Annotated in this window: 48 protein-coding genes (1 of these 48 running past the window's edge); 15 read left to right on the top strand and 33 right to left on the bottom strand. The window is 68.9% G+C overall.

Features of this window, described 5'->3' with window-relative positions:
- Both O7R11_RS12755 and O7R11_RS12750 read right to left on the bottom strand, forming a co-directional pair.
- On the bottom strand, positions 1-731 hold the 5' end (the start) of the coding sequence (locus tag O7R11_RS12755) for a TrkH family potassium uptake protein (protein ID WP_337997913.1). 736 nt of this gene lie to the left of the window's left edge; 731 of the gene's 1467 nt are visible here — the first part of the coding sequence; its start codon is at positions 729-731; its stop codon lies beyond the left edge, outside the window.
- A gap of 3 nt (positions 732-734) precedes the next feature.
- Positions 735-1583, bottom strand: coding sequence for a formyltransferase family protein (locus O7R11_RS12750; RefSeq protein WP_337997912.1), 849 nt, complete (start codon positions 1581-1583; stop codon positions 735-737).
- Between the two features lie 113 nt (positions 1584-1696).
- Here O7R11_RS12750 and purB point away from each other — a divergent pair, with 113 nt between their 5' ends.
- The gene (gene purB / locus O7R11_RS12745; RefSeq protein ID WP_337997911.1) at positions 1697-3004 is read left to right on the top strand and encodes an adenylosuccinate lyase; all 1308 of its coding nucleotides are present in this window, start codon (positions 1697-1699) and stop codon (positions 3002-3004) included.
- A 4-nt stretch (positions 3005-3008) separates the two neighbouring features.
- On the opposite strand, the gene O7R11_RS12740 is transcribed toward purB, so the two are convergent.
- Positions 3009-4331: a S1C family serine protease gene (locus O7R11_RS12740; protein ID WP_337997910.1), complete on the bottom strand. Its 1323-nt coding sequence runs from the start codon at positions 4329-4331 to the stop codon at positions 3009-3011.
- A 175-nt stretch (positions 4332-4506) separates the two neighbouring features.
- A complete protein-coding gene (locus O7R11_RS12735) occupies positions 4507-5046 on the bottom strand; it encodes an ATPase inhibitor subunit zeta (RefSeq protein WP_337997909.1) in 540 nt (179 codons plus the stop codon).
- Positions 5047-5392: 346 nt separating this feature from the next.
- Here O7R11_RS12735 and O7R11_RS12730 point away from each other — a divergent pair, with 346 nt between their 5' ends.
- Genes O7R11_RS12730 through O7R11_RS12705 form a run of 6 tightly spaced genes read left to right on the top strand, consistent with a single transcriptional unit; the run spans position 5393 to position 10675 of the window.
- Positions 5393-6160 carry a phosphoribosylaminoimidazolesuccinocarboxamide synthase gene (locus O7R11_RS12730; protein ID WP_337997908.1) on the top strand — a complete coding sequence of 256 codons (768 nt, stop codon included), beginning with the start codon at positions 5393-5395 and terminating at the stop codon, positions 6158-6160.
- A gap of 19 nt (positions 6161-6179) precedes the next feature.
- Positions 6180-6422, top strand: coding sequence for a phosphoribosylformylglycinamidine synthase subunit PurS (gene purS, locus O7R11_RS12725; protein WP_337997907.1), 243 nt, complete (start codon positions 6180-6182; stop codon positions 6420-6422).
- Positions 6423-6459: 37 nt separating this feature from the next.
- Complete coding sequence (purQ, locus tag O7R11_RS12720) at positions 6460-7149, top strand: phosphoribosylformylglycinamidine synthase subunit PurQ (RefSeq protein ID WP_337997906.1); 690 nt, start codon at positions 6460-6462, stop codon at positions 7147-7149.
- 19 nt (positions 7150-7168) lie between these two features.
- Positions 7169-9343 (top strand): phosphoribosylformylglycinamidine synthase subunit PurL, encoded by a 2175-nt coding sequence (gene purL, locus O7R11_RS12715; protein WP_337997905.1) that lies wholly within the window; start codon positions 7169-7171, stop codon positions 9341-9343.
- Positions 9344-9379: 36 nt separating this feature from the next.
- Positions 9380-10309, top strand: coding sequence for an EamA family transporter RarD (gene rarD / locus O7R11_RS12710; protein WP_337997904.1), 930 nt, complete (start codon positions 9380-9382; stop codon positions 10307-10309).
- Between the two features lie 21 nt (positions 10310-10330).
- Entirely contained in the window at positions 10331-10675 is a 345-nt protein-coding gene (locus tag O7R11_RS12705; RefSeq protein ID WP_337997903.1) for a glutaredoxin domain-containing protein, read from the top strand.
- A 6-nt stretch (positions 10676-10681) separates the two neighbouring features.
- Here O7R11_RS12705 and O7R11_RS12700 read toward each other — a convergent pair whose 3' ends face one another.
- Positions 10682-11479 (bottom strand): hypothetical protein, encoded by a 798-nt coding sequence (locus O7R11_RS12700; RefSeq protein WP_337997902.1) that lies wholly within the window; start codon positions 11477-11479, stop codon positions 10682-10684.
- A 146-nt stretch (positions 11480-11625) separates the two neighbouring features.
- On the opposite strand from O7R11_RS12700, the gene O7R11_RS12695 reads away from it, so the two are divergent.
- Positions 11626-12420, top strand: a complete 795-nt coding sequence (locus tag O7R11_RS12695; protein ID WP_337997901.1) for a glycosyltransferase family 2 protein — start codon at positions 11626-11628, stop codon at positions 12418-12420.
- Positions 12421-12478: 58 nt separating this feature from the next.
- Here O7R11_RS12695 and O7R11_RS12690 read toward each other — a convergent pair whose 3' ends face one another.
- Positions 12479-13942 carry a RimK family protein gene (locus tag O7R11_RS12690; RefSeq protein WP_337997900.1) on the bottom strand — a complete coding sequence of 488 codons (1464 nt, stop codon included), beginning with the start codon at positions 13940-13942 and terminating at the stop codon, positions 12479-12481.
- Complete coding sequence (locus O7R11_RS12685) at positions 13939-15114, bottom strand: GNAT family N-acetyltransferase/peptidase C39 family protein (RefSeq protein ID WP_337997899.1); 1176 nt, start codon at positions 15112-15114, stop codon at positions 13939-13941. The genes O7R11_RS12690 and O7R11_RS12685 overlap by 4 nt, the downstream gene beginning before the upstream one ends.
- A 192-nt stretch (positions 15115-15306) precedes the next feature.
- Here O7R11_RS12685 and O7R11_RS12680 point away from each other — a divergent pair, with 192 nt between their 5' ends.
- The gene (locus O7R11_RS12680; RefSeq protein WP_337997898.1) at positions 15307-15543 is read left to right on the top strand and encodes a phage tail protein; all 237 of its coding nucleotides are present in this window, start codon (positions 15307-15309) and stop codon (positions 15541-15543) included.
- 68 nt (positions 15544-15611) lie between these two features.
- Here the strand turns inward: O7R11_RS12680 and rpsD are convergent, their stop codons facing one another.
- From rpsD to O7R11_RS12635, 9 genes are all read right to left on the bottom strand, one after another.
- Positions 15612-16226: a 30S ribosomal protein S4 gene (rpsD, locus tag O7R11_RS12675; protein WP_337997897.1), complete on the bottom strand. Its 615-nt coding sequence runs from the start codon at positions 16224-16226 to the stop codon at positions 15612-15614.
- Positions 16227-16385: 159 nt separating this feature from the next.
- Entirely contained in the window at positions 16386-16736 is a 351-nt protein-coding gene (locus O7R11_RS12670; protein ID WP_337997896.1) for a DUF190 domain-containing protein, read from the bottom strand.
- A gap of 11 nt (positions 16737-16747) precedes the next feature.
- Positions 16748-17131 (bottom strand): fluoride efflux transporter CrcB, encoded by a 384-nt coding sequence (gene crcB, locus O7R11_RS12665; RefSeq protein WP_337997895.1) that lies wholly within the window; start codon positions 17129-17131, stop codon positions 16748-16750.
- Positions 17132-17348: 217 nt separating this feature from the next.
- Positions 17349-18821: a 5,6-dimethylbenzimidazole synthase gene (gene bluB, locus O7R11_RS12660; RefSeq protein WP_337997894.1), complete on the bottom strand. Its 1473-nt coding sequence runs from the start codon at positions 18819-18821 to the stop codon at positions 17349-17351.
- On the bottom strand, positions 18821-20413 hold the full coding sequence (gene cimA / locus O7R11_RS12655) for a citramalate synthase (RefSeq protein WP_337997893.1): 1593 nt from the start codon (positions 20411-20413) through the stop codon (positions 18821-18823). Before cimA ends, bluB begins: the two co-directional genes overlap by 1 nt.
- Before the next feature lie 90 nt (positions 20414-20503).
- Positions 20504-23650: an EAL domain-containing protein gene (locus O7R11_RS12650; RefSeq protein ID WP_337997892.1), complete on the bottom strand. Its 3147-nt coding sequence runs from the start codon at positions 23648-23650 to the stop codon at positions 20504-20506.
- A 207-nt stretch (positions 23651-23857) separates the two neighbouring features.
- A complete protein-coding gene (gene cysS / locus O7R11_RS12645; RefSeq protein WP_337997891.1) occupies positions 23858-25243 on the bottom strand; it encodes a cysteine--tRNA ligase in 1386 nt (461 codons plus the stop codon).
- 17 nt (positions 25244-25260) lie between these two features.
- Positions 25261-26601, bottom strand: a complete 1341-nt coding sequence (gene gltX, locus O7R11_RS12640; RefSeq protein WP_337997890.1) for a glutamate--tRNA ligase — start codon at positions 26599-26601, stop codon at positions 25261-25263.
- Positions 26602-26609: 8 nt separating this feature from the next.
- Positions 26610-28274 (bottom strand): NAD+ synthase, encoded by a 1665-nt coding sequence (locus O7R11_RS12635; RefSeq protein ID WP_337997889.1) that lies wholly within the window; start codon positions 28272-28274, stop codon positions 26610-26612.
- A gap of 182 nt (positions 28275-28456) precedes the next feature.
- Between O7R11_RS12635 and O7R11_RS12630 the strand changes: the two genes are divergently transcribed.
- Complete coding sequence (locus tag O7R11_RS12630; protein ID WP_337997888.1) at positions 28457-29299, top strand: hypothetical protein; 843 nt, start codon at positions 28457-28459, stop codon at positions 29297-29299.
- A 4-nt stretch (positions 29300-29303) separates the two neighbouring features.
- Here O7R11_RS12630 and O7R11_RS12625 read toward each other — a convergent pair whose 3' ends face one another.
- Both O7R11_RS12625 and O7R11_RS12620 read right to left on the bottom strand, forming a co-directional pair.
- Positions 29304-30482, bottom strand: coding sequence for a beta/alpha barrel domain-containing protein (locus tag O7R11_RS12625; RefSeq protein WP_337997887.1), 1179 nt, complete (start codon positions 30480-30482; stop codon positions 29304-29306).
- Positions 30483-30493: 11 nt separating this feature from the next.
- Entirely contained in the window at positions 30494-31885 is a 1392-nt protein-coding gene (locus O7R11_RS12620; protein ID WP_337997886.1) for a class II 3-deoxy-7-phosphoheptulonate synthase, read from the bottom strand.
- A 205-nt stretch (positions 31886-32090) separates the two neighbouring features.
- On the opposite strand from O7R11_RS12620, the gene O7R11_RS12615 reads away from it, so the two are divergent.
- Positions 32091-32543, top strand: coding sequence for a cache domain-containing protein (locus O7R11_RS12615; RefSeq protein WP_337997885.1), 453 nt, complete (start codon positions 32091-32093; stop codon positions 32541-32543).
- Between the two features lie 3 nt (positions 32544-32546).
- On the opposite strand, the gene O7R11_RS12610 is transcribed toward O7R11_RS12615, so the two are convergent.
- From O7R11_RS12610 to O7R11_RS12570, 9 genes are all read right to left on the bottom strand, one after another.
- Positions 32547-32915 (bottom strand): hypothetical protein, encoded by a 369-nt coding sequence (locus O7R11_RS12610; RefSeq protein WP_337997884.1) that lies wholly within the window; start codon positions 32913-32915, stop codon positions 32547-32549.
- Between the two features lie 84 nt (positions 32916-32999).
- Positions 33000-34988: a peptidase domain-containing ABC transporter gene (locus O7R11_RS12605; RefSeq protein ID WP_337997883.1), complete on the bottom strand. Its 1989-nt coding sequence runs from the start codon at positions 34986-34988 to the stop codon at positions 33000-33002.
- Positions 34985-39382, bottom strand: a complete 4398-nt coding sequence (locus O7R11_RS12600; protein WP_337997882.1) for a beta strand repeat-containing protein — start codon at positions 39380-39382, stop codon at positions 34985-34987. The genes O7R11_RS12605 and O7R11_RS12600 overlap by 4 nt, the downstream gene beginning before the upstream one ends.
- Positions 39383-39432: 50 nt before the next feature.
- A complete protein-coding gene (locus tag O7R11_RS12595) occupies positions 39433-41214 on the bottom strand; it encodes a hypothetical protein (protein ID WP_337997881.1) in 1782 nt (593 codons plus the stop codon).
- Between the two features lie 17 nt (positions 41215-41231).
- Positions 41232-42542 (bottom strand): HlyD family type I secretion periplasmic adaptor subunit, encoded by a 1311-nt coding sequence (locus O7R11_RS12590; RefSeq protein WP_337997880.1) that lies wholly within the window; start codon positions 42540-42542, stop codon positions 41232-41234.
- The gene (locus O7R11_RS12585) at positions 42508-43275 is read right to left on the bottom strand and encodes a hypothetical protein (protein ID WP_337997879.1); all 768 of its coding nucleotides are present in this window, start codon (positions 43273-43275) and stop codon (positions 42508-42510) included. The genes O7R11_RS12590 and O7R11_RS12585 overlap by 35 nt, the downstream gene beginning before the upstream one ends.
- Entirely contained in the window at positions 43272-44657 is a 1386-nt protein-coding gene (locus tag O7R11_RS12580) for a TolC family protein (protein WP_337997878.1), read from the bottom strand. Before O7R11_RS12580 ends, O7R11_RS12585 begins: the two co-directional genes overlap by 4 nt.
- A 450-nt stretch (positions 44658-45107) precedes the next feature.
- Positions 45108-45779, bottom strand: coding sequence for an O-methyltransferase (locus O7R11_RS12575; protein ID WP_337997877.1), 672 nt, complete (start codon positions 45777-45779; stop codon positions 45108-45110).
- 86 nt (positions 45780-45865) lie between these two features.
- A complete protein-coding gene (locus O7R11_RS12570) occupies positions 45866-46762 on the bottom strand; it encodes a ZIP family metal transporter (protein WP_337997876.1) in 897 nt (298 codons plus the stop codon).
- 187 nt (positions 46763-46949) lie between these two features.
- Between O7R11_RS12570 and O7R11_RS12565 the strand changes: the two genes are divergently transcribed.
- Both O7R11_RS12565 and O7R11_RS12560 read left to right on the top strand, forming a co-directional pair.
- Positions 46950-48233: a family 4 glycosyl hydrolase gene (locus O7R11_RS12565; RefSeq protein WP_337997875.1), complete on the top strand. Its 1284-nt coding sequence runs from the start codon at positions 46950-46952 to the stop codon at positions 48231-48233.
- Between the two features lie 78 nt (positions 48234-48311).
- Positions 48312-48755 carry a hypothetical protein gene (locus O7R11_RS12560; protein ID WP_337997874.1) on the top strand — a complete coding sequence of 148 codons (444 nt, stop codon included), beginning with the start codon at positions 48312-48314 and terminating at the stop codon, positions 48753-48755.
- Positions 48756-48803: 48 nt separating this feature from the next.
- On the opposite strand, the gene O7R11_RS12555 is transcribed toward O7R11_RS12560, so the two are convergent.
- From O7R11_RS12555 to O7R11_RS12530, 6 genes are all read right to left on the bottom strand, one after another.
- Positions 48804-49178, bottom strand: a complete 375-nt coding sequence (locus O7R11_RS12555) for a NifB/NifX family molybdenum-iron cluster-binding protein (RefSeq protein ID WP_337997873.1) — start codon at positions 49176-49178, stop codon at positions 48804-48806.
- Positions 49175-50059, bottom strand: a complete 885-nt coding sequence (locus tag O7R11_RS12550; RefSeq protein WP_337997872.1) for an ATP-binding protein — start codon at positions 50057-50059, stop codon at positions 49175-49177. Before O7R11_RS12550 ends, O7R11_RS12555 begins: the two co-directional genes overlap by 4 nt.
- Positions 50046-50963 (bottom strand): ATP-binding protein, encoded by a 918-nt coding sequence (locus O7R11_RS12545; RefSeq protein WP_337997871.1) that lies wholly within the window; start codon positions 50961-50963, stop codon positions 50046-50048. The genes O7R11_RS12550 and O7R11_RS12545 overlap by 14 nt, the downstream gene beginning before the upstream one ends.
- On the bottom strand, positions 50960-51415 hold the full coding sequence (locus O7R11_RS12540; protein ID WP_337997870.1) for a NifB/NifX family molybdenum-iron cluster-binding protein: 456 nt from the start codon (positions 51413-51415) through the stop codon (positions 50960-50962). The genes O7R11_RS12545 and O7R11_RS12540 overlap by 4 nt, the downstream gene beginning before the upstream one ends.
- Positions 51402-51851 carry a DUF134 domain-containing protein gene (locus O7R11_RS12535; RefSeq protein ID WP_337997869.1) on the bottom strand — a complete coding sequence of 150 codons (450 nt, stop codon included), beginning with the start codon at positions 51849-51851 and terminating at the stop codon, positions 51402-51404. The genes O7R11_RS12540 and O7R11_RS12535 overlap by 14 nt, the downstream gene beginning before the upstream one ends.
- Positions 51852-51993: 142 nt before the next feature.
- Positions 51994-52971, bottom strand: coding sequence for a phosphoribosylaminoimidazolesuccinocarboxamide synthase (locus tag O7R11_RS12530; RefSeq protein ID WP_337997868.1), 978 nt, complete (start codon positions 52969-52971; stop codon positions 51994-51996).
- Positions 52972-53371: 400 nt separating this feature from the next.
- Between O7R11_RS12530 and atoS the strand changes: the two genes are divergently transcribed.
- Positions 53372-55222 carry a two-component system sensor histidine kinase AtoS gene (atoS, locus tag O7R11_RS12525; RefSeq protein ID WP_337997867.1) on the top strand — a complete coding sequence of 617 codons (1851 nt, stop codon included), beginning with the start codon at positions 53372-53374 and terminating at the stop codon, positions 55220-55222.
- Positions 55219-56592, top strand: a complete 1374-nt coding sequence (atoC, locus tag O7R11_RS12520; RefSeq protein ID WP_337997866.1) for an acetoacetate metabolism transcriptional regulator AtoC — start codon at positions 55219-55221, stop codon at positions 56590-56592. The genes atoS and atoC overlap by 4 nt, the downstream gene beginning before the upstream one ends.
- Positions 56593-57017: the final 425 nt, after the last annotated feature.

Below are 57017 nucleotides of genomic sequence, written 5' to 3'. Positions count from 1 at the left end.
GCCCATTCCAGCCACAGGCTGTCGAAGTGGCCGATGGAGCCGTCGGAGGTGGAATAGCCGCCGGTGGAGAGCGTCGTCATCGAGTGGATGACCGCCTCGAACGGCGTCATGCCGCAGGCCCAGTAGGCGAGCACGCAGAGGGTGGACAACAGGATGTAGACCCAGCCGATGCGGATCGCCATGCTGCGCACCCGCGGCGAGATCTTGTCGGAGGTCTTTTCCGAGCTTTCCAGCTTGAACATCTGCATGCCGCCGACGCGGAACATCGGCAGAATGGCGATCGCCATGACGATGATGCCGATGCCGCCCATCCACTGCAGCAGCGCCCGCCAAAGGAGAATGCCCACCGGCATCGTATCGAGGCCGGTGAGCACGGTGGAGCCGGTGGTGGTGAAGCCGGAGACGGTTTCGAACACCGCGTCGCAATAGGAGATCTTCTGCTCCGACAGCCAGAACGGCAGCGCGCCGAACAGGGAGAGCATCAGCCACGCGCCGACGGTGATGAAATAGGCGCGGCGCAGCGGCGTGATGCCGAAGCTGGCATCCCGCGTGGTGGCGAACAGCATCACGCCGAAGAAGATGGTGAAGCCGGAGGCAAGCGCAAAGGCGGCCCATTCGCTCTGGCCGGCGGCGAAATCGGCGACGGCGGGCACCCACATGGCAACGCCCAGGATGATCAGCAGGCTGCCGATCGCCTGCCCGATATCGCCTTCGTCCTGAGGTTTGGCCAAGCCTTACCCTTTCCCCGAGCCTGCCGCCGCGCCGCCCTCGCCGGGGGGCGCGCCGGTTCCTTTGTGCGTCGCCGCCGCCTTGGCGTCAAGCTCCGCCGGGCGCGGGCAGCCCGCCACGGTGACCGCGTCGCCGCGGCGGTTGTCGAGGCGGAAGCGGTGGCCGAACAGGGAAATTTCCAGCGCATGCTCCGGCCCCTCGCCGACGGCGCGGTAGCGGCGGGCGAATTCCGCCGCGTCCACCCCTTCCGGCAGGCGGCACAGCGCATCGAAATCCGCCTGGCTCGCCTTGCCGCCGGACCATGCCTCGCCCGGCAGGCGCGGCAGCGGCGCGGGCCGCACCAGGTCGGCGCACATCCGCACGAGCAGGCGCAGCACCGAGGCGAAGCTGTGCGTCTCCAGGACGGCGCGGTCGGCCTCCGGCGGAACGGCGAAGCGATCGACGGCGACGATCGGCCCATCGTCCACCTTGCCCGTCATCTCGTGCAGGGTGGAGCCGAATTCCGCCGCGCCGCCGTAGAGCGCGAACACCGCGGGGAAGCGCCCGGGATAGGCGGGCGGTCCGGGGTGCAGGTTGTAGGACGGGCCGGGAAACGCGGCGAGCAGCTTCTCCGGCACGATCACCTCGGTGGCGCAGGCGAACAGCCGCGCCCCGGCGAGCGGCGCGCCGCAGCGGGCGATCAGTTCGGGCAGCGTGGACAGCGGCGTCACCTTGAGGATCGGCGCGGCGCGCATCAGCGCCTTGGGCGAGGCGAGCGGATGGGCGAGCAGGATGGTCTGCGCCAGGATCGGCGCGAGCACCGGATCGGCGAGCAGGACGATCTCCCGGAGATAGGACTCGCTTGGCTGCGTCATGGCGGCCATCATAATCCGGCCCGGCGAACCGCGCCAGCCGACGCTTCGCCTTGACAGAACCGCCGCTTCGCCGGATTTTTGCGGCAAGCCCACACCCTACGGAGGTTCCGCCCGTGATTCCGCGCTACTCGCGTCCCGCCATGACCGGCATCTGGCAGCCGGAGAACCGCTTCCACATCTGGTACCTGATCGAGGCGCATGCCTGCGACGCGCAGGCGAAGCTGGGGGTGATTCCGGCCGCCGCGGCGAAGGCGGTGTGGGAGAAGGGCAACCTGCCCTACACGGCGGAACGCATCGCCCGCATCGACGCCATCGAGGCGGAGGTGAAGCACGACGTCATCGCCTTCCTCACCGAGCTTTCCGAACACATCGGCGATGACTCCCGTTTCGTCCACCAGGGCATGACCTCCTCCGACGTGCTCGACACCTGCCTCGCGGTGCAGCTTTCCCAGGCCGCGGACATCCTGCTTTCCGACATCGACACCCTGCTCGGCGCGCTGAAACGCCGCGCACTCGAGACCAAGGACATGGTGTGCATGGGCCGCAGCCACGGCATCCATGCCGAGCCGGTGACCATGGGGCTGAAGTTCGCGGGCTTTTATGCGGAGTTCCGGCGCGCGCGGGAGCGCCTGCTGGCGGCGCGGCAGGACATCGCCACCTGCGCCATCTCCGGCGCGGTGGGCACCTTCGCCAACATCGACCCGGCGGTGGAGGCGCACGTCGCCGACAAGCTCGGGCTCTCCGTCGAGCCCTTGTCCACCCAGGTGATCCCGCGCGACCGCCACGCGATGTTCTTCGCCACCCTCGGGGTGATCGCAAGTTCCGTGGAGCGTGTGGCGACGGAGATCCGCCACCTGCAACGCACCGAGGTGCGCGAGGTGGAAGAATACTTCTCGCCGGGGCAGAAGGGCTCTTCCGCGATGCCGCACAAGCGCAACCCGGTGCTGACGGAAAACCTCTGCGGCCTCGCCCGCATGGTGCGCGCCTATGCGGCGCCCGCGATGGAAAACGTGGCGCTGTGGCACGAGCGCGACATCTCCCACTCCTCGGTGGAGCGGATGACCGGCCCCGACGCCACGGTGACGCTCGACTTCGCGCTGGCGCGCCTCGCCGGGGTGATCGACAAGCTGGTGATCTATCCCGACGCGGTGGAGAAGAACCTCAACCAGCTGGGCGGGCTGATCTTCTCGCAGCGGGTGCTGCTGGCGCTCACCCAGGCCGGGGTTTCCCGCGAGGACTCCTACCGCATCGTGCAGCGCAACGCGATGCGGGTGTGGGCGGGCGAAGGCCGCTTCCTCGACTTCCTCAAGGCCGACGCCGACGTGGCGGCGCGCCTCTCCGATGCGGAGATCGAGGCGATCTTCGACATGGCCTACCACACCAAGCACGTGGACACGATCTTCGCGCGGGTGTTCGGCTGAGGGGCTAGCGCGCCGGAGGCCGGACATCGAGGTTCAGGCTGGTGAGCGCGGACTGGATCGGGATGAACAGATTGAGTCCGATCTGCACGTCCTTGGGGGCGATCATCGCCACCGATATCCCGACCACGTTGCCGGAACGGTTGAGCAGCGGGCCACCGCTGTTGCCGTGGGTGATCGCCGCATCCGCCTGGATGTAGGAAACCGGCTTGCCCCCGCGCTCATCGAAGTTGCGGAAGGCGCTGACCACCCCCTTTGTCACAGTCGATTGCAGGGACAGCTGGTTCGGCGTGCCCACGGCATAGACTTCGTCCAGACGCACCAGCTTGGCCTGCGGCGCCAGAGGCAACGGGTGCAGCACCTGCACCGGCGCCTTGAACAGGGCGACGTCGCGCGCCTTCTTGACGCGCAGCACCTCGGCCCGCACCTCGACGCCGGAGTTCAGGCGCAACGTCACATGGTCCGCCTCACCCACCACGTGCGCGTTGGTGAGGCCATAGCCGTCCCGGCTGATGAAGAAACCGCTGCCGAGGGCCTCCGGTGTAATGATGCTCACCGCGCCGCCGAGAATCCGGTCGATCCGGTCGGCGATCGCGTCGCGCGACAGCGGCGCGCCGACCAGTTCCAACCGCGCGTCGCCATCCCCCTTGGGCGGCGTGCGCCGCGAGTCCTCGCGCATCAGGTCGTGGTATGCCGGGTCCGCCGCGAGATTCGCCACCGCCATGGAAAAGGCGAGGCCCATCGCCTGCACCGTGGCTTCGACCGCGGGGGTCTTCTGTTCGCCGCGGCCCTCGGTGACGAACTTGCCGACGACGCGACGTTCGGGCTCGGAATAGACCTCCCATTCCACCTTGACGTACATCTCGCCCATGATGCGGTTGGTCGGCACGCCCCACCAGAAGGTGATCTCGTCGCAGAAGTTGCCGCGAATGTCCACGAGGCGCGCGCCGACCCGGTAGTGGGCGCGGGCACGGTCCGCGCCGCGGTTGAACAGGCTGGAGGGATCGCCGAGCACGTTGTATCCGGACTCCTTCATGGTGCTGAAGAAGACCTCGTTCATTTCGCTGCTCCAGGCGCCGGCGATACGGCCGCCCCATTCCAGGCTGATATGTCGTCCGGCGACGCAGGTCAGGGACTTGACCCCGCCGATATCGGGGAAGGCGGCGATGGTGGTGCCACGCGGAATCTTCGAGATCGCCCCGGCGTAGGAGAAGGGGGCGGTCTCCTCTCCCATCGGAATCTCGATCTGCTGGCGCTGCTTGACCTCGGGAATCTCCATCGGCATCTGGCACGCCGCCAGGCCAAGCCCGGCGGCCGCGACCGCCAGCATCCGCCTCCATCGGATCATCCCCGTACCCCCTGCCACCTTCGGTCGTAGAGATTGCGTTCCGCTTTCCGAAGGAGTGTGCCGCAACCGCCCCGCCGTCTCAAGCATATCCGCATGCGAAAACCCCGCGCCGGAGGCGCGGGGTCTTGCGGAACCGCAGGGGAACGCGGACGCAGGTCTATTCGGCGGGGTGCGCCTTCTGCGAGCCGATCGCGGCGAGGAAGAGGTCGCTCAGGTGGAAACGCGAGGCCTGGGCGGCGAGTTCCTTCTTGGCGTGGCGCACCGCCTTGTCGATGGCCTGCACGCTGTTGGCGGCGGAGGTGCGGCCCTCCATTTCGTCGAGGATCGCCTTTGCGGCGCGGCGACGCGCGTCCGGCACGACCGGGTCGCCGATGATCGCCTCCATCACGTCGCCGCAGGCGCGGCGCTCGAGCTGGGCGAGTTTCTCCTCCAGGCGGGCGCTCGCCAGCACCACGCCGATGCGGGCGAGATCGCCCTTCACCTTGGCCACCAGGCGCGCCGCGTCGGTATCGCCGAACACGTGCTCGAGGGTTTCCTGCGCATATTCGCCCACGCTTTCGCCGTGCAGCCCCATCAGGCGCGCCGCCCATTCCGCAAACAGTTGGGTGCGGCGAGTGTAGACCTTGTAGACCAGCTCCTGGCTCATCGCGAAGCGGGCTTCATGGCCGCGTTCCACGGCGACGAGAAAATGCAGCATGACGAACCTCCAGGGTTAGGGCTCACATTTATTACTTCTGATATATACAGTCATATACCATCCGCAAGGACCTGTGAAGGAAAAAATGTGACTAAGAAGCAATCTCATTAACTCCCCGCCGACTCCGCGGCAAAACCCCGCCCGCCGCCCTGCGCCTGCGCCGCCCATGGGCGGCGCACGGCAAGGACGGGGCCGAGAATCGTTGTCCTCTCCCCCCAACGCTGATATACGAACAGCCGAACCTGGGCGCCCCGGCCAAAAGGCCGCGCTCTTCTTTCTTTTCCCAGCCGCAAAGCGCCCCTGGGGCGAAGGTTCCGCCCGGCGCGCGGCCCTGAACGTGGCGGCCATGGCACGACCGAAGAAACTCTACGAAGGCAAGGCGAAGATTCTCTACGAGGGCCCGGAACCCGGCACCCTGGTGCAGTACTTCAAGGACGACGCCACCACCGCCGGCGGCAAGAAGCGCGGCACCATCACCGGCAAGGGCGTGCTCAACAACCGGATTTCCGAATACCTGATGATGCGGCTGGAGGAGATCGGCATTCCGACCCACCTGATCCGCCGCCTCAACATGCGCGAGCAGCTGGTGCGCGAGGTGGAGATCATCCCCGTCGCGGTGTCGGTGCGCAACGCCGCCGCCGGATCGCTGGCGCGGCGCTTCGGTCTGGCCGACGGCACGCCGCTGCCCCGCTCGATCGTCGAATACATCTATAAGAAGGACGAGCTCGGCAACCCCGTCGTCTCCGAGGAGCACATCACCGCCTTCGGCTGGGCCGCGGTGCAGGACATCGACGACATGATGGCCCTGGCGCTGCGGGTGAACGACTACCTCTCCGGCCTCTTCCTCGGCGTCGGCATCCGCCTCATCGACTTCAAGCTGGAGTTCGGCCGCCTCTACCACGACAACGGCGACATCCAGATCGTCCTCGCCGACGAGATCTCGCCCGACAACTGCCGCCTGTGGGACATCGCCACCGGCGAGCGCCTCGACAAGGACCGCTTCCGCCTCGACCTCGGCAACGTCGAGCGCGGCTACCAGGAAGTGGCGAAGCGCCTGGGGATCATCCCGGAGAGCGCGCCCTACGACCTGCAAGGTCCGGAAACCGTGCAATAAAGAAGCCCCGGAGAATGAGATGAAAGCCAAAGTCCACGTCACCCTGAAACAGGGCGTCCTCGACCCGCAGGGCAAGGCGGTGCAGCACGCGCTCGCCGCCCTGGGGTTCACCGGCGTCGGCGACGTCCGCCAGGGCAAGTTCATCGAGCTCGACATCGCGGAGGCCGACCCGGCCAAGGCCAAGGCCCAGGTCGAGGAGATGTGCAGGAAGCTGCTCGCCAACACCGTCATCGAGAACTACGCCATCGACCTGGAAGGCTGATCCCTTCCGCCGTGGCCTGCGACAAGGACCGCCGAACGTGAAAGCCGCCGTCATCGTCTTCCCCGGCTCCAACTGCGACCGCGACGTCGCCGTGGCGCTGAAACGCGTCACCGGGCATGCGCCCCGGATGATCTGGCACCGCGACACCGCCCTGCCCGCCCTCGACCTCATCGTCGTGCCCGGCGGCTTCTCCTATGGCGACTACCTGCGCTCCGGCGCGATGGCGGCGCACTCGCCGATCATGGCGGCGGTGACCGCGCAGGCGGCCAAGGGGGTGCGGGTTCTCGGCATCTGCAACGGCTTCCAGATTCTCACCGAGGCGGGGCTGCTGCCCGGCGTCCTGATGCGCAACCAGGGCCTCTCCTTCATCTGCCGCGACGTGCTGCTCAAGGTGGAGACCTCCGCCTCCGACTTCACCGCGGGCTACAATGCGGGCCAGGTGGTGCGCATTCCGGTGGCGCACGGCGACGGCAACTATTTCGCCGAGCCCGCGGTGCTCGACCGCCTGGAGGACGAAGACCGCGTCGCCTTCCGCTATTGCGACGAAGGCGGCGCGCCGCTGGAGGCCGCCAACCCCAACGGCTCGCGCCGCAACATCGCGGGGATTCTCAACGAAACCCGCACCGTGCTGGGGATGATGCCGCATCCCGAGCGTCTCGCCGACCCGCTTCTGGGCGGCACCGATGGCGCGCCGATGTTCCGCGCGCTCGCCGCCGCCCTGTCCTGACTGCCCCGAGGATCGTCCGATGCCTGCCATCACCCCTGAAATCGTCGCCGAACACGGCCTCTCCCCCGCGGAATACGAGCGCGTTCTGGCGATCATGGGCCGCGAGCCCAACATCACCGAACTCGGCATCTTTTCGGTGATGTGGAGCGAGCACTGCTCCTACAAATCGTCGAAGAAGTGGCTGAAGACCCTGCCCACCACCGCCCCCTGGGTGATCTGCGGCCCCGGCGAGAACGCGGGCGTGGTGGACATCGGCGACGGCCAGGCCGCGATCTTCAAGATGGAGAGCCACAACCACCCGTCGTTCATCGAGCCCTACCAGGGCGCGGCGACCGGCGTCGGCGGCATCCTGCGCGACGTCTTCACCATGGGCGCGCGGCCGGTGGCCAACCTCAACGCCCTGCGTTTCGGCGCGCCGGAGCACGCCAAGACCCGCCATCTGGTGGCGGGCGTGGTCGCGGGCATCGGCGGCTACGGCAACTGCGTCGGCGTGCCGACGGTGGGCGGCGAGGTGGAGTTCCACCCCTCCTACAACGGCAACATCCTGGTCAACGCGATGACCATCGGCATCGCCGACACCGACAATATCTTCTATTCCGAGGCCTCCGGCGTCGGCAATCCGGTGGTCTACGTCGGCTCCAAGACCGGGCGCGACGGCATCCACGGCGCGACCATGGCCTCCGCCGAGTTCTCCGAGGATTCGGAGGAGAAGCGCCCTACCGTACAGGTCGGCGACCCCTTCACCGAGAAGCTTCTGATCGAGGCGTGCCTGGAACTGATGGCCACCGACGCCATCGTCGCGATCCAGGACATGGGCGCGGCGGGCCTCACCTCGTCGTCGTTCGAGATGGCCTCCAAGGGCGGCCTCGGCGTCGAGATCGACCTCGACGCGGTGCCGGTGCGCGAAACCGGCATGACCCCCTACGAGATCATGCTCTCCGAAAGCCAGGAGCGCATGCTGATGGTGCTGGAGCCGGGCAAGGAGCACATCGCCAAGGCGGTGTTCGACAAGTGGGAACTCGACTTCTCGATCATCGGCCGCCTCACCGACACCGGGCGCATGGTGCTGACCATGGGCGGCGCAACCGTCGCCGACCTGCCGATCGACCCCCTCGCCCAGGCCGCGCCGGAATACGACCGGCCGTGGACGCCGGGCGAGAAGCTGCCGGAAGTCGCCGCCGCCGACGTGCCCGAACGCCCCTGGGGCGAGGCGCTCCTCACCCTGATCGGCGGGCCGCAGGGCTCGTCGCGCCGCTGGGTGTGGGAACAGTACGACCACATGGTGATGGGCGACACCGTGGGCCGCCCGGGCGGCGACGCCGCGCTGGTGCGCATCCACGGCACGAAAAAGGGCCTGGCCGCCACCTCCGACGTGACGCCGCGCTATGTCGCAGCCGACGCCCACCAGGGCGGCCGCCAGGCGGTGGCCGAGGCGTGGCGCAACCTCACCGCGGTGGGCGCGACGCCGCTCGCCATCACCGACAACATGAACTTCGGCAACCCCGAGCGCCCGGCGATCATGGGGCAGTTCGTCGAGGCGATCAAAGGCATGGGCGAGGCGTGCATCGCGCTCGACTTCCCGGTCGTCTCCGGCAACGTGTCGCTCTACAACGAGACCAACGGCGAGGCGATCCTCCCCACCCCGACGATCGGCGCGATCGGCCTGATGCCGGATGTGGAACAGTCCGTGGGCATCGGCTTCGCCGCGCCGGATCAGGCGCTGGTGCTGATCGGGGCGGAAGGCTCCTGGCTCGGCCAGTCGTGGTATCTCGCCCAGGTGGCGGGCCGCGCCGAGGGCGCGCCGCCGCCGGTGGACCTCGCCGCCGAACGCAGGAACGGCGATTTCGTGCGCGGACTGATCCGCGCAGGCCAGGTCTCCGCCTGCCACGACGTCTCCGACGGCGGTCTCCTCGTCGCGGTGGCGGAAATGGCCATGGCCTCGGGCATCGGCGCGGACGTCTCGGTTGCCGGCCCGCATCTGCACGCGGCGCTCTTCGGCGAGGATCAGGCGCGCTACGTCGTCGCGACCGCGGATGCCGAGGCGGTGCTCGCCGCGGCGGCGAAGGCCGGGGTTGCGGCGCGGCGGCTCGGCGCTACCGGCGGCGATGCGCTCGCGGTCAACGGCGCGGACGAAATTTCCGTCGCCGCGCTGAAAAAAGCGCACGAATCCTGGTTTCCGGCCTATATGGCATAGCGTGGCCGCCACGGGCGGCGTTTGGATCATCCGATCGTGTCAGAGTCATCGCCGTCCGCCGCCCCGCAGACCGCCGACGCCGCCCTGCGGACCGGCATCGCCGCGGGGCTCGCCACCTATCTGTTCTGGGGCCTGCTGCCGCTCTACCTCAAGCTCTTCGCCGACATGCCGCCGCCGGAGGTTCTGGCGCACCGCATCGTCTGGAGCGTGCTGACCCTGGTGCTGCTGGTCGGGCTGCTGCACGGCAGGCGCGCGGTGATGGCGGCGATCCGCTGCCGCCGCACCCTCATCACCCTCACCGTCACCGCGCTCCTGATCACCGCCAACTGGCTGATCTACATCTTCGCGGTGGCGGAGGGGCGCCTGTTGCAGGCGAGCATGGGCTACTACATCAACCCGCTGATCAACGTCCTCTTCGGCCGCCTCTTCCTCAAGGAAACGATGACGCCGCGCCAGGTCGTCGCGGTGGTCTGCGCCGCCGCCGGGGTCTCGGTGATGGTGGTCGGCGCGGGGGAGATTCCGCTGATCGCGCTCAGCCTCGCCCTCTCCTTCGGCACCTACGGCCTGCTGCGCAAGACCATTCCGGTGGACGGCGCGAGCGGCCTGTTCGTCGAAAGCCTGATCATCGGCCCGGCGGCGCTCGGCTACCTTCTGTGGCTGAACCACCAGGGCGTCGGCCACTTCGGCCACGACGGCGCGACCCGCGACATCCTGCTGGTGTGCGCCGGGCCGATCACCGCGGTTCCCCTGGTGCTGTTCGGCTATGCGGTGCGGCGGGTGCGGCTTTCCACCATGGGTCTGATGCAGTACGTCGCGCCGACCGGGCAGTTCCTGCTCGCCACCCTGCTCTACGGCGAGCCCTTCACCCAGGCGCACCTGTGGGCCTTCTCTTGTATTTGGACCGGGTTGGCGATCTACTCGATTCCGCGCGACGCGCTCGCCATGGTCGGCCTGCGCATCCGTTGAGACGCAGAAAGGGATACCGCCATGGACGATTCCTCCCCGGCCTTCACCCGCATCCGCAAGGATGTGGAGACCCACCCGGTGGTGCTCTACATGGAGGGCACGCCGATGTACCCGCTGACCGCGCGCGCCGCGGCGGTGGCGCAGGCGCTGGATGCCATGGGCATCCCCTACAAGAGCGTCAATCTGGTGGACGACCCGGAGGTCAAGGAAGCGATCAAGGCCTTCGGCGAATGCCCGGACCTGCCGCATCTCTACATCAAGGGCAGGCTCGCGGGCGGCGGCGACGCGGCGCGCGATCTGGCCAAGTCCGAGGGGTTGAAGGACAAACTGGCGGAAGCCGGAATCGCCGCCAAGCCCGAGGAATAGCGCCCCTCACGCCTCGGCGGCGCGCGGCACGCCGTCCACCAGGCGGCGCAGAACCTGCCCCAGCACATGGCCGCAAACCGCGGTGAGCGCCACCATCGCGCCGAACTCCACGCCCGCCCATGCGCCCTGAAGCCCGCCGAGCGGCCCGCCCACCACCTCGCGGATGCCCGCGACGCTGCGCGCGGTAAGCGGATAGAGGCACAACAGCACCAGCCCCACCCCGGCCAGCCATGCGCCGCGCCGCGCGGTGAGCACCCGCACCCCCGCATAGCCGATCGGCCAGCCGACGGCCGCGGCGGCCACCGCGACGAGCAGGCGCATGCCGCCGAACACCAGGGACGGCACCAGCACCAGCCCGCCCGCGAACACCAGGAGCCAGCGCGGCGGCAGATCCACGGTCAGGAAATCCAGCCCGATATCGGCCAGCCCGGCCAGCCCGGCGACCGCCGCCATGACGATGACGAGCACATCGAGGCCGCGCACCAGCCCGGCATGCTCCAGCGGCGAGGGCGGCGGCGCGGGTTCCGAACCGGCGGAGCGGAAGCCGATGCGGCTCCACGCCAGCAGGCAGGGCACGAAGGCCGCGGCCTGCGCCGTCCACACCGCCGCCATACCCCAAACCGACTCCCGCAGGCCGAACCCCGCCACATGCAGCAGGGTGGAGAGCCCCCACACCGCGACGAAGGGCAACAGCACGGTGCGCCCCAGCCAGAACGGATGGGCGGCGATATCGATGAACGCCTGCATCGCCATGTCGAAGGCGTCCCGGCTGCTCACCGGGCATTCGGACGGACGTAGAATCATCGGTCTCCGGCGGCGGAAAGATTTCGGTTGCGCCGGATCATATCCCTTCCGACACAATTCCGCCACAATCTCGCAAACCCCCTCTTAACTTTTCGCCGCTAGGCTGATCGCACGCCCTCTCTCCGCACCGTGTTCGAGGCCATGCCATGCAGACACCGCCCCGCATTTCCGTCGTCATCCCGGCGTACAATTGCGCCGACACCCTGGCCCGCGCCGTGGACAGCGCGGTGGCCGGCGCGGACTACGCGCGCACGGCGATGAACCTGCCCCTGCACACCGAAATCGTGGTGGTCAACGGCGCCTCCACCGACGACACCGCGGCGGCCATCGCCGCGCTGGACGCACGGCTCGCGGCGGCGCCCCACATCACCTTCAAGTCCACGTTCTTTTCCCCCAACCGCGGCCCCGGACCGTCGCGCAACGAAGGGGTGCGCCTCGCCTCCGCGCCGTTCATCGCCTTCCTCGATGCCGACGACGAATACCTGCCGCCGCACCTCGGCCTGTGCCTGTCCGCCCTCCTCGCCGACCGGAGCATCGGCTACGTGTGGACGCGGCGGCGCCTCGACGTGCCGGTGCACCCCTCCTGGGGGCCGTCGCTCGACCGCTCCACGGTGATGAACCTCTGCGTGCGCCGCATCTGGCACGAAATCGCCAAGGGCTTTCCGGAACATGCGGACTTCCTCAAGATCTCCTGCGAGGACAGCTTCTACCGCATCGTGCTGGCCGCCCTGGCCGAGGGCCGCGCCATCGACGAGGAAACCGTGCTGGTCCACTTCCAGCCCGGCAATTCCCTGGACCGGCAAAAGGAAAAATTCGCCACGCCGCTGCACGACTGGGACGGCGACCGGGAAATCGCCCAGCCCACCCCCGCGATCATGAGCCTCCTCGAAGACCGTCTCGCCTACGTCGAACGCCTGAAATCGGAACTGCGGGGAAACTAGGGGGAAAAACCGAAACTTCGCGGGGAGGCCGAGTCTCCCCGCGAAGTTTCAGCTTTTTTTACCGCTCGTCGAGGCGGACGACGAACCACTGCACCAGGCGGCTCCACAGCTCGTCCTTGATCACCGCGCCCTCGATGTTGGAATCGAGGTTGGGGTTGTCGTTGATTTCGATGACGTGCACGCCCTGTGCGTTCTGCTTGAGGTCCACGCCGTAGAGGCCGTTGCCGATCAGGCGCGCCGCCTTGACCGCGGTCTGGATCACCTCCGGCGGCGCGTCCTCCACCGCGACGCAGTGGTAGCGGCCTTCCACCGCCTTGCCATCGGCCAGATGGTGGATGATCTGCCAGTGGTTGTGCGCCATCAGGTACTGGCAGGCGAACAGCGGCTCGCCGCCGAGCACCCCGACCCGCCAGTCGTAGTCGGTGGGCATGAACTCCTGCGCCAGCAGCAGGTCGGTATCGGCGAACAGCTCCGCGGCGAGGCTTTCCAGCGCGGCGCGGTCCTCCACCTTGTGCACGCCGCGGGAGAACGAGCCGTCGGGGATCTTCACCACCATGGGAAAGCCGAGTTCGCGCTCCGCCTGCTCCAGCGCCGAGCGGCCGTTGAGCACCAGGCTCCGCGGCATCGAAATGTTGTGGGATTCCAGCAGTTCCTTGAGATAGACCTTGTTGGTGCAGCGGATCATCGACACGGTGTCGTCGATCACCGGCATGCCTTCCTGCTCGGCGCGGCGGGCGAAGCGGTAGGTATGGTTGTCGATGGAGGTGGTCTCGCGGATGAACAGGGCGTCGTATTCGGCGAGGCGGGCGAGGTCGCCCTTCTCGATCGGGTCCACCTCCACGCCGAAGCGCCGGGCGACCAGGGCGAGGCGTTGCAGCGAGGATTTCTTCGAAGGCGGCAGGGCCTCGCGCGGGTTGCGCAGCACCGCGAGGGAGTAGCGCGCCGCCGCCTTGCCCTTGGCGACCTGCCAGCCGCGCTGGGTCTGGCGTTCCATCGCCTCCATGGCGAAGGCCTTCTGCTCCGGCGTCAGGCGGTGGATGGAAAGGGTGCGGATGCGCTCGATGGAGCGCCACGGCCCCGCCTCCACGGAAATTTCCAGAAGCGGGCTGCGGAACCAGTCGAACAGCAGGAGCGCGAAGGAGTCGAGGCCGGCGAACCCGGTGCGGCCGAAGGCGACGAACACCTTGAAGTCGCCGGAGGGCACGTCGTCGCGGCCCTTGAGGCAGCGGTTGAGCTTGTCCTCCAAATCCGGCAGGGAATCGCGGTAGAGCTCCTTGCGGGAAAGCTCCAGCATCGTCTGCACCGTCGGCATGACGCGGTGGCCGCGCGCCCCGGCGAGCAGCGAGGCGTAGTATCCGGCGCTCTGGTAGGCGGTGTTGCGCGACAGGTTGATGATCGTCGGCCTGCGGCTGCGGAAGAGCTGCGGCCGCGCCAGGTAGTCGCGCACCGTCATCACCTTGTGCGGCGTGTCGGCCTGCGGCACGTCGCGCGCGGAGTCCACCAGGATGAGCCAGTCGGTCATAGCGTTCGTTTTCCCTTGATGACGATCGCGGCGCGCAGCCGCGCCTTGCCGTAGCAGGCCATGCGATCGAATTCGTCTTCCGGAATCGGCAGGGTGGCGGCGGCGAGCGGCGTTTCGTGATCGTCGGCTTCCACCCAGGGGTCGTGAATGAAGATGCGGGAATCCGCGTGGGCGAAGGCGGCCACCCAGTGCGGCGCGCGGAAGCGCAGCATGCGGTACTGGCTGACCAGCACCAGCACCACCGCCCCCGCATCCAGCGCGGCGCGCAGCCCCTCGGGCGAAAGCGCGCGGGCGCGCACCGGCACCTTGAGCGCCTTCGCCTGGTCGCGGAAGTCCTCCTGCGCCACCGCCATCACCGCGCGCTTTTCCGCATCGCGCACGGAATCGAGGAACAAGACCTCGCGGCTGTTGACGAACACCTCGGCGGCAAAGCCGTGGCGGGCCAGCGCCACCGCCATGCCCACCGGCTCGCAGCCGCCGAGGCCCGCGGCCATGAAGATGGTGGTCGCCTCGCGCCACAGCCGCAGTTCCAGGCGGCGGTCGAGCCGGGTTTGCGGGACGAAGGCGGCCATCGCCATCATCATCGCCGCCGGGCCGCAGGTGAACTCGGTGCTCTGCTGGTAGTAGGGCACGACGGGATGGCCGGGACGCACCGGCGGCTCGGCGATCAGCCACTTCTGGAAGCGCAGGGCGGCGGCATGGTCCTCGTAGTAGTCGGCGACCATGCCGAACTGGCGATAGCCGCGCTTGCGGTAGAGCCCCAGGGCGGCGGCGTTGTCGGGCCGCGCCTCCAGGCGCATCACCGCCGCGCCGCGGGCGAAGGCGGCCTGCTCCGCCGCGGCGAGGAGCCGCCCGCCGAAGCCGCGTCCGCCGCACGCCGGGTCCACCGCGATGGAATAGAGCCGCGCCAGCGCGGTGCCGCGGCGGTAGAGCACCAGGACATAGCCGCACAGGCCGCCCGCCTCCTCCAGCACCAGCAGGCTCGCGCGCGACGACGCAGCGAAGCGCCGGAAACTGCGCCGCGACAGCCGGTCGCCGGGGAAGGCGCGGTTTTCCAGCACCACCAGGGAATCGACATCGGCCGGCGTTGCCGGCCGCAGACTTGGAGGATCTTCCGCGCACTCGGCGCAGACCGGCGGAGGAACCGCCGTTTCGCCAGACATGGTGTTCATGCCCTTCATGGAAGGATGACTTCGGTGAAACATCACCCCGCGCCGCGGGAAATGCAAGTGTCCGTTGTCATGGAACGGCGCTGCGGGAACCGGATGACTCGAAAAAACTTAATACGCGAAGAGACTGGAGGAAACGCACCCTTGGGAATAATCTGCACAGTATCGTTTCATCACCGGCAAAGGGGGAAGGCCATGGAGGAGTATCTGGCTACGATCAAGCTGTTCGCGGGGAACTTCACGCCTCGGGGCTACCTGGACTGCGACGGACGGCTTCTTCCGATCATGCAGAACCAAGCCCTGTTCGTGCTGCTCGGCACGACCTACGGCGGCGACGGACGCGCGAACTTCGCCCTGCCGAAGCTCGAATCCCCGATACCTGGCTGCCGCTACATCATCTGCCTGGATGGCGTGTTCCCGTCCCGGGACTGACCGGATGTCCACCCAAGCAAAAACGCGCGGCCCGAGCCGCGCGTTTTTCGTTTGCGTGTCGAGGCGCCTCAGCGGCTGTAGAACTCGACCACCAGGTTGGGTTCCATCGAGACCGGGTACGGCACGTCGGCCAGCTTCGGCATGCGGACGTAGGTGCCCTTCATCCCCTTGTGATCGACTTCGATATAGTCCGGCAGGTCGCGCTCGCCGGATTCCACCGCCTCGATGATCAGGGCCATCTGCTTGGAGGCGTCCTTGATCTCGACCACGTCGCCCGCCTTGAGCTGGTACGACGGAATGTTGACGCGGCGGCCGTTGACCTTGACGTGGCCGTGGCTCACCACCTGACGCGCCGCGAACATCGTCGGCACGAACTTCATGCGGTAGACCATGGCGTCGAGGCGGCTCTCGAGGATGCCGATGAGGTTCTCGCCGGTGTCGCCGGTGCGGCGCGAGGCCTCGGCATAGTAGCGGCGGAACTGGCGCTCGGAGATGTTGGCGTAGTAGCCCTTGAGCTTCTGCTTCGCCATCAGCTGGGTGCCGAAGTCGGTGGGCTTGCGGCGGCGCTGGCCGTGCTGGCCCGGGCCGTATTCGCGCTTGTTGATCGGGCTCTTGGCGCGGCCCCACAGATTGACGCCGAGACGGCGGTCGATCTTGTGCTTACAGGCATGACGTTTCGACATGAATTGTCCTTCACGTTTATCGGTTTTTTGTCCCGGTAGGCCGCCGATGGCGGCGGGGCCGAGGTGCGCACGATGGCGCCTCCGGCCCGCGTTCCCGGAAGTGAGGCCGCTAAAGTAGCGGCGAAAACGCGGATGTCAAGCCGAATGCGGCGGAAAGGCTCAGATCTCCACCTCGTGGTGGGTCTGGCCGTACTGCACGATGCGCACCTTCTCCAGCGTCACCAGGGTGCTCACCAGCATGTCCTTCACCGCCTCCAGGTAGGCCTCGATCTTCTCGCGCACATCGACGATCTCGATCACCAGCGGCAGGTTGGAGGAAAGATCGAGAATCTTCGCGGTGTGCAGCTCCCCGGAGTGGCCGAACCCCATCGGCCCGCGCAGCACCGTCGCCCCGGCGAGGCCGCTCGCGCGCGCCTGCATCACCAGGGCCTCGAACAGCGGCGCGGAACCGTGGCGTTCCGCCTCGCCGAGGTAGATGCGCAGGAGCAGCGCGGCATTGGGCAGAGTCATGGCGACCTCCTTTACGCGTTGATCAGGGCCGCGGCGGCGCCGCCGAGCCATGCGCCGAGCAGGCACAGCCCCACCGAAAGCCCGATGTTCATCCCGGCGCTTGCCCATTCGCCGTTCTGCGCCAGCGCCAGGGTCTGCATGCTGAACGACGAGAAGGTGGTGAAGCCGCCGCACACCCCGACCATGAAGAACTGACGCCACGCGCCCGGCACGTAGAGGCGGGCATCCGGCGCGGTGAGCGCGGCGAAGAGGACGATGACGAAGGAGCCGCCGACGTTGACCGCGAGCGTGCCCCAGGGGAAGGTCTGGCCGCCCCAGTGGGAGATCAGCCCCGAAATCCAGTAGCGGAGCGCGCCGCCGATCGCGCTTCCCGCCGCGACGAACAGATAGATCATGCCGTCCTTCCTTCGACGCGGGGCTGCCGCCCCGCACCCCGCCTGGAGGGCCGCGGGCCCTCCAAACCTCCCTTAGGTTTTCGCCGCGAAGCGGCAGACGATCCTTCTCTCCAACCGCACGGACTTATGGCGCTTCGCGCAAAAACCAGGGTTATGGGGAGCGCGAGGGGACCGAGTCCCCTCGCAACGTTTTAGGTTTTTCGAAACCGGCCACACTCTACCGCCGGAACACCACGCGGTCCATGGGGATGCGGTCCTGCCAGCCGGCGCGCACCAGCTCGGGGTCGGCGTGCTCCTCCTCCGGGTGGCCGAGGCAGAGGTAGGCCACCAGGTCCCAGGTTTCCGGCACGTCGCAGGCGGCCTTGGCGGTCTCCGGGTCGAGGATGGAGACCATGCCGACGCCGAGCCCCCGCGCCCGCGCGGCAAGCCACAGGGTCTGCACCGCGGCGATCACCGAATAGTGCAGCGTCTCGGGCATGGTCTGGCGGCCGAGGCCGTGGCCCTCCGCCGGGTCCGGATCGGCGAACACCGCGATCTGCACCGGCGCGCGGTCGAGGCCGGAGAGCTTGAGCGTCGCATAGGTCTGCGCATGGTCGCCGTCGTAGCCCGCCAGCGCCGCCGCGTTCGCCGCCTCGAAGTTGCTGCGGATCGCGGCGCGGCGCTCTCCGCCCTCCACCAGGACGAAGCGCCAGGGCTGGCTGTTGCCCACCGAGGGTGCGAGGCAGGCGAGTTCCAGGAGTTCCGTCACCGCCGCCCCGGGCACCGGCTCGGTGGTGAAGCGCCGCACGTCGCGCCGCCAGATGAACAGCTCGGTGAGCTTGTCGGCGAAGGCGCTGTCGAACAGCGGCCTGCTGGTGTAGAGCGGCTGCGGCGCGGCGCGCAGCTTGTCCACCGGGATGCCGAGCTTGCGGGCGCGGCGCAGCGAGCCGTGCGCCAACTCCGCGACCATGCCGTGCAGGGTGCGCACGTCCTGTTCGGTGAGGCCCGCGCGGTTGAACAGGGCGCGGATGTTGCGCACCATGCTCGGGCGCTTGTCCTCGACGCGGAGGAAGCCGCAGAGTTCGAGTTCGCGCTCGAGGTGGGCGTAGAAGTTGAGCACCTCGTCCTTGGCGGCGGGAGCCGTCTCGTTCATCACCAGTTCGCAGGGCGGCACGTCCACCCCCGCCTGGAACCACTCGTAGCCGACAAGCAGCACCGCCTGGGCGAGATTGAGCGAGCAGTAGGCGGGGTTGAGCGGCACCTCGCACACCGCATCGGCCAGCGACACCTCGTCGTTGGTCAGCCCGGTGCGCTCCGGACCGAACAGCACCGCGACCTTCTGCCCCGCTTTGATGCGCCCGCGCATCTCCGCCGCGGCGGCGCGCGGCGTCATCACCGGCTTGACCTGTTCGCGGCGGCGCGCCGTGGTGGCCACCACCCAGTGCGCATCGGCGATCGCGGCGCGCACGTCGGGGAACAGTTCGGCGCGTTCCAGCACCACGTCGGCGCCGGAGGCGGAAGCGCGGGCGCGCGGGTCGGAGGGCGGCTCCTGCGGTTCCACCAGGCGCATCCCGGCGAGGCCGCAATTGAGCATGGCGCGCGCCACCATGCCGATGTTCTCGGCAAGCTGCGGCCGCACCAGAATCACCTTGGGGGCCGCGCCGTTTTCCACGGTCGGGCTCTGTTCGCGGGAGGGGTCGGTTCCGGCCATCAGGTGCGCGCCGCCCCCATCAGGAAGTAGACGATGCTGTCGTGCAGGGCGTTGAACGAGGCGTCGATGATATCCTCGGAGATGCCGACGGTGGTCCAGCGCGCCCCGGTGGCGGCATCCGCGCTTTCGATCATCACCCGGGTCACCGCCGCGGTGCCGCGTTCCGGCGCCATGATCCGCACCTTGTAGTCCACCAGGGCGAGGCGGCCGAGCATCGGGAACGCGGGCACCAGCACCTTGCGCAGCGCCGCGTCCAGCGCGTTGACCGGGCCGAAGCCCTCCCCCGCCTCCATCGAATAGACATCGTTGACCAGGACCCGCGCCGTCGCCTCGGAGACGTGCACCAGCTTGCCCTTGGCGTTGTAGCGGCGCTCGTCGATGACGCGGAAGGAATGCACCTGGAAGAACTCCGGCACGCCGCCGAGGAAGCGCCGCGCGAACAGTTCGAAGCTCGCGTCCGCGCCGTCGTAGGTGAGGCCGTCGGCCTCCCGCGATTTCACCTCGGAAAGCAGCTGCGCGATGCGCGGGTCGTCCGGGTCCACGGCGATCCCCGCCTCGGCGAGGCGTGCCAGGATGTTGGAACGCCCCGACTGGTCGGAGATCACCACGTGGCGCACGTTGCCCACGGTTTCGGGGTCGAGGTGCTCGTAGCAGGCCGGGTCCTTCGCCACCGCCGAGGCGTGCAGCCCGCCCTTGTGGGCGAAGGCGCTCGCACCGACGTAGGGGGCGTGGCGGTTGGGCGCGCGGTTGAGGCGTTCGTCGAGCATGTGGGAAACGGTTTTGAGGTGCCGCAGCCCCGCCGCGGCGACGCCGGTTTCGAACCCCATCTTCACCGCCAGGGTGGGGATCAGCGAGATCAGGTTGGCGTTGCCGCAGCGCTCGCCCAGGCCGTTCAGCGTGCCCTGCACCTGGCGCGCCCCGGCGAGCACCGCGGCGAGCGTGTTGGCCACCGCGTTCTCGGTGTCGTTGTGGCAGTGGATGCCGATGTGGGTGCCGGGCACGCGCCTGGCCACCGCGGCGACGATCTCGCCGATCTCGTGCGGCAGGGTGCCGCCGTTGGTGTCGCACAGCACCATCCAGCGGGCGCCCGCCTGATGGGCCTCCTCGACGCAGGCGAGGGCATAGTCCGGGTTGGCCTTGTAGCCGTCGAAGAAGTGCTCTGCATCGAACATCACCTCATCGACGCGGATGAGCGCCGCCTTGACGCTGTCGCCCACCATCTTGAGGTTCTCTTCCATCGAGATGCCGAGCGCCACCTTGACCTGATGCTCCCAGGCCTTGCCGACCAGGGTGACGACGCGGGCGGGGGTGGCGAGCAGCGCCTGGAAGCCGGGGTCGTTGCCGGCGCTGCGGCCGGTGCGCCGCGTCATGCCGAAGGCGGCGAGCCGGGCGTGGCGGAAGGCGGGAGGCGCGGCGAAGAACTGGTCGTCGGTGGCGTTGGCCCCCGGCCAGCCGCCCTCGATGTAGTCGATGCCGAGGCGGTCGAGTTCGCTTGCGATCGCCACCTTGTCGGCGGCGGTAAAGTCCACGCCCTGGGTCTGTGCGCCGTCGCGCAGGGTGCTGTCGTAGAGATAAACCCGATTACCACTCATCAAGTGCTTGCCTTCCGATCCTGCGGGATCGTCGAAAATGCGGCAAATCGGCGCGGACCTCAAGAAATTCCGGGGACTCGGCGATGGGCCTTAGACCAGGCGCGGCACGCCCTCTTGCACCAGGCGGAGAAACGCGGGCGCGGGCACCGGGCGGCTGTAGAGATAGCCCTGGGCCATGTCGCAGCCGTGATCCTTGAGGAAACGCGCCTGCTCCACCGTCTCCACGCCCTCGGCGACGAGCTTGAGGTCGAGGTTCTTCGCCATGCCGATGATCGCGCGGGCCACCGTCATGTCGTTGGTGCTGACCGGGATGTTGCAGACGAAGGCGCGGTCGATCTTCAGGGAATCGATCGGGAAGCGGGTGAGGTAGCCGAACGACGAATAGCCGGAGCCGAAATCGTCGATGGCGATGGAGAGCCCCAGGCGCTTCAGCCGCGACAGGGTCTCCACCGTCTGGTCGATGTCCTCGACCAGGGCGCTCTCGGTAAGCTCCAGTTCCAGGAGGCCCGGCGGCAGGCCGAACTCCTCGAGGATGCCGCGCAGCACGGAATCGAGGTTGGCGTCGCGGAACTGCACGGCGGAAATATTGACCGCCACCGGCACCACCGGCACGCCGCGGGCGAGCCACTCCGACTGGTCGCGGCAGACCTGCTGCAACACCCAGCGGCCGATGTCGCGGATCTGGCCGGTCTCCTCGGCGATGGGAATGAACTCCACCGGCGAAATCAGGCCGAGTTCGGGATGGAACCAGCGGATCAAGGCCTCCGCGCCGATCAACGCGCCGCTCTGCAAGTCCACCTTGGGTTGGTAGTAGACCTGGAACTCCTCGCCGTCGAGGGCGGTGGCGAGCGCGGTTTCCAGCCTCTGGCGGTAGACCAGCGAGGCGGACAGCGCCTCGTCGTAGACCTGCACCGAACCGCGGCCCTGGCTCTTGGCGGTGCGCACCGCGAATTCCGCGCCGCGCATCAGATCCTCGGGGCTCGGCCCGGCGTCGGGGAACTCGGCGACGCCGATGCCGCAGGAGATGCGGATGTCGTGGTTGTCCACGATCACCGGACGCTCCACCGCCTCGATGATCCGCGCAGCCAGCGGCAGAAGCTCGGCGGTGCCGCCGGAATCCTCGATCAGGGCGACGAACTCGTCGGCGGAAAGCCGCGCCACCAGCCGCGCCCGGGCATCCAGCGCCTTGATCAGCCGCTTCGCGAACACCGAGAGGATGCGGTCGCCGACGAGGTGGCCGAAGGTGTCGTTGATCGCCTTGAAGCGGTCGAGGTCGAAGAACATCAGGCCGAGCCGCCGCCCCCGCGCCACCGCGGCATCGAGAACCCGGGCGAGTTCCTCGTGGAAATTGGTGCGGTTGGCGAGCGTGGTGAGCAGGTCGTGGTTCGCCATGTAGAGGATGTTCTCTTCATAGGAGACGCGCTCGGAAATGTCGCGGATCAGGCCGATGAAGAGGTGCCGCTCGCCGAGGTTGAGGTCGCGCACCGCGATCTCGATGGGGAACAGCCCGCCGTCGGCGCGGCGGCCCTGGTGATGGCGCCAGCCGGTAATCCGCGCCGGATAGCCGCCGCTGAGGAAGACGTCCAGCCCGCCCTGCGGCCGCCCCGCCTCCGCCGGGCCGAGCAGGCGGCCGACGCCGGTGCCGACGAGGTCGCGCGCCGACACGCCGAAGGCCTTCTCGGTGGCGCGGTTGACCGTCTCGATCAGGCCCTCCTCGTTGACCACGACGATGGCGTCGGCGACGTTGTCCATGATCTTGCGCAGCTGTTCCTCGCGCGCGATGATGCGGCGCGAAGCGCGGTTGCGGCGCGTGGTGTCGGTGGCGGAGATCAGCACCGGGTCCTTGCCCGTCCATTCCTTCACCCCGTCGGCGGGGCAATCCATCGCCAGCAGTTCGACATCGATGAGGCGGCCGTCGGTGGTGCCGAGGTGCATCGGCACGCGGGAGGCCTCGCCGCGCAGGGCGGCCATGCCGTCCTCGAACAGCACCGCATAGTCCGGCGGCACGAAATCGAACAGCGACATGCCGGAAAGATCGGCGGCGGGCGCGAAGCCCAGCATCTGCCGCCCGACGCCGTTGAGGAACAAGAGCTTGCCGTCCGCGGCGCCGACCACGGCGGAAAGGTCCGGCGACATTTCCAGCACCGAGAGGTAATCCGCGCCGAGGTAGGCGAAGCCCGCGCTCTGGCGCTGATTGACCAGGGCCTCCACCTCGGAGAACAGCGCCGCCGCCTCGGCCCGCGCGGCGGTGAGGCCGGTCTCGGCGGCCGCGGCGTCGCGCCTGTCGGCAAGCGCCGCAGCGGAACCGTCGAGGCGCTGCATGATCCGCTCCAGGGTGGCGGGCACCTTCTGCCCCAGGGCGTGCAGCAGGCTCACCCGGTCGTCCAGGGCCTTCTGCGCGCGGCCCTGCGCCAGCATCAGCTCGTCCTCGCGCGCCTTGATCGCGGTGATGTCGGTGAGCGTCAGCGAAACGCCGCCCGCGCACGCCACCGCGTCCATCAGCAGCCAGCGCGCCGCGCCGTCGCCGCCGTCCAGGCGCAACTGGTGCTGACGCACCGCGCCGGTGCGCAACGCCTCTTCGAGCAGTTCGAAAATCCCCGGCAGCGGCCGCGCCAGGGCGATCTCGTCGAGCCACGCGCCCTCCAGGTCGCGCGGCGGGCGGCCGAATATCTCCTCGCAGGGCGGGTTGGCCAGCGCCACCCGCCAGCGCGGCTGGCCGTCCAGGCCGAAGGGGATGAGCGCCAGCATGGCGTTGTGGGAGCCGTTGAGCACGCTTTGCAGCAGGCCTTCGGCCAGCCCGGTGCGCAGCACCTGCTTGCGCGCCAGGGCATAGGCGACGGCGCGGCGCAGTTGGCGGCGGTCGAGCCGCCCCTTGATCAGGAAGTCCTGCGCGCCCATGCGCACCGCCTCGGTGGCCTGCGCCTCGTCGCTTTCGGCGGTGAGCACCAGCACCGGCACCTCCGGCACCTCGGAGAGGATGATGCGCAGAAGGTCGAGACCGCGGCCGTCGGGCAACCCGAGGTCGAGAAGGATGGCGTCGTAACGGTTTTCGCCGATGCAGGCGAGCGCCTCGGTAAGCGTGGCGGCAACGTCAACCGTCGCCATCGCCCCTTCGCCCTCGGTGAGGAACACCTGGGCAAGGCGGGCATGCAGCAGATCGTCTTCCACCAGGAGGATACGGCGGACTCCCCCCAGGGAGGTTTCCGGCAGGGCCGGCGTCGCGACCGATGTGTTCACGGTCGGCATCTCCCGAGCGGCCGGTCTGCCCGGCGCGGCACGCCCTCTGTCTCCGTCCCGAGGGACGTGATATACCCGCGAAAAAACAACAACCTACCCCAAAGTATGAAGTCTTGTTGAGTCTTAGCTATCATATCACCCCCTGGCTTGGCCAGCCTTTCCGCAGGCCTCATCCGAAGGCGTGACACCCGCCCGTCCGCCGCCGCATCAGCCGCGTCGCCAGCCGGTTCCGCCCGCTCCGTCTTCCAGCAGAATCCCCGCGTCGGCCAGAATCCGGCGCAAACGGTCCGCTTCCGCGAAATTGCGCGACGCCCGGGCTGCGGCGCGCGCCGCGATCATTCCGTCGATTTCCGCATCGCTCAACCCAGAGGTGGGCACGCCCGCGCCCCGCCGCCAGTCCTCCGGCGCCGAAGCGAGCAGGCCGGTGAGTTCGCCCGCTTGCAGCAGGGCGGATTTCAGCGCCGCCTGTTCGTCCGCCGCCTCGGCCTTGTTGAGGCGGGTGACGATGTCGTGCATCGCGGCGATCGCGGCCGGGGTGTTGAGGTCGTCCTCGAGCGCCGCGAGCACCGGCGCGAGGTGCGGCTCCGCCGCCGCGCCGGGGGGCACGTCCTCCACCCGCGCCAGCGCGGCGTAGAAGCGGTCGAGCGTCTGCTTCGCCTGGGCGAGGCCGTCGTCGGTCCAGTTGAGCGGCTGGTGGTAGTGGGTGGACAACAGGGTGAGGCGGATCGCCTCGCCCGGCGCCTTGGCCAGGAGGTCGTGCACGGTGAAGAAGTTGCCGAGCGACTTCGACATCTTCTCGCCGTCCACCATCAGGTAGCCGTTGTGCATCCAGTAGCGGGCGAAGGTGCCCGCGCCGTGGGCGCAGGTGGACTGGGCGATCTCGTTCTCGTGGTGGGGGAACACCAGGTCCTGGCCGCCGCCGTGGATGTCGAAGCTGATCCCCAGGTACTTGCCGCTCATCGCCGAGCACTCGATGTGCCAGCCGGGGCGGCCGCGGCCCCACGGGCTGTCCCAGCCCGGCAGGTCCGGCGTCGAGGGCTTCCACAGCACGAAGTCGCCGGGGTCTTTCTTGTAGGGGGCGACCTCGACGCGCGCGCCCGCGATCATCTCGTCGCGGGAGCGGCGCGACAGCGCGCCATAGTCGGCCATCGAGGAGACGGAGAACAGCACGTGGCCCTCCGCCGCGTAGGCGTGGCCCTTCTCGATCAGCACCGCGATCAGAGCGATCATTTCGGCGATGTGCTCGGTGGCGCGCGGCTCCACGTCCGGCGGCAGGGCGTTCAAGGCCGCCATGTCGTCGTGGTACCAGGCCGCCGTCTCCTCGGTGATGTCGCGGATGGAGCGGCCGCTTTCCTGCGCGCGGGCGTTGATCTTGTCGTCCACGTCGGTGATGTTGCGCGCGTAGGTGACGCGCGGATACAGGCGCTTGAGCAGGCGGTAGAGGGTGTCGAACACCACCACCGGACGGGCGTTGCCGATGTGCGCGCGGTCGTAGACGGTGGGCCCGCACACGTACATCCGCACATGGCCGGGGTCGAGCGGCGCGAACGGGTCCTTGGAGCGGGTCAGGGTGTTGTAAACGCAGAGCGCCACGTCGGAATTCCTTTTCGTCAGGCAGTGCGGCCGGACAGGCGGGCGAGCGCCCGCTCCCGCCCGATCATCGGCAGTAGTGTCTTCAGTTCAGGACCATTTTCGCGTCCGGTCAAGGCCAAACGCAGGGGATGGAACAGGGCGCGGCCCTTGCGCCCGGTTTTCGCCTTCACCGCCTCGGCGAGCGCCGCCCAGGTCTCGCCGTCCCAGGGCTCCGGCGGCAGGCTTTCGGCGGCGGCGGCGGCCACCTCCGCATCCTCGATCAACGGCGTCAGCGGCTCGTGGAGCACCCGCCACCAGATATGCGCATCGGAAAACCGCAGAAGATTGGCGCGCACCGCCAGCCAGAACGCCTCGTCCGCGTCCGCCAGGCCGGTCTCGGCGAGGCGGGCCTGCGCCGCGGCGAAGGCAAGCCCGTGCAGGTGGCGCGCCGAAACCGCGGCCAGTTCCGCCGGGTCGAACTGCGGCTGGGAGCGGCCGAAATGGCGGATGTCGAAGCGCTCGGTCAGGGCCGCGAGGTCCGCCGCCGGATCCGCCGCCTCGGCGGTGCCGAGGCTCGCCAGCATCGAACACAACGGCGCGGGCTCGATCCCCTCGGCACGGAAATCGCGCACCGCCTGCGCGCCTTCGCGCTTGGAGAGCCCCGCCCCGCCCGGCCCGGTGATCAGCGGCACGTGGGCGAAGGCGGGCGCGGCCGCGCCCATCGCCGCGAACATCTGAATCTGCACCGCGGTGTTGGTCACGTGGTCCTCGCCGCGGATCACGTGGGTGATGCCGAAGTCGATGTCGTCGATCGCCGAGGGCAGCATGTAGAGCCAGGAGCCGTCGGCGCGGCGCACCACCGGGTCGGAGAGGTGCGCGCCGTGATAGGCCTGGGGGCCGCGCACCAGGTCGTCCCAGGCGGTTTCCGCGTGATCGAGCAGGAAGCGCCAGTGCGGGCGGCGGCCCTCCGCCGCGTAGGCGGCGGTCTGCGCCGCGCTGAGGGAAAGCCCCTCGCGGTCGTAGACCGGCGGCAGGCCGCGGGCGCGCTGGCGGCGGCGCTTGTAGTCCAGTTCCTCCGGCGTTTCGTAGCAGGCATAGAGCCGCCCCGCCGCGGTCAGCGCCTCCCCGGCCTCGGCATAGCGGGCGAGCCGCGCGATCTGGCTTTTCTCGTCGTCCCAGGCGAGGCCCATCCAGGCGAGGTCGTCGCGGATGCCTTGGGCGAATTCCGCGGTGGAGCGCTCGGCGTCGGTATCGTCCAGACGCAGCAGGAAGGAGCCGCCCGCGCGCTTGGCGAACAGCCAGTTGATCAGCGCGGTGCGCGCGTTGCCGATGTGCAGATAACCCGTCGGGCTGGGCGCGAAACGGACCTTGACCGCCATGGAGGAATTCAGTCCCTGAAACCGTTGGTGATGGGGTATCTCCGGTCGCGTCCGAAGGCGAGGCGCGTCGTCTTGACCCCGGGCGGAGATTGCCGCCGCTTGTACTCCGCCACGTTGAGCAGGCGCCAGACCTTTTTCACCTCGTCGGCGTCGAACCCGGCGGCGACCACCTTCTCCGGCGCTTCCTCGCCCTCGATCAGGCGGGCGAGAATGGCGTCGAGGCGGGAGTACGGCGGCAGGCTGTCCTCGTCCTTCTGGTCCGGCTTGAGTTCCGCCGTCGGCGGCTTGGTGATCACCCGCTCCGGCATCACCGCGCCCTGCGGGCCGAGCCCACCCTCCGGCCGGTGCGCGTTGCGCCAGCGGCAGAGCGCGAACACCTCGGTCTTGTAGACGTCCTTGAGCACCGCGAAGCCGCCGCACATGTCGCCGTAGAGGGTGGCGTAGCCGACGCTCATCTCCGACTTGTTGCCGGTGGCCAGCACCATCGGCCCGAGCTTGTTGGACAGCGCCATCAGGGCGAGGCCGCGGGCGCGGGACTGGATGTTCTCCTCCGCCTCGTTGGGCGGCAGCCCGGTGAAGTGCGGCGCGAGCATGTCGGCGAAGGCCCGCATCGCCGGGCCGATGCCGACCTCGTGCAGGCGGCAGCCGAGGAACCCCGCCACCGCCGCCGCGTCGTCCAGGCTGTCGCGGCTGGTGTAGGGCGAGGGCATCATCACGCAGGTGACGCGCTCCGGGCCCAGGGCATCCACCGCGAGCGCGGCGGCGAGCGCGCTGTCGATGCCGCCGGAAAGCCCCAGCAGCACGCCGGGGAAGCGGTTCTTGCCGATGTAGTCGCGCAGGCCGACCATGAGGGCGTGATAGAGGGATTCCCAGGACTCCATCTCCGGCGCGAGCGCCGCCGCGGCGCAGGAGAAGCCCCCCTCCCCCTCACGGAACACCGCCATCCCCTCGTCCTCGCGCCAGGCGGCGAGGCGCAGCGCCTCCTCCCCTGCCGCATCGAGCGCGAAGGACGCGCCGTCGAACACCAGTTCGTCCTGGCCGCCCACCTGGTTGACGTAGAGGAGCGGCAGCCCGGTCTCGGCGACGCGCGCGCGCGCATGGGCGAGGCGCTCGCCCTCCTTGTCGGTCTCGAACGGCGAGCCGTTGGGCACCACCAGAATCTCCGCGCCGTTCGCCTTCAGGTGGCGGGCGACGTCGGCGTACCACATGTCCTCGCAGATCATCACCCCGACGCGCACGCCCGCAATCGTCACCGGCAGCGGCAGCGGCCCGGGAAAGAACACCCGCGCCTCGTCGAACACCCCGTAGTTGGGCAGGTGGGCCTTGTCGATCTCCGCGGCGATGCGCCCCTCCGCCAGCACCACCGCCACGTTGGCGCAGGCGCGGATGCCGTCGCCCGCGCGCGGCCGCGGCGCGCCGACGATCAGCGGCGGGCCGCCCGCGGCGCGGCGCGCGAGGTCCAAGAGCGCCGCGTCGATGCGCGCGAGGAAGGCGGGCCGCCGCACCAGGTCCTCCGGCGGATAGCCGGAGAGCGCGAGTTCCGGCGTCACCACCAGGTCCGCGCCCGCCGCGGCGGCGCGCGCGTGCGCCGCGGCGATGCGGTCGAGGTTGGCGGAAACCGCCCCGACGGTGGGATTGATCTGGACGAGGCTGACGGTCAGAGAACGGCTCATGCGCGAGGCTTCCTCAAGAAAACTCGATTTTGCAAGCTAGAGCCCCGCGTCATCCCTGTCAACGCGGGGTGGATGGCGCAGAAAAATGCGCCCATAGGCGTAACTTTCTCACTATAAAGTATGACAAAGTTGCAATTAGCCGTATAATGGGGGTGATAAATATCATACTAATGGAGGAGGAAATGTCAGCCGCGGCCATGTTGCACGCACCCGACGCTCCCGTCCATGTCGAAGCGGTGGAGGGCGTTCACTGCCCTCTCAAGGCGCCGAACGCCTTGCTTGCCGATTTCATCCAATATTACGCACAGCGCGCCGCGGAACGCGGCGAGGCGGTGGACGCCCAGGTGATGCGCGGCATCGCCCGCGACTTCCTCCAGACCCATCCGCTCACCGTGCTGTCGTTCCACGAGTGCCGCCGCCTGCTCAACGAGGCGGAGGGCCGCGCCCTGCCGCCGTTCGAGCGCATCGTCACCGAGCCGCTGCGGCCGCTCTTCCCGCATTTCGGCTCCACCCCCGGCGCGGTGATGCCGCTGGCGCATCCGCTGCTGTCGCGCCGCCTGGTGCCGGGGCTGATCTGCGCCGTCACCACCATGCTCGGCCAGGACCGCGCCGACGCCTACCGCCGCATCGCCGAGCAGGTGACCGAGGCGCACCTCAGCCCGCTCACCGGCGAGCCCAACTGGTCCGAGGTGATGGCCGACGCGGGGACGCGGCAGATGGTCACCGACATCCAGGTGGCGGTGATCGGCCACTTCGGCGACTTCGAGCGCCGCCTCGCCTGGCTGATCGCGATGATCGACGCCCACCTCGCCCCGGGCAAGACGCCGCAGGAGCGGGACTGGCGCTTCTCCGAACGGCACGCCGTGGCGCTGCTCCTGGCGCTCACCCGCTCGCTGCGCCCGGCGTTGGCCGAAAGCGCGGAAGACGGCGTGGCGAAGCGCCACGGTCCGCAGACCGTGGCCTTCCTCGCGCGGTTCTTCTCGGCGCTGGACGCCGCGGCGCACCGCACCGAGGTGGAGGTGTAGGGGGTTATTCGCCCTGCTGCGGCCGCAGCAGGAACTCGCGGCCGACCTTGACCTTCGGCGCGCCGCCGTAGGCGACGATGTCGGCGGTGGCGTAGGTCTCGCTCCACAGGTCCGGCAGGAACGAGCCGGTGCCGATGATGTCGATCGGCGCCTTGGCGAGCGCCATGACGCTGCACTTCTTTCCCGAGAAGCCGCTGGAGGCGATGATCTTCACCTTGGGGAAGCCGTGGGTGTCCAGCGCCTCGCGCACGTGCCACAGCGCGGCGGCGGAAACGCCGGTGCCGATCAGGTGCTTCAATTCCACCTCGGAACGGTAGCCGCGCAACGCGTCCGGCGCGTGCTTCTCCAGCACCGTGTAGGATTTCTGGGTGTCCAGCCCCTCGACGAAGCGCCCGCCGTGGGTATCGAGCCGGATGCCGAGTTCTCCGGCCTTCGCAAGATCGCGGAACCGCTCGCACACCGCCAGCGTGTCGCTGACCTCGCGGCCGAAGTAATCGACGAGGACGAACAGCGGCACCTCGGGAAAGGTCTCGCGGAACATCTCGGCGGCGCGCACCGTGGACCCGGCATAGCCGATCAGCGCGTGCGGCATCGTGCCCATGCCGCAGGCGTTGCCGAAGTAGTGCGCCGTGGCGTCGGTGGAGTTGCCGACGAAGCCCACCGCCCCGCTCTTCTCGCGCGCCATGGCGGAACCGACGGAGGCGGCGTAGGCCATCAGCTCGGCCATCTCGGTGCCCGCGCAGTGGCGGGTGTCCATGGCGAGGAAGGCGGTCCCCGGCAGCTCGCAGCTCATCTGGTAGGCGGCGAAGGCGGCGACGCAGGCCGCGCCGATCTTTTGCAGGAACAGGGTTTCCAGCTCGCTGAGCGCGACGAAGGAGCCGGTGAAATAAAGCAGCGGCTCGCCCGCCCCCACCCAGTCGCCCTCGGCGAAGCTTTCCTCGACGGCAAGCGCCGCGCCTTTCTCCTCCATCACCCGCGCCAGCCAGGCCAACGCGAGGCGCGGCGTATAGAGCACCGGGCGGCGCATGAACACCGCATAGGTCACCGGCACGTCGCCGTAGCGTTCGACGATCTCGCGGGTGCGGGTGAAATACTTGTCGGTATAGAAGGAGACCTCGCCCGCGGCGGGGTGCGTCACCGCCGCGCAGCAGACGGATTCCGGGCGCTTGGATGCTTGAGTCATCGAACCAGCCTTTACTTCGCCGCGGCGCGGCGGGCGTTGCGCGCCTTGTCGCGTTCGGCCTTGAGGTGGCCGGCCAGGAGGAACGCAAGCTCCAGCGACTGGTCGGCATTGAGACGCGGGTCGCAGGCGGTCTCGTAACGCAGGCCCAGGGTCTCCTCGGTCACTGCGGAGGCGCCGCCGATGCATTCGGTGACGTTCTGCCCGGTGAGCTCGAAGTGCACGCCGCCGGCGTGGGTTCCCTCCGCCGCGTGCACTGCGAAGAAGCCGCGCACCTCCGCGAGGATGCGCTCGAAATCGCGGGTCTTGAGGCCGCTCGCAACCTTCTCGGTGTTGCCGTGCATCGGGTCGCACGACCACACCACCTTGCGCCCCTCGGCCTTGATCGCGCGCACCAGGGGCGGCAGCTTTTCGGCCACCGCGTCGGCGCCCATGCGCGCGATCACGGTGAGGCGGCCGGGTTCGTTGTCCGGATTGAGGATGTCGCACAGGCGCAAGAGGTCGTCGATCGGCATGCTCGGCCCGGCCTTGACACCCAGCGGATTGCCCACCCCGCGCAGGAACTCCACGTGCGCGCCGTCGATCTGGCGGGTGCGGTCGCCGATCCACAGCAGATGGGCGGAGCAGTCGTACCAGTCGCCGGTGGTGGAATCGACGCGGGTGAGCGCCTGCTCGTAGTTGAGGTGCAGCGCCTCGTGCGAGGTGTAGAAGTCGGTCTCGCGCATCTGCGTCACCAGTTCGGGGGTGACGCCGCACGCCGCCATGAAGCTCATCGCCTCGTCGATGCGGTTGGCGAGATCGTTGTAGCGGTGCGCCTGCGGCGTATCGGCGAGGAAGTCGAGGTTCCACTGGTGCACCGATTGCAGGTTGGCGTAGCCGCCCTGCGCGAAGGCGCGCAGCAGGTTGAGCGTCGCGGCGGACTGGTTGTAGGCCTGCACCATGCGCTCCGGATCCGGCCGGCGCGCTGCGAGCGCCGCCTCCGCACCGTTGATCATGTCGCCGCGGAAGGAGGGCATCTCGACGCCGCCGATCACCTCGGTGGGGGCGGAGCGCGGCTTGGCGAACTGCCCGGCCATGCGGCCCACCTTGACCACCGGCAGCGAGCCGCCGAAGGTCAGCACCACCGCCATCTGCAACAGGATGCGGAAGGTGTCGCGGATGTTGTTGGGATGGAAGTCGGAGAAGCTTTCGGCGCAATCGCCGCCCTGCAACAGGAAGGCGTGTCCCTCCGCCACCTGGGCGAGGGAGCGCTTGAGGCTGCGCGCCTCGCCCGCAAAGACCAGCGGCGGATACCCGCGCAAGCGCGCCTCGGCGCGCACGAGCGCCGCGGTGTCCGGATACTCGGGCATCTGCACGAGCGGACGGTTGCGCCAGGATTCCGGGGTCCAGTTGGTGGTCTCGGCCATGTGCCGGTCAACTCCTTGCGGGAAAGGGGCCGCCTTCCGGCCTCCGCCGGAAAATCGGACCCTCCCATATACGCGCAATCTCCCGCGAAGAAAACCCATAAAACCTGCGGCCCCGCGTTGCGGCAAACGCGCAAAAATCGTACCCTTCCGCCGGAGAAGAAATCTCGGGGGGAGGCCCGGCGCAGGAAAGCGCCGGGGATGAGCGATGCGCTATGTGTTGGCCTGTTTCATCTGGTTCTGGTCCTTCGGTTGCGGCGCCGCCTCGGCGGAAAATTTCGCCACCCTCGCCGAGGCCGAGGCGATGATGGACCGGGCCGCCGCCTTCGTGCAGAAGAACGGCGTGGCGCTGGCGGCGCAGGCGTTCGTGGAGACCGGCGGCGGCTTCCGCGACCGCGACCTCTATGTCTCGATGAGCCGGGTTTCCGACGGGGTGCGCCTGTCGCACTTCGACCCGCGGATGATCGGGCGCAGCATCGCCGCCAGCCGCGACGCCGACGGCAAACCCTATGGCGAGATGATCCGCGCCATCGCGCTTGCCGACGGCGCGGGCCGCCTCGACTACCGCGTGGCCAACCCGGTGACCGGCAAGCCGATGCAGAAGACCGGCCTGATCCGCCGCGTCGGCGAGGTCATCCTGGTGGTCGGGGCCTACCGCTGAGGATCAGTTGCCCTTGTCCTGCGGCGGATAGGTGCGCTCGGTATGAGCCGGGGCCTCGTCGATCAGCTTCTCGGTCTGCTGCGCCTTCTCCTGCACCCAGGGCTTGGCCGCGTCGTACTGCTTCTTGGTCCAGTCGGCGCTCTTGTCGTAGATGATCTCGCTGTCGCAGGCCGCCTTCTTGGCGACGCACTTCGCCGAACACCCGGCATAGGAGAGGCCGTGCTTCGGGTCCGCGGCGTTGCAGGCGGCGTCGCAGGTCGCATACGCCGCATTGCACTGCGCCGCGGTGGGCGTTTCGTCCGCCCGGGCCGCGCCGACGCTCATGAAGGCCGCGCACGCCGCCGCGCCGATAAACATGCCGATCTTCGTCATGCAAACTCCATTGGCAGATGTCCCCCTCCGCTCCGGATATAAGGGCGGCGGCAGGAACGCGCAAATGCACGCCGTCACAAGAGGTCAGGAAACCAGGACCTTGTCGCGCGGGCCGAGGGCGGCGACGCGGCCGCCGTCGAGCACCAGGATGCGGTCGCAGATGGAGAGCAGCGCGCGGCTGTGGGTGGAGACGAGCAGCGTGGTGCCCGGCGGACGCGCCTTCAGAACCTCGGCGAGGTGCTGCTCGGCGGGGGCGTCGAGGCCGGTGGTCGGCTCGTCGAGAAGCAGCACCGAGGGCTCGCCGACGAAGGCGCGGGCGAGCGCCACCATCTGCCGCTGACCGCCGGAAAGCGCGGAGCCCCGCGGCCCCAGGGAGGTGGTGAGGTTGATCTCGCCGCGCGCGATGGCGGGCATCAGCCCGGCGCGGCGGATCGCGGAATCCAGGGCGGCGCGCGTCACCTCGCCCTGGCCGAGGCGCAGGTTGTCCTCCAGGCTCGCCTCGAACAGGCAGAGGTCCTGCGGCTTGTAGCCGACGTTGAGGGAAAGGTCGTGCGGCGCCAGCGCGGCGACCGGCACGTTGTCCAGCAGCGCCTCGCCCGCATCGGGGCGGAGCGCCCCGGCGACGAGGCGCAGCAGCGTGGTCTTGCCCGCGCCGGGGCGGCCCGCGATGCCGAGGAACTCGCCGGGGCGGACGAGCAGATCGACGCCGTCGAGCGCGGGCGGCCCGCCCGCGCGCAGGCGGCAGGAGACGCCGCTCAGGCGCACCTCGCCCGCAAGCCGCCCGCGCGGCTTGGCGGCGGCGGCGGGCGGCGGCGACGGCAGCGTGGCGTCGAGGTCGGAAAGCGCGCGGGCCAGCTCGCGGTAGCGGATGATCAGGGTGACCACCGAGGCGAGCGAGGCGATCGCCCGCGAGGTGAGGATCGAGCAGGCGAGCAGGCGGCCGGTGGTGAGTTCGCGCGCTTCGATCATGTAGGCGCCGGTGACGATCACCGAGACGTAGGAAAGGTTGGAAAAGTCCGCCGAGGCGGCATAGGCGAGCGCATGCCAGAAGCGCGACCGGCCGGAGGCGGCCCCGGCGCGCAGGCTGGCGCGCCGCCAGGAGAGCCGCAACGCATCGGCGAAGCGGCCGCCGACCACCGCCTCGCGGGAGGTGAGCGCATCGGCGAGCAGGGTGAAGCGCGCCTCCCCGGCGCGGCGGGCCTCGGCCTCCGCCTCCAGGGTCGGCACCGCGGCGAGCGCGTGCACGCCGATCAGCACGCTGCCGAGGACGAGCGGCACCAGCACCAAGAACCCGCCGATCCACGCCACGGTGATCAGGAAGAGCACGAGGAACGGCACGTCCACCGCCGCCAGCATGGCGCTGGCGGAGAGGAAGTCGCGGCTGCCGAGAATCTGCTTGTACTGGTCGAGGACGCGCCCCACCGAGGGCAGCGCGGTGAGGGTGCCGGACAGCACCTTGTCGAACACCGAGCGGTCGATATCCGCCTCGGCGGCGGCGGCGAAGCGCTCCACCAGGTGGGCGCGCACGCCGCGGATGGAATAGTCCAGGCCGATCAGCAGCAGAAGGCCGATCGCCAGCGCCCACAGGGTCTCGGTGATGCCGTTGTTCAGCACCTTGTCGTAGACGAACGCCCCGAACAGCGGAAAGCACAGGGAAAACAGGTTGATCATCAGGCCGCCGAACATGATCTCGGCGGCGCGGCCCTTGTAGCGGCGCAGGAAGCCGAGGGGGCGCGCCACCCCCGCCCCCGCCGCGCGGATCAGCGCGGCGCGGCCGGAGACCGCCCAGCCGGCGAGGTCGGCCACCGCCTCCCCCTCCGGCGTGCGGAAGCCGCCGTCGCCCGCATCGATCAGCGGCACCCAGCCGCCGTCCGCCATCTCCACCAGCACGCCGCCGCCCGCCGCCTCGGGAATGCCCGCCCCGTTGAGGCGCATCAGCGTGCCGGAGAGCCCCTGCCCGCGCAGCGCCGCATCCAGGTCCTTCGGCCCCTTGCCCGCGTCGGCGGCATCCGCGCCCAGCGCCGCGAGCAACGCGGCCAGCGCCGCGCCCCAGGGCCTGGACGCCTCCATCATTGATAGACCTCCACCTTGGCCAACAGGGAGCTCTCCCCTGCGTCGGCCCAATAGCTGTAGGTGGTATGGCCGCCGGCGGTGGCCGCCGACACATGGTCCGACCCCGCCGCGGTGGGGGTGAAGATGTCGCCGGAATCCAGTTGGAAGGTCAGGGTGGATCCCGCGCCGTTATCGACGATGTTCTGCACCTGCGTCGCGGTCAGGGCGTAGGTGGCGTCCACCGTGGAGTCCCGCACATCGAGGTACTCGATGGAGGTGAGCTTGGCGATCACCGCGTCGGTGAGCGCGCCCGTGGCGAGCCCGGTGATCACCAGCGTGTCGTCGCCGCTCGCGCCGCCGCTCACCGAGACCAGGCTGGCAAGTTCGGAGGCGGCGACATGAATGGTGTCGTCGTCGGTTCCGCCGTCGAGCACGTCGGCGCCGCCCTTGCCGTAGATGTGGTCGGCGCCCGCGCCGCCGATCAGGGTGTTGGCGGCGGAATCGCCCACCAGCACGTCGTCGCTGCTGCCGCCGGTGACGTTCTCGATGCTGCTGTTGCCCTCGCCGCTGTCGGCCTTGATCGTGCTGTAGATCGAGCCGCCGCTCGAATAGACGAAGCCGTCGCCGCCGGAGACCACGCCGTCGGCGCTGGACGGCCGGTCGCCGATGGCGATGCCGTCGGTGGTGTCCACCAGGAACACCTTGACGGTGTTGGCGGAGCCGGAACAATCCAGGGTGTCGTTGCCGGTGCCGCCGTCGAGGATGTCGCTGCCCGCCGAGGAACTGGCGGCATAGATCAGGGTGTCGTCGCCCGCCTCGCCGTAGACCATGTCGTTCTGGTTGCCGCCGTCCAGGGTGTCGTTGCCGTCGCCGCCGTAGAGAGTGTCGTCGTTGTTCTGGCCGTAGAGGCGGTCGTCGCCCACGCCGCCGTAGAGGGTGTCGTTCTGGCTGCCGCCGTCGAGATAGTCGTTGCCGTCGCCGCCGTAGAGGGTGTCGTCCTGGTTCTGGCCGTAGAGGTTGTCGTTTCCGGCATTGCCGTAGAGGATGTCGTTGTTGTTGCCGCCGTCCAGGTAATCGACGGAATCTCCGCCGGTCAGGATGTCGTCGCCGTTCTGTCCATAGAGGTAGCGGGTGTTGCCGGATGTCCCGGTGACGGTCAGCACGTCGCCGTCGTAGTTGCTGCCGTAGATGCGTTCGATGCCGTACAACTCATCGCCGTCGGCATAGCCGCCGGAGGCCGTGGTGCTGTTGCCCGCGCCGTCCAGGACGATGGTGACGCCGGTCGGCGACCACGTGTAGTAGACGAAATCCGCGTTGCCGTTGTCCACATGCACGCCGGAGGCGTTGAGCGCGCCGCCATAGAATTCGTCCGCCCCTTCGCTGGCATAGAAGCGGTCGTTGCCGCCGCCGCCATAGGCCGTATCCGCGCCGTCGGAAGACGAGGAGAAGGTGTTGTCGTCGGTGAAGATGTAGTCGGTGCCGGAACCGCCGTAGAAGGTGTCCGCGCCGACGCCGCCGAACATCGAGGACGTGGCGTTGGAACCGAAGAAGACGTCGTCGCCCGCATTGCCGTAGAGGTAGTTGTTGGACGAATCGCTGCCGGTCACGGTGATGTGGGAGAGATCGGCCAGACTGCCGATGGCGATCGCCGACGAAAACAGGATGTCGTTGCCGTCGCCGCCGACCAGACTGTCTGCGCCCGCCTCGCCGAACAGGACGTCGTTGCCGCCGTTGCCCTCCAGGGTGTCGTTGCCGCCGCCGCCGTAGAAGGTCTCGTCGCGGCTCGACCCGGCGATTCTGTCATCGGTGCTGTCGATGAACCGCACGGTGGTGAAGTCGGTGATCCGGGTATCGTCGATGATGCCGCCGGTGCCGCCGCCGGTGCCGAGGTCGATGCGGTGCTCCGCCGTGCCGGTGTCGGTGATGATCAGCGTGTCGCTGCCGTCGCCGCCGGTGAGGGTGCCGCCGACCACGCCGGCGCTGACGTTGACGGTGTCGTTGTCGGCGCCGCCGTCCACCGAAATCCCCGCCGAGGCGACGGCGATGTCGATGGTGTCGTCGCCCGCGCCGCCGAGCACGGTGTCGGCTCCGCCGCCGCCGTTCAGTGCGTCGTCGCCCGCGAGGCCGGAGATGACGTTGGCCGCGGCGTCACCGGTGAGGGTGTCGCCCTGCGCCGAGCCTTCCAGGTTTTCGATGCCGGTGAAGGTGGATCCCACGCCGGAGATCGTCGCGGTGTTCGAGGTGAGGCTGGCGGTGACGGCCACCGTAAGCTCGGAGAACGACAGGGTGTCGTTGCCGGTGTCGCCGGTGATGTCGTTGGCGCCCGCGCCGGGGTGGATGATGTCGTTGCCGCCGCCCGCGTAGATGGTGTCCGCGCCCGCGCCGGTGGTGATGGAATCCGCGCCCGCGCCGGTGGTCACGGTGTTGTCGCCGTCGCCGCCGACGATGACGTTGTTGCCGTCGCCCGCGGTGATGGTGTCGTCGCCCGAGCCGGTGGTGATGGAATCCGCGCCCGCGCCGGTGATCACGGTGTTCGCCCCATCGCCCGCGGTGACGGTATTGACGCCGTCGCCGATGGAGATGTAGTCCGCGCCCGAGCCGGTGGTCACGGTGTCGTTGCCCGCCCCGGCGGTGATGCTGTTGACGCCGTCGCCCGCGACGATGGTGTTGGCGCCCTCGCCCGCGGTGATGCTGTCGTTGCCCGAACCGGTGGTGATGGTGTCCGCGCCGGAACCGACGGTCACGGTGTTCGCCCCGTCGCCCGCGGTGATGGCGTTGGCGCCCTCGCCCGCGGTGATGGTGTCGTCGCCCGCGCCCGCGGTGATCACGTCGTTGCCGGAACCGGCGGTGATGACGTTGACGCCCTCGCCGCCGTCGATGGTGTTGGCGCCGTCGGAGGCGGAGATCACGTCGTCGCCCGCGCCGCCGTAGAGGGTGTCGCTGCCGGTCCCGGCATAGATGGTGTCGGCGCCGTCGTCGCCGTAGACGAGGTCGCCGAGGGTGCCGAGGTTGACGTAGACCACGTCGGCGCCGCCGCCGCCGTAGACGGTGTCCGCGCCGTAGCCCGCATAGACGATGTCGTCGCCGGTGCCCGCGGTGATGGTGTCGTTGCCGTATCCGGCATGGATGGTGTCGTTGCCCGCGCCCGCGTCGATGGTGTTGGGCGTGCCCTGCGCGGGCAGCACGTAGACGGTGTTGCCGCCGCCGTCGGTCTGGCTGATGTCGGTGGCGTCGTCGGCGTCGCGCACCTGCACGGTGAAGTTGCTGGTGGAGGTGAACGCCTCGGCGCGGGTGATGCCGTCGATCGCCACCGTCATGGTGAATTCCTGGTGCACCGGGTTGGCGGCATCCGGCTCGTACAGGGTGTAGACGATCTTGAAGGATTCGGAATCGGTGAGGAACGAGATCGGCACGTCCCACGAGCCGTCGGCGTTCTGCGTGATGCTGTCGCCGACCCCGCTGGTGCCGACGAGGGAAACGTTGCTGGGCAGGCCGCTGATGGTGATCGTGGTCAGCGTGGTGAAATAGCCGGAGATCTGGATCGTCATCTCCTTGGCGAAGGTCGCGGTCGCCGAGGAGAGGTCGGCATTGCCCGCCACCGTGCCGGTGGCGGTGTAGGAGACGCCGCCCACCGCGGTGCCGTCGGCATAGATCACGTCGTTCCCGCCGGTGCCGGTGACCGTCTCGATGGAGAACTGCGCGGGATCGCGCACCTCGTAGCCGGACTGGGAATCGGTGCCCGAGGGACCGCCCGAATAGTAGATGTTGGAGCCGACGGCGGTGTCGCCCACCACGTTGCCGAGGGAGATCACCGTCAGCGGGGTGAGGCTCACCGGATTCGGCGCCGCGCCGACGCCGGGCGAGGCCGCGGCCGGCGGCTCGTAGGGCTGCTCCGGCACCGGGTCGGCGGCCTTGTTGTGCAGCTGCTCGACCGAGTTGCTGACCTTCTGGATCAGCTGCTCCACCGTTGCGTCGGAGGCGGTGGCGAGCGGCGACACCTGGTCGGAGCCGGTCTGCGCCTCGGCCTGCGCATTCAGCTGTTCCTGAGTCGGCTGGCCGCCCGCTTCGGTGGTGTCGGTGCCGTCGCCGTGGAAGGACTTGGGACCCGAGGTGGTCTTGGCGTCGTGCTCGGTGAGGCTGCTCATCACCGGAATCGAGGTGTCCGGGGTCTCGACGTGGCCGACCGATTCCATCAACTGCGCGGCGCTGGCGGCGCCGTCGGAGAAGACGACGGCCGACGGCCCGGAGCTCATCGCCGCAAGCCCGGCCTCGGCCAGGATGTAGCGGGTGCCGTCCTTGCCCTGCACCACCAGATCGACGTCCACCACGTCGATGCGCGCGACGTCGCCGCGCGCCAGGGGCAGCTTGTAGCCCCCGGACGCATCCGCTTTTATGATCGTCGCCGTCTGAGGCATGGCTTGGCCTCCCTGTCCATCGGCCCGGGCCTACGCCGCGGGCGGAATGCCTACTCCGTCGGCCCGTATCCGCCGTCCGGCGCTCCCGGCATCAGCATCCGTTCCTGCGCCTGCTGCATCATCTGCTGCTGCTGCTGCGCCATCACCCGCGCCATTTCGCGCGAAACCTCGCGGAATTCCTTCTGCATGTCGCGGATGAGGTTGCGCTGGCTGTTGCGCATCTCTTCCAGCGTCGCCTCGAGGATGGTGCTCTGATGCGTGATCCCCTGGGCGATCTGGGCCAGGGGTTCGAGCGAGGAGTTCACCGAACCGAAGCTCTCGTTGAGCTGCCAGAGATGACGCGCGCTGCCGACGTTCACCTCTTCGAGCTTCTTCAAGTGGTCGGAGAGATCCTTGAAGGAATCCAGGGTCTCGGCCACGGCGTCGCGCATGCCCTGCTGCACCGTGCCCGCGTTGGTGAGCTGGTTCTGCGAGATCGAGGCGACCTCGTTCATCTTCACCGCGAGCTGCTGCACCCCGGTGGCCACCGCGGTGGAGGACCCGGCAAGCGCTTGCAGGCGGCGGTCGAGGCGGTTTTCGGCGTCCGCGCTGCGGTCGTTGACCGAGTGCAGCAGGCCCACCGCCTCGTCGATCTTGGTCAGCGTGTCGCGGCCGATGTTGCCCTGGGCGTCCTGGAACAGGCGCTGGGTGTCGTTGGCGATGGTGAGCTTCTGGTCGATGGAGTTGAGCACGTCGATGAGGCGCGCGTTGACCTTGCCCATGTCGGCGTTGGCGGAAAGGATCGAGCGCAGCTCGGAGAGCATCTGCTCGTTGGTTTCCTTCATCCGCGGACCGAAGCCGAGGAGATCGTTGGTCTTCTTGCTCGCCGCGACGTTGTTCTCGATCGACTGGGAGACCATCTCCAGGCGCTTGGAGAGACCATCCACGCGCGTCGTCATCTGCAACGAGGAATCCTGCGAGCGGTGGAACAGGTCCTGCAACGAATTGATGTTGCTCAGCAGCTCCGCCATGAAGTCGGAGAGGAATGCCTCCGACACGCCGCCGCGCGACGACGCCACCATGCCGCCCATGGTCGGCAGCGGGCCGCGCACGCGCTCCACCAGGGCGCTGAGAACTTGCCGCGCATCCGACATCACCCGCCGCACGTAGCGGCGCACGGTGAGCAGCATCAGGCCGAGCATCAGGCTGCTGACCAGGCCGAACATCGACGCGGAGAAGGCGATGCCCATGCCCGCCAGCGGCTTGCGCAGCTCGCCGACGAGCTTGACGAACTCCTCCTCCAGGTTGCCGCCGGAAGCCGACATCCCGTCGAGCATGCCGGCGATGCCGGTGAGGGTTTCCAACAGGCCGATGAAGGTGCCCAGAAGGCCCATGGCGACCATGAAGCCGACCAGGAAGTTGGGCAGTTCGAGGCGGCTGTCGAACTCGGCGGAGAGCCCCCGCAGTTCGCCCTCGATCGCCTCCTGGTCGAGCGCCGAGGAGAGCTTGCCCCCGGTCTCCGCGATCGGCGAGAGATAGCGGTGCACCATGCGCCGCGCCACCCAGGACTCGGCGATCAGCTCCTTCATGTCGCCGCCGTTGGTCGCCTCGCGGTGGAAGCGCCGCAGCGCGCAGCGTTCGCGCTGCGCGCCGACGAGGCGGAAGAGCATCAGCATCGCGCCGGAGAAGGCGATGCCGATGATGATCGAGTTGAGGATCGGGTTGCCGCGGATGGCGTTGAGCACGAAGTCCTGGAATGCGACGCCGACGACGGCGAGAGCCAGGAGCGGCGCGACGCATTGCAGGAAGGACACGACGTCCAACAGCGTGCAGGACTGTTTGATACGGGTCATCAAGGGTCGCAAAGCCATCACCGGGCGTCCTGAAAAACGTTGGTGGAGAATCTGTGAAGCGGCGAGGTGAGATAGTCGAGCACCGTGCGCTTGCCGATCACCACATCGCCGGAAACCGTCATCCCCGGGGCCAGCAGCTTGCCGGCATAGGCGGCGGGCAGGGTATCGACGCGCAGCACCACGCGGTAATAGAGTTCGCCGCGCGCATCGGCGACGGTATCGGCGGAAACCTCGACGACGCGGCCTTCGAGGGCGCCGAGCATGCCGGTGTCATAGGCGCTGACGCGGATGTGGGCGGCGAGCCCGTCGCGCAGTTCGCCGCGGTCGCGCGGCCGGGCCCGCGCCTCGATCAAGAGCGGGCCGGAAGTGGGCGTGATCTCGATGATCGACTCGCCCGGCTTGACCACGCCGCCCACGGTGTTGACCGAGATGCGGTTGATCACGCCGTCCACCGGCGCGCGGATATCGGTGCGGCTGACGCGGTCGGTCTGCGCGGTCAGTCCCTGGCGCAGGCGGTCGATCTCGGTCAGCGTGGCGGCGAGGTCGGCCTGCGCCTCGGCGCGGTAGCGGGCGCGCGCCTCGTCGATGCGGGCCTGCGCCTCGCCGACCGCCGAGGCGACCTTGGGCAGGGTGCCGTCCACCTCGGAGATTTCGGTGGCGAGGCGCTGCTCGCGGCTCTGCGCGTCGAGGATTTCCAGCTGCGAGGCGGCGTTGCGCGCCGCCAGGCCGTTGAGCAGCATCAGGCGCTTGTGCGCCGTCGCCTGCTCGGCGGCAAGGCGGGTGCGGCGGGCGAGCAACTCCTGCCGTTCGGCGGTGCGCTGCGCCACCTGCTGGCGGTAGACCGCAAGCTCCTGGGTGAACTTCTCGCGCCGCGACTGGAAGAGCTGCAGCTCGGTGGCGGCCGAGGCCTCGCCCCCCAGATCGGGCGGCAGGCCGAGCCTCTCCGCGCCGCCGGCCTCCGCCGAGAGGCGCAGGGCGCGGATGCGCTGCCCGGCGAGCTTCACGCCGATCTCGGCGAGCGCCGCGCCCGCGTTGGTCGCGTCGATGGTGAGCAGAAGGTCGCCGCGCTTCACCGCCGCGCCCTCGACGACGTCGATGGACGCGACGATGCCGCCCTCGAGATGCTGAATCTGCTGGCTGCGCCCGGCGGGAACGATACGGCCCTCGACCCGCACCACGCGGTGCACCTGGGCGATCGCCGCCCACGCCACGAGCAGCAGGGCGAACGCCGCGGCCGCCGCAAGGAAGACGCGCGGCCCCTCGAGGCGGCGCGCCAGGCGCGGCAGCACGGACTCAAGGCCGGCGGAAGCGGATCTCGACGCGTCCATCGTTCACCTCCTTGCCCTCTTCGATCATCACATGAATCGTCCGGCCGTCTCCGAGGCCCTGCTCGATCAGATAGTTGCGCACCGCGAGGCCGCGGAAATAGGCGAGCCGCCTGCCTTCGCTATAGGTTTCCGCGCCCATGATCGACAGCACCGAGGACAGCGCGCCGCGCAGCGACGCCTTCTTGCCGCTCAGCACCGCGTCGAGCGCCGCCTTGGCCTTGTCGTCGAGCTTGAACACGTTGCGCGGGAACACCAGCACGATGGCGCCCTCGCCGCCCTCCAGCTCCGCGGTGCCGGCGAGCGCGGCGATGTTCTCGGCGCGCACCTGAATCTCGTTCCGCTCCTTGAGCAGGTTGTTCTCCGAGAGGCGGCGCTCCAGCGCCTTGACCTCGGTTTCCACCGCCTTCTTCTCGCTTTCCGTCGAAGAGAGGCTGCGTTGCAGCCGCAGGTTCGCCGTCTCCAGTTCCTGCAGGCGCGCCAGCGCCGCCTGCAGTTGCGCCCGGATGTCGCAGTTCTCGTCGATGAGCTTCTGCTTCTCCGCCTCCGCCACCTTCTTCTCCACCGTCTCCTGCTGCACCGCGGTGGCGAGGTAGGCGGCGCGCTTGCGCAGCTTGTCGGAGGAGAACACCAGCGCGAAGACGAACACCACGAGCACGAACACCAGCGTCAGCACGACGTTGCTGAGCGCATCGACGAACCCCGGCCAGTAGTTCTGTTCCTTGTAGTCGCTCATGGCCGGACATCCTCCGAACCCAGGACCGCGCCCACCAGTTCGCCCATCTGGCGGCGCACCTGATAGGCGGCCTGCGCCTCGGCCACCAGCAGGCGCACCAGTTCGACGCGGGACGAATAGAGGCGCTCGTAGGCGTCCAGCAGGTCGAACAGCGGGCGGCTCGCCGCGAGGTACTGCGCCTCGAAGCTCTGCGCCACCTGGAGATTGGCGCGCAACGCCGAGCGCGTCGCGCGGATGCGCTTGTCCGCCGCATGCAGCGCATTATAGCTGTTGAACATGCTTTCCTCGATGCGCCTGCGCACATCCATGGTCTTGTACTGCGCCTCCTTGGCGCGGAAGCCGTAGCCGACGCCGCCGATCAGGTCCGCCCCGCCGTTGAACTGCCAGGTCAGCACCAGCATCGCCAGGTTCTCGTGCTGATAGTCCCAGGGGCCGCCGTCGATCGGGTTGCCCTTGGCCGAGCCCCCTGCATTGTAGGAGGTGGTGCGGCTGATCTCGAAGCTCAATTTCGGCAGGGAGCGGCTGTAGGACTTGTAGCTCTCCATCTGCGTCGCGTCGGCCTGCAGGCTGGAGGCGCGGTATTCCGGGTTGGACGCGACGGCGCGGAACAGCGCCGCCTCCGGCACATCGGGGAGCTGCGGCATCAGCCGCGGCGGCACCCGCACCTTGAGCGGCAGCACCCCGGTCAGACGGCGGAACTCCACCTGCGCCGCCTCCAGCTCGGAGCGCGCCGAAATGATCGCGGTCTCCGCGGAAACCGCGCGGGAGCGCACGCGCTCGAGGTCGGCCCGGGCCGCGCCTCCGCCCTCCACGCGGGCCGCCATGCGCTCCATCAGGCTGTCGAGCGAGCCCTTGTAGAGTTCGGCGTAGCGGATGGTCAGCACCGCGGACAGCAGCTTGAAATAGCTCTGCACGGTATCCATGGCGACGCGCTCGCGCACGCCCAGGCGCTCCGCCTCGGCCACGTCGTCGTTGAGGTTGCGCTGCAAGATGTCGGCGATCACCGAAAGGTCGATGATCGGCTGGCTGATCTCCAGCACCACGTCGCGGCGGTGGTGGCGGTCGTCCTCGACGCGCGCGCCCCTGGAATCGTTGATCGAGGCGGGCTGGCTGCGCTCGGTGCCGCTGGCGCGGGTGAGCTTCACCTGCGGCGCATACTGCCCCATGGCCGCGACGATGTCCCAGCCGGTGCCGGTTTTCTTGCTCTCCGCCGCCAGGACTTCGAAGTTGTTCTTCAACGCCATCGCCACCGCCTGATCCAGACGCAGGGAATCGACGTAATCCGGTGCCTCGGCCTGCGGCACCGCCAGGGTGACCTCGCTCTCGCCGCCCAGGAGCGACTGCATCAACGCGGAGCGCTCGACGCCGAGATCGGGCGCCATGGCAGGCCGACTCGGCCCGTCGGCGGCGGGCGGCGCTTCGGACGGCACGGGCGCGGCACGCGGCCGCGAAACCTCGCGCGCGGGCGGCATTGCGCCATTGTCCAAAGACGTTTCCGCGGCTTGCGCCGACACCCCCCCTTGACACAGCAAGGAGACCGCCAGCGCAACGGGCAGCATCATGTGCCCTGCACCGCGCCCAATTACTGGCCGCACACCTTCCCCCAGTCGAGAGCATTTCCAAGTTCTGCGACGGCATACCATGGGCCGCAGGCGCGTTCCAGAAAATTCTACGCTAGTTGGCGCAGAATCATGCTTTAGAATGAGTAAATCGTGGTGCAAGCTCCACACGAAACACGACATTCCGTAGATCGTTTCGAAACCGTTTCTTATAAGTAATCCACGAAATCTTAATTATGAGTAAAAGTGAAAACGAAAGCCCCATAGGAAAATCTATCCGCCGAGGACAAAAGAGAGGGTGAAACCGTCGTGCCCTTTCGCTCCGACAGTCTGCAACGCCGTCGAAATCAACCTCTTTTCCGTCCCCAGGGCGGAGATGAAACCGCGCACGCCGCGCACGTTCGCATCTTCGCTTGCGGCATCCGTCACCTTGCCGTCGCGCACCACGTTGTCGCCGACGATCAGCCCGCCGACGCGCGCAAGCCGCAGCGCCCACGACAAGTAGGCCGGGTTGTTGGGCTTGTCGGCATCGATGAACACCAGGTCGAAGGGGCCGGTCCCCTCCTCCGCGAGGCGCGGCAGGCTGTCGAGCGCCGCGCCGACGCGGATATCCACCACTTCGCCCAGCCCGACGCGGACCACGTTGGCGCGCGCCAGCCGCGCCCGCCCGCCGTCGGCCTCCAGCGACACCAGAAGGCCGTCCGCGGGCAGCGCGCGGGCGAGCCAGATGGTGGAATAGCCCCCGAGCGCGCCGATCTCCAGGATGCGCCGCGCCCCGAGCGCGCGCGCCAGGATGTGCAGGAAGCAGCCCTGGTTGGCCGCCACCGCGTGCGGCGGCAGCCCTGCCTCCGCGCTCGCCGTGAGCGCGGCGGAAAGCGCCGCATCGGGCGGCAGCAGGTGGGCTTCGAAATAGGCGTCCACCGCGGACCATATGTCCTGCGTCATCGCAACCTTCCCCCTTTGGATCGCACGCAGCGGTTATGGCGCAGCCACGATGACAAAATAAGTGAAGGTTCGAAGACGATGCGGGTTCAGCCGAGCACGGTGTCGAGCACCATCATCAGGGCGAAGCCGCCCATCAGGCCGACGGTGGCGGGAGTCTGGTGGCCGTTGCGGTGGGTCTCGGGGATCACCTCGTGGGAAACCACGAACAGCATCGCCCCGGCGGCGAGCCCCAGCCCGATGGGATAGGCCATGGCGAAGCCGCTGGACAGCCCGACGCCGAGAAGCGCGCCGATCGGCTCCACCGCGCCGCTGCCGATGCCCGCAAGCGCCGCGGTGCGGGCGGAGAACCCGGCGCTGCGCATCGCCAACGCCACGGCGAGGCCCTCCGGAATGTCCTGGATGGCGATGGCGGTGGTCAGCGGCACGCCGACCGCCATGTCGGCATGGGAGAAGCCGACGCCGATCGCCATGCCTTCCGGCAGGTTGTGCAGCACGATGGCGAAGACGAACAGCCAGACGCGGCCGAGGCGCTCGTAGCCCGGCCCCTGCGGCCCCAGGGTCTCGTGCTCGTGGGGGGTGAACTCCTCCAGCCCGAGCATCAGCACCACGCCGAGCCCCATGCCGAGCACCACGATCCCGGCGGCGGAAAGCGGCGCGCCGGAGATCTCCTGCGCCGCCGCGAGGCCGGGCAGGATGAGGGAGAAGGAACTCGCCGCCAGCATCATCCCGGCGGCGAAGCCGAGCTGGGTGTCCTCCAGCTTCTGCGGCATGCTGCGCACCACCACCACCGGAATCGCCCCGGCGGCGGTGGCGGCGAAGGCCGCCATGCCGCCCGAAAGCGCAAGCCAGGTGGCCTCCGGCGCATCGCCGAGGAAGATGTGCACGATGCTCTGCGCCAGCAGGAACAGCACCGCAAGCGACGAGGCGGCAAGCCCCGCCACGGTGAACGGCCGTTTCCGCGCATGGCGGCGCGCCGCATCCATCCAGGATGCGGGGGCCGGACGTTGGGATATGCTGCTTTCGATGGTTCCGTCCTCCCCTCTCGCCGCGGCCTCCCGCGGTCCCGGCCCCGCCAGTTTGGACCGATTCCGGCAAAACGCCAAGGGGCTACACGCCCCTCGTCCGGTGTGCTTATATGTAGACAAGAAAACAGGAAAAAGGCGTTTTCCCATGGCCAACACCGGCAAGATCGTTCTCCTCGGCGCGGGCGGCGCGGCGTTCACCGTCAGCCTCTTCCAGGACCTCGTCGCCGAGGGCGGTTTCTCGGGCTGCACCCTCACCCTGGTCGATACCAATAAGGAAAGCCTCGACCGCATGGCGGGCTTGGCGCGCCACCTCTTCGCCGCCGCGGACGCGGGCATCGCGGTGGAGGCCACCACCGACCGCCGCGCCGCGCTCGACGGCGCGGGCTTCGTCGTCAACGCCGCGGCGATCGACCGCAACCGCCTGTGGCGGCAGGACTTCGCGGTGCCGAAGAAGCACGGCATCCGCCACACCCTGGGCGAGAACGGCGGCCCCGGCGGCCTGTTCTTCACCCTGCGCACCATGCCCCTGGTGTTCGACTTCGCCCGCGACATCGAGGAGATCTGCCCCGGCGCACAGTTCATCAACCTCTCCAATCCGGAGAGCCGCCTCGTCCTCGGGCTGTCGAAATACACCAGGGTGAAGTCCCTCGGCCTGTGCCACGGCATCTTCCTCGCACGCTGGTTCATCTGCCAAATTCTCGGCATTCCGGAGCCGGAGGTGGAGTTGTGGGGCGCGGGGCTCAATCACTTCCAATGGGTGATGCACCTGCGCGAAAAGGCCTCGGGCCGCGACCTCTATCCCCTGCTGCGGGAAAAGGAAGCCGCCCACGACCCCTCCTTCACGCCGCTCGCGCGCACCCTCTTCCGCAGCTTCGGGCTGTGGCCGACGTGCAGCGACGACCACACCGGCGAATACCTCGCCTACGGCTGGGAAGGCGGCGAGGAAGGCTTCGACTTCGACGGCGACGAGAAAGGCCGCGAAGGCTTCAAGACCCTGATCGACGAGGTGGTCGCCAAGACCAAACCGATCCCCGAGGACTGGTTCAAGCACTCCTGGGGCGAGCGCGCGGTGCAGGTGATCGGCGGCATCCTCCACAACCGCCACACCTTCATCGAAAGCGGTGTGGTCTACAACCGGGGAGCCATCCCCAACCTGCCCGGCGACCTCGCCGTCGAGGTGCCGGTGGTGGCGGACGCCGCGGGCGTCCACCCGGTTTCCCTCGGCCCGCTGCCCGAGGCCGCGGCCAAGCTGCTGATGCAACAGGCGAGCGTGCAGCAGATCGCGGTGGAAGCGGCGGTGCATGGCTCCAAGGATCTCGCCCTGCAAGCCCTCCTCCTCGACCCGGTGATCAACTCCACCGACGCGGCCAAGGCGATCCTCGACGAACTGTGGGAACTCAACAAACCCTACATCCGCCCCTGCATCTGACTTTTCCGCAAACCGCCGCGCCAGTATCCGGCGCGGCGGCGCGTATCTCCCGGAGTATCCCCACTCGGAGGCCGCGAGATGACCGCCCCCACCCTCGTCGTGATGACGCCGCGCCACAGCGGCGAAGCCGGACCGCCGCCGCCCTTCCCCGCCGCCATGGCGCAGGAACAGACCGCCACCCTGATCGCCCACTGGCGCGCCCACGGCTGGCCGGTGGCGCGCATCGGGGCCGACCGTCCGGCCCAGGGCTGGCCGACGCCGCTCACCACACTGCATGACGAAATCCGCCGCGACCAGAACGGCCCCATCGTGCTCGCCGGCGCGCTCTCGGGCACCGCGCTGATGTTCGCCGCGGAAATCGCCCGCCAGTTCGGCCTCACCGTCTACGTGCCGGAGGAAAGCCTCAGCGCCCTCGGCGTCGGCATGGCGGAAACCCGCGCGGCGCGCGCCATGAACGCCCGCATCCTGCCGATCCGCGACCTCTTCGCCGAAATCCGCGACGCCGCGGTCGCGGTGGTGTGAAAAATAAAACTTCGCGGGGGGACCGAGTCCCCCCGCGAAGTTTTTGTGTTAGTGGGCGTGGCCGCCGCCGCAGGCGCCGTCCGGGGTGAATTCCGGCAGTTTGCCCGCGGCCCAGGCCGCGGCGACTTCGCCGACGGTTTCGATCCCGGCGCAGGAGAACACCCGCAGCCCGACCTCGCCGCAACCGAGCAGCGGCCTGCGGCCGATCCCGGCGACGGCGAGCGCGGTGGCGCCGGATTCGATCAGGCGCAGCACCGGCTCCATGCAGCTGTCGTGCTCGGCCTGGGGCAGCGCGTCGATGCCTTGGACCTCCCCGTTTTCCAGGCGCAGCAGCGCGAAGCCGCCGCAATGGCCGAAGTGCGGCGAGACCGGGGCGTCGAGGCCGCCGGGCGCGTCGGTGGGAATGGCGAGACAGTCGTTCATCGGGATACTCCTCTCAAGGCATGGCCGCACAGGGCCTCCCAGGCCCCATGCAGCGCGGGTGCGGTTTCCGGCAGGTCGAGCAGCGAGCGCCCCTCGACCAGGGCCCGCATCGCGCCTTCGGCGAAGGGCAGGCGGGCGAGAACGGGCAGGCCGCGCGATGCGGCCAGGTCTTCGATTTCGGCGGCGCGCGCGGGGGCGAGGTCCGCCTTGTTGATGATGATTCCGGCAGGCCGGTCGAAGTGCGCGCAGAGGTCGGCGGCGCGCACCAGGTCGGCGAGGCCGGAGGGCGTGGGCTCGGTGACCAGCACGACGAAGCCGGTGCCGCCCACGGCGCTGATCGCCGGGCAGCCGATGCCGGGCGGTCCGTCGCCGAGAATCAGCGGAATGCCGCGTTCCGCGGCGAGGCGCGCCGCCTCCTGGCGGAGAAGCGCGATGAGCTTGCCGGAGTTCTCCTGCCCCGGGTCGAGGCGGGCGTGCATCATCGGGCCGTAGCCGGTTTCGGAGCGGAACCAGGAACCGCAGATGCGCGGCTGCATGGTCACCGCGCCGGAGGGGCAGAAGTGGGCGCACACGCCGCAGCCCTCGCAGCGGTCGGGGTCGAGCACGACGCCGTCCGCGTCCTCGGAAAAGGCGTCGAAACGGCACCAGGTGACGCACAGGCCGCAGGAGCGGCAGCGCACCGTATCGAGGTGGGCGACGACGCCGGATTCGAAGACGTGGCTTTCCTTGACCTCGGGGCGCAGCAAGAGCGGCAGGTCCGAGGCATCGACGTCGAGGTCGCAGATCACCGCGCGCTCGGCAAGGCGGGCGAAGGCGGCGGAGACCGAGGTCTTCCCGGTGCCGCCCTTGCCGCTGAGGATGGTGATTTCAAATGCCGCCATGACACGCCTCCCGCATCTTCTCCCCCGCCCCCAGGGCGCGCACCCGCGACACCAGGCCGGCAAACGCGGCGCGCGCCGCGGCGGAGACCGCATCGGCGGGCACGCCGCGCGCATAGGCCGCCGCCATCGCGCGGTCGAAGGGCAGGCGCGCCAGCACCGGCAGGCGGTGCGCCGCGCACCAGTCTTCCACCGCCGCATCGCCCGCCGCGCCGCCCCCTCCGGCACGGTTGACAACCACGCCCGTGGGCACGCCCAGGCCCGCGAAGCCCTGCCAGGCGAGGTCCAGATCGTGCAGCCCGAAGGGCGTCGGCTCGCAGACCAGGACGATCGCGTCGGCGGGGCGCACCGCTTCCATCACCGGACAGGAAACGCCGGGCGGCGCGTCGAGAATGGCGTCGCCGCCGCCCGCGGCCAGCATCTCCTGCAACCGCCGCGTCACCGCGCGGATCAACGGCGGGCTCATCGCCTCGCCGACCCGCATCTCCCCGGCGAGGTAGCCGAAACGCTCTCCTTGCGGCGCGGCGGCGCTGCCCCAGCGCATCTCGCCGAGCAGCCGCCGCCCCGGCGCGAACACCGCCTCGGGGCAGACCGCGAAGCACCCGCCGCAGGCGTGGCACATCTCCGGGAAGACCACGGGAAAGTCGCCGAACGCCAGCACCGCCTTGAAGGCGCAGATATCGCCGCAGGCGCCGCAACCGGTGCAGCGCTCGGGATGCGCCACTTCCGGCACCGTCAGCGCGGCGTCCTCGCGCCCGGTCACCTCGGGCGCGAGGAAGAGGTGCAGGTTCGGCGCTTCGACATCGAGATCGACGGCGATGCGCCGTGTCGGCCACAGCCGGGCGAGAGCCGCCGCAACCGTGGTCTTACCGGTGCCCCCCTTGCCGCTGGCCACCGCGAGGATCATCCCCGCGCGGCCTTGTCCAGCGCTGCGGCGACGCTCATCCCGTCGCAGCCTTCCACCACGCGCACCCCGGCCGCGGCGAGCGCGGCGGAGGCCTTTGGCCCGACGCGCCCGGTGAGCACGGTTTTCGCCCCGGCGCGCACCACCGCCTCGGCGGCGGCGAGCCCCGCGCCGTGGCCCATGGCGTCGGCGGCGGCGTTGTCGAGGTGCCCGGCGAGCGCGCCTTCCCCGTCCACCAGCACGAACCCGGCGGCGCGGCCGAAGCGCGCATCCACCGCCGCGTCCAGGCCGTCGCCGAGGGCGGAGACCGCGGTCAGCCCGCCGTCCGGCGGCGGCAGCGGTGCACCGCCGCGCCGCGCGCCGAACCCCCGGCCCTGCCCGGCCGCCCGGCCACCTTGGCCGCCCCTGCCCGGTCCGCCGCCATGGCGCGGACCCGTTCCGTCACGATTGGGCATCGTCATCCTCCTCTTCCTGAAATTCCGGCGCATCGGCCAGCGGCACCGCCGCGCCCGCGCGCCCGCAATGGCCGCGCCGCCGCCGCAGGCCGCGTCCGCGGCCTCCTCCCACGGGAGGCAGCGCGTTCTCCCCCGTTCCCTGCGCCGCCGGCGCCACCGCGCCGCCTTCGATGCGGATCGCCCAGCCGCGGCTCAGCGCGGTGGCGGTGGTGGCGCGCGCCGACGCCAGCAGACGCGAGAACGTCGGCCGGGAAATCCCCATCATCTCGGCGGCGGCGGCATGCTCCAGCCCTTCCGCATCGGCCAGGCGCAGGGCCTCCAGGCCGTCCACGCCGAGCGTCAGTCCCTGGAGGTCGCGCATCGGCACGCCCTGAGGCTTGAAGAAGCGTACGGAGATCTCTCCGTGCACGGTGCGGTATTTGCAGGGTCGCGGCATGGCGGCCTCCGTTATGAACCTATGTTCATAACTAGCATCGCCCTCGCCACGACTCAAGGGAAATGAGCATACGTTCATAACTGCGGCAGGCACGAAAAACCCCGGGGGCGGAACCTCCGGGGCTTTCCGCGCGGCGCGCCGCTCAGAAATAGGCGGCGAGGTTGCGGCGGATGCGGTCCTTCACCGGCTCGTCCGACGCCGGGGCCTCGAAGCTCTTGCCGGTCACCGCCTCGTAGAGCGCGATGTAGCGGCGCGAGAAGTCCACCAGGGTGTCGTCGGGGATCGCCGGGATCGGGTCCTTGTAGGGGTCGCAGCGCGCCGCGATCCACAGGCGCAGGAACTCCTTGTCCAGGCTGTCCGGCTCCTCCCACGCGGCATGGCGCACGGCGTAGGTGTCCGCCTTCCAGTAGCGGCTGGAATCCGGGGTGAGGATTTCGTCGGCCAGGGTGATCCGCCCCTTGGCGTCGGTGCCGAACTCGAACTTGGTGTCCACCAGGATCAGGCCGTTCTCCGCCGCTATGGCGCGGCCGCGGGCGAACAGGGCAAGCGCGGTTTCCGCCACCTCGTCCCACTGCGCCTGGGAGAGCAGCCCCTGGGAGACGATCTCCGCCGGAGTGATCGGGTGGTCGTGGGAGCCTGCGGTCATCCCCTTGGTGGTGGGGGTGATGATGGTGGCGGAGAGCTGGTCGTTCTTCGCCATGCCGTCGGGGAAGGGGATGCCGTAGAGGACGCGCTTGCCCGCCTTGTACATCGTCCAGACCGCGGTGTCGGTGGAGCCGGTAAGATAGTCGCGCACCACCACCTCGACCGGCAGCATGTCGAGCTTGCGGCCGACCACGACGTTGGGGTCCGGATAGTCGAGGACGTGATTGGGGCAGATGTCCGCCGTCTTCTCGAACCAGAAACGCGCCGTCTGGGTCAGCACCTGCCCCTTGAACGGCACCGCCGCCAGCACCTGGTCGAAGGCGCTCTGCCGGTCGGTGGAGATGAGGATGCGCCGTCCGTCCGGCAGGTCGTAGTTCTCCCGCACCTTGCCCTTGTAATAGTTGGGCAATTGGGGGAAGTGGGCTTCGGTCAGCACCGCGGGAATGGCGGCGCGCAAAATGTCCTCGGAAAGCATGGATCGCCCCTCTTCTGGTTCGTCCCGCCGTTATCGCACCTCCGCCCCTCAGCGGCAAGCGCAACCCCGGGCCGCCGATTTCTCCCGCCGCGGGGGAGGCTGTTGCCCCTCCTTGCGGAGCGGCGTATGCTTCCTTTCGCGTCGACTGTCCACATGGCAGGGGGAAAGCCGGAAAGCCGCCGCAACCGCCGGGACCCCGCGTCCCGGAGGGTGTGGTGGTTTGGGCCGGGGAATTTCCCCGGCTCGTATCCGAGCCGGGGCGGAACTCGCCCGCGCTTCCCCATAACGCCTTGAAACGACGGTATAAGTAGTAAAAATGGGTAGTCGAGGCATCCCTGGGGACGGCGTCGGAAAACCGTACGACGAGATCATCGGGCACAAAGTGTCTCGGGGGATAGCTGTGGTCACGAGCCTCCTTCTCAAGACGTTCGCCAAGTCCCTGTATGCGAAGCTGCTGCTGATGTCGCTGCTCATCGTCTCGGTGCCGACGGCGATGACCAGCTACACCCTCTACCGCCAGGCGCGCGAAGCCCGCATCGAGGAAAAGATCGACAAGCTCTTCGGACTGGCGCGTCTCCTCGACGACCACCTCGGCCCCGGCGGCTTCGAGGGGCTGCTCGCCCACTACCACGGTGCCCCCGGCGACAAGGCCGCCAAGGTCGCCTTCCTCAACCGCAAGCTCGCGGGCTTCACCGATGCGGTGGCGCGCGCCAACCCCGGCATCGGCGTCGGCTACTACAGCCGGTCGCTGGACGCGATGATCACCTACGGCCCGAGCGCGGAATACGGCAACACCGTGGGCCGGCCGATCCCCCCCTCCCATCCGGGACGCGAGGTGATGGCGCGCAACCGGCCCGAGGTCAAAACCGGCCTTCTGGTGCGCGGCTCGATCATGAACGCGATGTGGCCGATCCGGCGCCGTGGAGAGGCCGTGGGCTACATCTGGTCGAACGAACTCACCGACGACATCGAGCGCCAGATCCGCGCGCGCGACCACATCATGCTGTCGGTCACCATCGTCGGCATCGCCTTCGGCATCGCGCTGGCGCACATCATGTCGTCCAAGCTCGCCCGCGACGTGATGCTGATCAAGAACGGCCTCTCGCGCATGCAGTACGACCTCGCCCAGCCGATCCGCCAGCCCTCCGGCGAGATCGGCGAGATCGTGGTGTCGATCAACGCGATGGCCAAAAGCCTGCTCGAGGAGCGTTCCCTCAACGAGAACATCCTCAACAGCATCGCCGACGGCGTGGTCGCCATCGACGAAGAGCGGCGGGTGACCGCGATCAACCCCGCGGCGGCGCGGATGATGGGCTGCCGCGCGGAGGAAGTGATCGGCCGGTCCTACCACACCCTCTTCGTCGCCGAGGCGCACTTCACCAGCATGCTGCTCGACACCCTGGAGACCGGCCGCGAACACGTGGGCATGACCTACGACTTTCCGGCGCACGACCAGACCTTCCTGGTCAACGCCAGCAGCAGCCTGCTCAACGACGCCTCGGGCAACACCATCGGCGCGGTGGTGGTGCTCAAGGACCTCACCGAGCAGCAGCGCCTGCACAAGCAGATCATGCGCGCCGACCGTCTCGCCGGCCTCGGCGAGCTGATGGCCGGGGTGGCGCACGAAATCCGCAACCCGCTCACCTCGATCCGCGGCTTCATGCAGCACCTCTCGGCGAGCGACAGCATCGAGGAGTGGCGGCGCTACGCCCCCCTCATCGTCGCCCAGGTGGACAACCTCAACAAGATCATCACCGAGCTTCTGCGCTTCGGCCGCCAGCGCCCGCCCTCGATCGGGCCGGTGCGGCTCAACAACCTGATCCGCGAGATCATCGTGCTCGCGGGCAAGGAGCCCAAGGCCAACATCGTCCTCGACCTCCACGACGGCCTGCCGGTGATCGAGGCGGACGGCGAGGCCCTCGGCCAGGTGCTGCTCAACCTCATCATCAACGCCGGCCAGGCGATGGACGACAGCGGCGAGATCACCATCTCCACCATCGCGCCCAACGCCGACGAGGTGGTGGTGACGGTGGCCGACACCGGCGCCGGAATCGCGCCGGAGAACCTCGAAAAGGTGTTCGACCCGTTCTTCTCCACCAAACCCACCGGCACCGGCCTGGGGCTCGCCATGGTGCACCGCATCGTGGATGCCCACTACGGCACGGTGACGATCGAAAGCACGCTGGGCGAAGGCACGCGCGTCACCCTGCACCTGCCGATTCTGCACCGCGCCCCCGGGAGGCTGTCATGAGTTACCATCCGCTCCGCGCCCTGGTGGTGGACGACGACGAGGGCATCCGCGAACTCTTGTCCGCGGTGCTCTCCAAGGAGGGCTTCGAGGTGACCACCGCGTGCGACGGCGCGCAGGCGGTGGAAAAGTTCGAACCCGAGCGCACCACCATCGTGCTGATGGACATCCGCATGCCGAAGATGAGCGGGCTCCAGGCGCTCTCGGAAATCCGCCAGCTCGACCGCTCCGCCGCGATCATCCTGATGACCGCCTTCGCCGAGGTGGAGGCCGCGGTGCAGGCGATCAAGAGCGGCGCCTTCGACTACATCATCAAGCCGTTCGACATCGCCGAGGTGCTGCTGCTGGTGGAGCGCGCGCTCGAACTGCGCACCATGCGCAACGACATCGCCGCGCTGCGCCTGGAACTGTCGGAGAGCTTCCGCCACGAGCGCATCCTCACCAACAACCCGCAGATGATCGAGCTGACCCAGACCATAGAAAAGGTCGCGCGCAGCACCGCCACGGTGCTGATCACCGGGGAAAGCGGCACCGGCAAGGAGCTGGTCGCCGCGGCGATCCACTACAACAGCCCGCGCAGCAAGGGGCCGTTCATCAAGCTCAACTGCGCGGCGGTGCCCGAGGGGCTGTTGGAGAGCGAACTGTTCGGCCACGAAAAGGGAGCCTTCACCGGCGCGCTGATGCAGCGGCGCGGCCGCTTCGAGCAGGCGGAAGGCGGCACCCTCTTCCTCGACGAGATCGGCGACATCCCGCCGAGCTTCCAGGTTAAGCTGTTGCGGGTGCTGCAGGAGCGGGAGTTCGAGCGCGTCGGCGGCACCCAACTCATCCACGCCGACGTGCGGGTGATCGTCGCCACCAACCGCAACCTCGAGGAGATGGTCCGCCAGGGCACCTTCCGCCAGGACCTCTACTTCCGCCTCAACGTGGTGATGCTCAAGCCCTTGCCCCTGCGCGACCGGCCGGAGGATATTCCCCTGCTCGCCGAGTTCTTCCTGCGCAAGTTCGCCGCGGAGAACCAGATCGAGGTCACCGGCTTCGACGACCGCACCATGGAATGCCTGCTGCGCTATCCCTGGCCGGGCAACATCCGCGAGCTTTCCAACGCGGTGGAACGGGCGGTGGTGATGAGCACCGGACGGCTGATCTTCATCGAGGACATGCCGGAGCGCATCGCCCGCGCCGTGCCGAGCGGCGGCGACGAGGCGGCGGGTAACGGACAGATCCCCCTGAAGGAAATGATCCGCCAGCACGAAGCCAAGGTGGTCGCCGAGGCGCTCGCCCGCAACGACGGCAATCGCGTGCGCACCGCCCAGGAGTTGCAGATCAGCCGCCGCTCCCTGCTCTACAAGCTTCTCGACTACGGCATCGGCTGAGACCGGCCGGCCACCCTTTGGGGTGCGCAATATCTTGCGCACCCGTTCCCCGAAGTTGCGCACTTCGCCCGGTCTCAACGACCGGATTCTGCTGCTTTTAATCATTCAAGAAGCGCGAAAAGCGCAGGATTCCTGCATTTCCTTCTCCCATCCCTTCGGGTAGCCCGGTGGCATAGCCATTGCAAGCCGGAAAGCATTCGCCGTGCGTGCGGCGCCCTGGGGCGAACGGGTCCCCCCGGCGATGCCGCGGCGCGGCTGCGACGACCGGCTTCGGCGGTTCCGGGGGCGGTATCCGCATCCCGAGAATCGCCTCCGCACCAGGGCCCGCAAAAACCGACAGGGGGATAGAATGACGAACAAGGTCATATCCTACGAAGGGGCGGTGGGCCTCATTCCGGACGGCGCGGTTGTGATGATCGGCGGTT

The organism is Oleispirillum naphthae (assembly GCA_027864655.1).
GTDB classification, from domain to species: Bacteria; Pseudomonadota; Alphaproteobacteria; order Rhodospirillales; family Rhodospirillaceae; genus Oleispirillum; species Oleispirillum naphthae.
This window is presented reverse-complemented; position numbering and strand designations above follow the sequence as displayed.

Excerpts from the sequence above, each read along its gene's own strand:
- O7R11_RS12750 (WP_337997912.1), bottom strand. The coding sequence starts at position 1,583 with ATGACGCAGCCAAGCGAGTCCTATCTCCGGGAGATCGTCCTGCTCGCC.
- O7R11_RS12740 (WP_337997910.1), bottom strand. The coding sequence starts at position 4,331 with ATGCTGGCGGTCGCGGCCGCCGGGCTTGGCCTGGCGGCGTGCCAGATG.
- O7R11_RS12735 (WP_337997909.1), bottom strand. The coding sequence starts at position 5,046 with ATGCTGCATTTTCTCGTCGCCGTGGAACGCGGCCATGAAGCCCGCTTC.
- O7R11_RS12730 (WP_337997908.1), top strand. The coding sequence starts at position 5,393 with ATGGCACGACCGAAGAAACTCTACGAAGGCAAGGCGAAGATTCTCTAC.
- purS (WP_337997907.1), top strand. The coding sequence starts at position 6,180 with ATGAAAGCCAAAGTCCACGTCACCCTGAAACAGGGCGTCCTCGACCCG.
- purL (WP_337997905.1), top strand. The coding sequence starts at position 7,169 with ATGCCTGCCATCACCCCTGAAATCGTCGCCGAACACGGCCTCTCCCCC.
- O7R11_RS12705 (WP_337997903.1), top strand. The coding sequence starts at position 10,331 with ATGGACGATTCCTCCCCGGCCTTCACCCGCATCCGCAAGGATGTGGAG.
- O7R11_RS12700 (WP_337997902.1), bottom strand. The coding sequence starts at position 11,479 with ATGATTCTACGTCCGTCCGAATGCCCGGTGAGCAGCCGGGACGCCTTC.
- O7R11_RS12695 (WP_337997901.1), top strand. The coding sequence starts at position 11,626 with ATGCAGACACCGCCCCGCATTTCCGTCGTCATCCCGGCGTACAATTGC.
- O7R11_RS12690 (WP_337997900.1), bottom strand. The coding sequence starts at position 13,942 with ATGACCGACTGGCTCATCCTGGTGGACTCCGCGCGCGACGTGCCGCAG.
- O7R11_RS12685 (WP_337997899.1), bottom strand. The coding sequence starts at position 15,114 with ATGAACACCATGTCTGGCGAAACGGCGGTTCCTCCGCCGGTCTGCGCC.
- O7R11_RS12680 (WP_337997898.1), top strand. The coding sequence starts at position 15,307 with ATGGAGGAGTATCTGGCTACGATCAAGCTGTTCGCGGGGAACTTCACG.
- rpsD (WP_337997897.1), bottom strand. The coding sequence starts at position 16,226 with ATGTCGAAACGTCATGCCTGTAAGCACAAGATCGACCGCCGTCTCGGC.
- O7R11_RS12670 (WP_337997896.1), bottom strand. The coding sequence starts at position 16,736 with ATGACTCTGCCCAATGCCGCGCTGCTCCTGCGCATCTACCTCGGCGAG.
- crcB (WP_337997895.1), bottom strand. The coding sequence starts at position 17,131 with ATGATCTATCTGTTCGTCGCGGCGGGAAGCGCGATCGGCGGCGCGCTC.
- bluB (WP_337997894.1), bottom strand. The coding sequence starts at position 18,821 with ATGGCCGGAACCGACCCCTCCCGCGAACAGAGCCCGACCGTGGAAAAC.
- cimA (WP_337997893.1), bottom strand. The coding sequence starts at position 20,413 with ATGAGTGGTAATCGGGTTTATCTCTACGACAGCACCCTGCGCGACGGC.
- gltX (WP_337997890.1), bottom strand. The coding sequence starts at position 26,601 with ATGGCGGTCAAGGTCCGTTTCGCGCCCAGCCCGACGGGTTATCTGCAC.
- O7R11_RS12635 (WP_337997889.1), bottom strand. The coding sequence starts at position 28,274 with ATGAGCCGTTCTCTGACCGTCAGCCTCGTCCAGATCAATCCCACCGTC.
- O7R11_RS12630 (WP_337997888.1), top strand. The coding sequence starts at position 28,457 with ATGTCAGCCGCGGCCATGTTGCACGCACCCGACGCTCCCGTCCATGTC.
- O7R11_RS12625 (WP_337997887.1), bottom strand. The coding sequence starts at position 30,482 with ATGACTCAAGCATCCAAGCGCCCGGAATCCGTCTGCTGCGCGGCGGTG.
- O7R11_RS12620 (WP_337997886.1), bottom strand. The coding sequence starts at position 31,885 with ATGGCCGAGACCACCAACTGGACCCCGGAATCCTGGCGCAACCGTCCG.
- O7R11_RS12615 (WP_337997885.1), top strand. The coding sequence starts at position 32,091 with ATGCGCTATGTGTTGGCCTGTTTCATCTGGTTCTGGTCCTTCGGTTGC.
- O7R11_RS12610 (WP_337997884.1), bottom strand. The coding sequence starts at position 32,915 with ATGACGAAGATCGGCATGTTTATCGGCGCGGCGGCGTGCGCGGCCTTC.
- O7R11_RS12605 (WP_337997883.1), bottom strand. The coding sequence starts at position 34,988 with ATGATGGAGGCGTCCAGGCCCTGGGGCGCGGCGCTGGCCGCGTTGCTC.
- O7R11_RS12600 (WP_337997882.1), bottom strand. The coding sequence starts at position 39,382 with ATGCCTCAGACGGCGACGATCATAAAAGCGGATGCGTCCGGGGGCTAC.
- O7R11_RS12595 (WP_337997881.1), bottom strand. The coding sequence starts at position 41,214 with ATGACCCGTATCAAACAGTCCTGCACGCTGTTGGACGTCGTGTCCTTC.
- O7R11_RS12590 (WP_337997880.1), bottom strand. The coding sequence starts at position 42,542 with ATGGACGCGTCGAGATCCGCTTCCGCCGGCCTTGAGTCCGTGCTGCCG.
- O7R11_RS12585 (WP_337997879.1), bottom strand. The coding sequence starts at position 43,275 with ATGAGCGACTACAAGGAACAGAACTACTGGCCGGGGTTCGTCGATGCG.
- O7R11_RS12580 (WP_337997878.1), bottom strand. The coding sequence starts at position 44,657 with ATGGCGCCCGATCTCGGCGTCGAGCGCTCCGCGTTGATGCAGTCGCTC.
- O7R11_RS12575 (WP_337997877.1), bottom strand. The coding sequence starts at position 45,779 with ATGACGCAGGACATATGGTCCGCGGTGGACGCCTATTTCGAAGCCCAC.
- O7R11_RS12570 (WP_337997876.1), bottom strand. The coding sequence starts at position 46,762 with ATGGATGCGGCGCGCCGCCATGCGCGGAAACGGCCGTTCACCGTGGCG.
- O7R11_RS12565 (WP_337997875.1), top strand. The coding sequence starts at position 46,950 with ATGGCCAACACCGGCAAGATCGTTCTCCTCGGCGCGGGCGGCGCGGCG.
- O7R11_RS12560 (WP_337997874.1), top strand. The coding sequence starts at position 48,312 with ATGACCGCCCCCACCCTCGTCGTGATGACGCCGCGCCACAGCGGCGAA.
- O7R11_RS12555 (WP_337997873.1), bottom strand. The coding sequence starts at position 49,178 with ATGAACGACTGTCTCGCCATTCCCACCGACGCGCCCGGCGGCCTCGAC.
- O7R11_RS12550 (WP_337997872.1), bottom strand. The coding sequence starts at position 50,059 with ATGGCGGCATTTGAAATCACCATCCTCAGCGGCAAGGGCGGCACCGGG.
- O7R11_RS12545 (WP_337997871.1), bottom strand. The coding sequence starts at position 50,963 with ATGATCCTCGCGGTGGCCAGCGGCAAGGGGGGCACCGGTAAGACCACG.
- O7R11_RS12540 (WP_337997870.1), bottom strand. The coding sequence starts at position 51,415 with ATGCCCAATCGTGACGGAACGGGTCCGCGCCATGGCGGCGGACCGGGC.
- O7R11_RS12535 (WP_337997869.1), bottom strand. The coding sequence starts at position 51,851 with ATGCCGCGACCCTGCAAATACCGCACCGTGCACGGAGAGATCTCCGTA.
- O7R11_RS12530 (WP_337997868.1), bottom strand. The coding sequence starts at position 52,971 with ATGCTTTCCGAGGACATTTTGCGCGCCGCCATTCCCGCGGTGCTGACC.
- atoC (WP_337997866.1), top strand. The coding sequence starts at position 55,219 with ATGAGTTACCATCCGCTCCGCGCCCTGGTGGTGGACGACGACGAGGGC.